The following is a 57,671-nucleotide window of genomic DNA, read 5'->3' as shown; positions in this document are numbered from 1 at the left end:
ATTAAAGAGATATACCTGTACGCCGTGCAGGCACGTCAGAACGGGCAAAAGAATATCCCCGTCTATATATTCCCTTTCAAATTCTCGGACAAGAACGTGGTGCGATACAGGGAAACCTACAAAGCGTATCCCGACTTGCTTGACTTCTGGGACAATCTGCGTTCCGGACACGATCTGTTTATCAAAGACTTAAAAGAATTGAATGTTTCCGTCGACCGCCTTGGTAATTATCTATTCGCGAAATAGAATAACCTATCCTTAAAATCACTACCTTAGCGTGCAATTACAAAAAGGAGAAAGCAATATGCTATTTAACAAGAACGAACAAAAACTTTCCCCGGAAATCGAGGAAAAACTGAAATACTATCGTCGTCAGGGACACGTCGTTCCTCCCCGGAAAATCATTAAAAATGCAGAACAGATAGAAGGTATCCGGGAGAGTGCCAAGATCAATACCGCCGTGCTTGACCACGTGGCGGCACATATCCGCGAGGGAATGTCCACCGAAGACATCAACACGCTGGTCTACGATTTCACCGTGGCACACGGGGCTATCCCGGCACCGTTGAATTACGAGGGATTTCCCAAAAGCGTGTGCACCTCGATCAACGAGGAAGTTTGCCACGGCATCCCGAGCAAAGACGTAATTCTGCGCGACGGGGATATTATCAACGTCGATGTTTCCACCATCTATAACGGTTACTTTTCCGACGCCTCCCGTATGTTCATGATTGGCAACGTTTCGGAAGCCAAACAGCGCCTCGTGCAAGTCACGAAAGAATGTCTTGAAAGAGGAATCGAGGCTACCAAACCATGGGGATTCCTCGGTGACATCGGTGCCGTCATCCAAGCCCACGCCGAAAACAACGGTTATACCGTGGTACGGGAATTTTGCGGGCACGGGGTAGGACTGAAATTCCACGAGATACCCGAAGTGGAACACGTGGGACGCAAAGGCACGGGAATGCTCCTCGTACCCGGCATGATTTTTACCATTGAACCCATGATTAACATGGGAAAAGCGGATATATTCATAGACGAGGAGAACGATTGGACAGTCATTACCGAAGACGAACAACCGTCCGCCCAATGGGAAAATACCGTTTTGATCACCGAAACGGGAATAGAAATATTAACATGGTAAGCTCCTACACATGGCTTCCGAACAGATAGACTCCCCGCTCGTCGACTTACTCCGGCAATACAAGTTATTGCAACAGGAATACGAATGCGAGAAGGAGATGTTTTATCAACAGACCCAACGAGCCGGAATACCGAAACGTATCCGGCAAGGCGTGTGTTGGTACCCGGTAGCCCCCAAGCGAAGCTACTACAACTCGTTAAACCAGTTGGTCGTTGAGATCAATCGTGACGAGAATGACGAAACGGAACACAATTTCGAATACGGTCGTCCGGTTTGCTTTTTCAAGTTTGACGATGCCGGGCAATTACGCTATTTCAATTTCTCGGCAACTATCAGCTACGTGCACGAGAACACGATGCTGGTCGCGTTGCCTCATCCCGATGCCTTGCTGGACGTACAAAACGCCCGCGAATTGGGCGTTCAATTGTATTTCGACGGTACTTCATACAAGACCATGTTTGCCGCGTTGACCGAAGTCATGGAAGCAAAGAACAACCGTTTGGCACACTTGCGGGAAGTACTTCTCGGCGGCATCACCCCGCAACAACGGGAAATTCTCCCGACACGCCTCATGTGGCTGAACCCTTCGCAAGAAAAAGCGGTCAATCGGGTACTCCGTGCCAAGGAAGTTGCCGTCGTACACGGTCCCCCCGGAACGGGCAAAACGACAACCCTAGTAGAAGCCGTGTACGAAACACTGCGCCGAGAAAACCAAGTACTGGTATGCGCCCAAAGCAACACGGCAGTAGACTGGATAGCCGAGAAATTAGTAGACCGGGGGGTAAACGTCATGCGAATCGGTAACCCGACACGGGTAAACGACAAAATGCTCGCGTTCACGTACGAACGCCGGTTCGAATCACACCCCTCCTACCCGACGTTACGCTCCGTCCGAAGTGCCATACGGGAAGCAATAGCTCGAGTCAAACGCTTGAAAGGAAACAAAAAAGAATCGGAACGCTCCCGCTTAAATCGCCTGCGTGATCAAGCCATTGAACTGGAAATCAAAATCGACGCCCAACTCTTCGGGGAAGCCCGCGTGATAGCCTGCACTCTGGTAGGTTCCGCAAACAAGATATTGAACGGGAAAACATTTTCCACCCTTTTTATCGACGAGGCGGCACAAGCCCTCGAAGCCGCTTGCTGGATAGCTATCACCAAAGCCAACCGGGTCGTATTTGCCGGAGATCATTACCAACTCCCGCCCACGATCAAATGTATCGAGGCGGCACGAGGCGGATTAGACCGGACTTTGATACAAAAAATTTCCCGACGGAAACCGGAAACTGTTTCCATGCTCGAAATCCAATACCGGATGCACGAGGACATCATGCATTTCCCGTCAAAATGGTTCTACCGGGGACGCCTGCAAGCCGCTCCCGAGGTGAGCCACCGCAATATCCTCGAGTTCGACACCCCCGTCGAGTGGTTCGACACGGCACGACTCGAACTTTCGGAAGACCGTGTAAACGAAACCTTCGGGCGCATCAACAAGCCGGAGGCAGAATTATTGGTACAACAATTACAAGAGTATATCGAGAAAATCGGGATAGAACGAGTTTTAGACGAAAGAATTGACTTCGGACTAATCTCTCCATACCGGGTGCAAGTGCAATACATCCGCCAACTCATCAAGCACAACCGTTTCTTTCATCCCTTGAAAAGCCTTATTACCATTCACACCGTCGACGGTTTCCAAGGTCAAGAACGGGATGTCATTCTCATCAGCCTCGTCCGTGCCAACGAAGACGGCAATATCGGATTTCTCAATGACCTGCGTCGCATGAATGTCGCTATCACCCGGGCCCGCGTGAAACTTATCATACTCGGCGATGCCCCAACCCTCACCCGCCACGCTTTCTACAAAGCATTGTATGAATATATCGGGGAGAGAGGGAAAATAATCAATCTATAAATTGACACCCCAACTTCAATAATTCCAAACAAAAAGAGGGCCGTGGAAATCAGCCCTCTAATTCAAAAACAACAACTAGACTCAACAAATCACTTGTTTTAAATTACTAACCCAAGTATCTATTCTTTTATCTGTCAACTCGGACTCGTTCGCCTCGTCCAACGGTAATCCCACGAAACGACCGTCCACGCACGCGCCAGAATCATCATAACTATACCCGTCAGCATCCACGCTACCGATAAACTCACATCCTGTCCCTTGAAGTTCATTGTAAATGATTCCGATTGCATCACAGAAAGAACCACCAAACGACATACCGTCCCCGCAACCGAATATCGCAACCATCTTGCCGGACAAATTCTTACCTTTCAACTTATCGAGAAAAACACCCCAATCATCCTGCAACTCACCGATTCCCCAAGTTGAACTACCCAACAACAAAACATCATATTTATCCACTTCGTCCACTTTCGTGTTACCCACGTTAAACACATTTGTTGTACCCAAGCGAGAAGCAATCGCTTTCGCAACTCCTTCTGTTGCCCCGGTCGTGGAGCCATAAAATATTCCTATCGTTTTCATCTTCATCTTTCTTTTTTGTTCATGACAAAGATACCCCCTTCCACAACCCCGTGAAATCCCTATAAATAGCTAAATTTTACCGGCACTATCCCTACATAGCGGTAGTTATCCGTTTTAAAGCAAAAGCAACCCGTATTCCCGAAGCACTTGCATTTCCTTACCATACCAAAACGGCAGGAAATCCTCGTGAATAGCCGTTTCGTAATCCCAACAAAAATCTTTCAGCAAATAAGGCTCTCCAACATCCGCACTTATCCGGGAAAAGATATCATGCAGAAAAACGGCAGTTTCTTTTTTTATCTTCAAATGAATATCCCGCGTAGTGTCATGGAGCGTCAACACGATTTTCCCCTTTTTCACGATCTCCGCACCGAACTCGACCTCTCCCCCGATCCAATACAAACGCCGAGGATATAAATTCTCCACAGATTCGCTCGCCTCCATTTGCTGTTCCACGAAACGAGGCGATACACTTGAAACAGGAATTTTAAAATCAAACCATTTCTGCAAGGGTAAATCAAACCCCACGCCTCGCATATAATTATATAAAGAACGACTCAAACCGTCACCCAACCGTTCATGATCACCTCCCTCCAAATCCTCGAAAGCCACATCATTGCGGGCAAACCCACCGAAAGGCGGTTCCGTCACCCGTGTACCGAAAAGCCCCGGTGCCTGTCCGACCGGGCTATGCGCCGTCATGGCAAAACGATGCCAGAAACCGGATTGAATCAACCCACGCTCAAACATCTGCCGCACGACTTCCAGCGAATCGACCGTTTCTCTCGCGGTCTCCGAGGGGAAACCGTACATCAAATAAGTATGCACCATAATTCCGGCTCGTGTAAAATGATCCGTCGTCCGTATCAATTGAGGCAATGTCACACCTTTATTGATCAATGCCAACACCCGTTCGGATGCCACTTCAACCCCGCCCGACACGGCGATACAGCCCGATGCCTTCAATAACCTGCATAAATCCGCCGTGAAAGCCCGCTCGAAACGGATATTCCCCCACCACACGACAGTCAAACGCCGCCTCAATATCTCCAATGCCATTTCCCGCAACAACATAGGAGGTGCCGCCTCGTCCACGAAATGAAAACCGCCCTCCCCCGTCTGTTCCGTCATTCTCTCCATCCTGTCCACGATAGTTTTCACCTCGTTCGGTTCGTAGCGTCGGATATAGTCCAACGTACCGTCGCAAAAGCTACACTTTCCCCAATAACACCCGTGAGCCAATGTCAATTTATTCCATCTCCCGTCACTCCATAACTTATGCATCGGGTTAATTATCTCGATCACGGAAATATACCGATCGAGCAACAACCCCGAATAATCGGGAATCCCGACTTCCCTTTGAGGAATAATCGCCGCCGCAACATCGTCGTGATACACCACACTCCCGTCCTGTAACATAAACGTACGCACCAACCCGCTCTCGTCCAACCCTCCCCGCACGTGTTCAATCAAACGTGAAATCGGCAACTCCCCGTCATCCAACAATAAATAATCGGTATACGCGAAGAAACGGGCATCTGTCAGCGAACGCAATTCCGTGTTGGCAAAACCGCCTCCCATGGCAACCGTCACCCCGGGATAATGCTTTTTAATCCATTCCCCGCATCGCAAAGCACTGTACAAATTCCCCGGAAAAGGAATAGTCACCGCCACGATATCCGGGTGATAAGCCTCCATTTTCTCGGTCAGCAATCCCGTGAGATATCTATCCGTGAAACTCAACGGCTTTGCCAGCTCGGCAGCCAACTCATCAAACGATGAAGCCGAACGTCCCAAATGCTCGGCATAACGGCTGAATCCGAAATTTCCGTCCACGGATTCTTTCAAGAAATCCGACAAGTCTTCCAGATATAGCGTCGCCAGATAGCGGGCTTTATCTTCCATCCCCATCATCCCGAATGCCCATTCCATATCCTCCGTCTGCCCGAATCTCCCCGCTCTCGGCAAAAAACTTTCTTCACATATCGAATAAGCCAACGTGCGGTTCTTCCCTTGTAAAAAAGCAATCACCGCATCAATCGTGCGGGTATACTCTTTCCTCAAAGCATAAATCCGCTTTCCATTGTTTGATAAAGACTGTTCCCCCGCCTTCTCGAAAAGTTCCGTCAATCCCCGGGAAGAAAATATACCCAAAATAACCTCCAGACTCAAATCAACCTGTGCGGTCGGGATTCCCCTCGTGTTCAGGAAACCTTTCAAGTACATCATCGAGGGATATGGCGTGTTCAATTGCGTGAACGGAGGTGTCACTAACAACACCGGGGAAGAATTATTCATAATCATCATTTTATACTTAAACAAATGTACGCTTTTTTTATTCTAAGCCAAAATTTAGGATGTATCACATTTTTTTTATAATTTGGCAAACAATAAAAATAACTAACAATTTTGACTATCATGAGTAAAAAAGAAAAAAGTATCGAACTACTAAACAGGGCGGTAGGCGATGAATTGCTTGCTGTACACCAGTACATGTATTTCCATTTCCGTTGCGATGATATGGGGTATGACTTATTATCCGGTCTTTTCAAACGTACCGCCATTCAAGAAATGATGCACGTGGAGCAACTTGCCGAGCGTATCCTGTTCTTGAAAGGGGAAGTTGAAATGAAAGTTTCCGGCGACGTGAAGAAAATCCACGAACCCAAAGAGATGCTGGAACTCGCTACCGCCATGGAAGTCGGCAGCGTGAACGATTATAACGCTTGGGCAAAAGAATGCGCTGAAAACGCTGATGCCGTATCAAAGAAATTATTTGAAGCTTTGGTAGCCGAGGAAGAAGTTCATCAAGACCAATACGAAACAGAATTGGACAACCTTGAGAAATTCGGGGCTAACTATTTGGCTTTACAATCCGTTGAACGCAGTAAAAGTGTGGCTACTGGGACTGCTCCCAAGGGAGAATAACTTATAAGAAAAAGCGACTCAGAACGGGTCGCTTTTCTTTATCTCCGGTTTTATCAGAATCCTCAAAGACTGATCGTAAGTAACGTAACTCCACATCCAGTTGATCAGAATAAAAAGACGGTTCTTCACCCCGACGATACTCATCAAGTGAACCAACAACCACAACAGCCAAGCGAAGAATCCCCGGAAACGCACCTTGGATAATTCCGCCACGGCATCGTTTCTCCCGATTGTAGCCATAGAACCTTTATTCTTGTATTTAAAAGGACGAAGAGGTTTGCCCTTGATCATACTTCGTAAATTATTTGCCAGCAAACCGGCTTGCTGTATCGAGGGTTGCACCACTTGAGGGTGTCCGTTGGGATAATCCGTGGTAACCATCAATGCCGTATCGCCCAACGCAAACACATCTGCCATTCCCTTTACCCGATTAAACTCATCCACTAGCAATCGATTTCCCCGCCCGTAAACTTCTCGCGGCAGTCCCAGCAAACTATTCGCCTTTACTCCGGCTACCCAAAAGACATTATTTGTCACGATCTGCTGCCCGTCAACAAAGGTCAACTTCTCCCCGTCATACTCCTTTACCAACTTTTTCAACAAAATCTCCACGTGCATACTTGACAGACTACGGGCAACCTCCAACGAGGACTTTTCCGAAAAAGCGTTCAACAAACGCTCACCCCCGTCTACCAAAAGAATCCTCATCTCATCCCAATTCAATTCCGGATAGTCTTTCGGGAGCATAAACTTCTTCATCTCCGCCAACGCCCCGGCAAGCTCGATACCGGTAGCCCCACCCCCAACAATAACGAATGTCAACCACCGTTTACGAGTATCATCATCCGCACTATTCAACGCTTTCTCGAAACTCTCGATCACCCGGTTACGATTGAACAAAGCATCCGACGTTGTTTTCAACTGCATCGTCCGATCCGCCAAAGTCGAGTCTCCAAAGAAATTTGTACCTGCACCCGTGGCTATCACCAGATAATCATAAGAAATCTTACCTATTGATGTTTCTATACAATTCTTTTCCGAAACCACTTTCTCTACCGTGCACATCCGAATGTGGAAATCATGACGATACTTGAATATCTTCCGGAAAGGAAAAGAAATCGCACTGGGCTCAATCCCCGAAGTAGCCACTTGGTACAATAAAGGCTGAAAAAGATGATAATTGTTTTTATCCAACAACACCACTTGAAAATCACGATCATTCAATTTACGAGCCAATTTCAACCCTCCGAAACCTCCACCCACGATCACAACCCGTTTCTTTGTTCCCTGATCCGGGATATTACTAATTGCATCCATAATTACAACTTATTTTCACAGTTGTACGAATAGATGCGAAGAAACGTTGCGTTATATTTTGGTTTATAAAGTTCATAAGATTTATAAACCTTATGAACTTTATAACTTATTAAAACCGGTAAGCCAATCCAATGGAAGGAGTAAATGCCGTGGATTTATACTTTCCACCAAACGTATCTATTACCCCCGGCGTAACCACATTTTCATAGGAATATTTCGCGTTCTTACTGAAACCTTGTATATACAAAAATGCCAAATCTATTTGCAAATTCTTATATGGTTCAAAAGTCAACCCGGCGGAAAAACCCAATTTATTCATTCCGGGAGTTTCCGGATTGTAAAAGTTTTTACGAATCGGACTTTGGTCATAATAAATTCCTGCTCGAAGATCCAATCGCTCTGTTGCTTTATAGCTCGCTCCAATTCGATAGGTCATCGTCGTTTTGTAATTTTTTTCCGCCTTGATCGGTTTAATTCCTAATTCAGCCTCGTTAAAATAAACATTTAAAGAATCATACGCGTTCCAACCTACCAATTGCAGATCCAACGCTAACTCCCAACGATCCGTGGGACGATAACTTACACCGAGTGTAGTGTTGGAAGGTAAAGGCAATTCCGCGTGAAAAGAACCTTGATCATATTTCGGGATCGAAATATTGGGTATATCAACACCCGCTCCTGCCAACATCTCACCATACTTGGAAAGTAACAACTCCATCTGTCCGAACATATTTTCAATATTCCGGTTGGAATAGGTTAATTCAGCATCTCCCTCTTTTACCCGCATCTTAATCTTTGAACGATAAGACAACCCTACCGTCACCTTATCACAAATATCATACATGATACCCACGTTAAAGCCTACCCTCATATGGGCGTTCCCCTCTAAACGAGCATAAGCCGGCGGTACAGTCGTATTTTTCATTAAACCTATCATATTTTGTATAGCCTCCTTTTCTGTTTCGGAAATAGGAAGATGAGGCAAAAGCGAACCTAATTTTTCTTCCATCGTATTCCCCAAGCCTTGAAAATCCTTCACACTCATTAATCCGCGGGAAAGATTCACGTTACCCCAAGCCAATTGCAAACCGACACCGACACTCAACTTATCCGTGATCTTATATGAAAGCGTGGGTTGTATTACATAGGACTTTAAACTAATATCCTGAATCAACGACGCACCTTCCCAATGCTTCGGCCATTTCAAGGAACTCCCGTAAGGAGTCGTCAAACTGATACCCGCTGCCAGATTATCATATATCTTAAATCCCGCGTAAGCGTATAATGGCGTACTCACCGGGTTATCCGTTTTAGCGGAATATCCCGCATTACTATATTTCGCTTTTGCCATCACGGCTGAAATTCCAAGTGAAAAATCCATATTTGTTTTCAAGAACACCAGCCCTGCCGGATTGAAATGCATACTCTCTGCCCCCAACTTCATCCCGACGCCCACGTGTCCCATTCCGGTCTGTTTCGTGCTCAACAAATTTACTTGATATCCCTCGGCAAAAACCGACAGGCTCAACATACAAGTCATTACCAATACGACTAATTTCTTCATACAATCTACTTTACATTATTACTCTACTATTCTTCTATAAAATAAAAGATAGTTATTTTTAAAATTAAAGGCACAAAAATAACATTCGCCTCCTCAAGTTGTTTCTACTTTACGGTATGCAATAAAAATTGGTTACCTTTGTACCCAAAATCTATATGCCATGATAACCTTTGAAATAGACACCGAATACATTGAATTAATAAAATTACTGAAAGCCACCCGCGTAGCCGAAAGCGGCGCGATGGCAAAGATTCTTGTCGAAAACGGAGAAGTCACTCGCAACGGTGAACCGGAATCCCGTAAACGGGCAAAAATAACGAAAGGCGAAATCATCACCGCCCTCGGACAAAGCATTAAAGTGATATAACAAAGAAGCCGACTGTAAAAACAGTCGACTCCCTCGATATACTCAAAACAATCATTTTTTATGTTTGTACCACTCTTTATTTTCTTCCCCGAACGATGACGCCCATTTCGAAAATTGCGGGTAAATCACATCAATTCTCTTTCCCTCGTCTTTACTCTTCAAATCTAACGATTCGTTAATAATATGTATCGCGAAAGGGAAATTATTATCCGAAACAAAATAAATTCCTTTCTCCGGATCAGACAAATCATGCCCGTAATGCAACAATTTCGTGTCCATCAAATCGGTCGGTTTGTAATTCGGCAAATGCACTTCGTGCCCCCGTCCCTCGTTCGTATTCACGATAATAAAAGGATTATAAGGAGGTAACTCCAGTTCATTCGTCTTCGTGGGCACATTCAATGTCATCTTTACCGTGAACGTTCTCTGATCCTCCGGGGCATTTATCACATCCAAAGCACTGTCAAATAAAATAATCGTGGCATCATTCGGTTGTGCACTCTCAAGTCCTTTCGCGTCCTTAGCGAAATGAGATTGCCCCGGGTAAGTGGTTTCAACACTCATACTACCAACTTTATACTTTCTAAACCCGTACTGATACCCGAAACCACTCTGCAATTGTGCCCCGACATTTTTCACTGTCCACGAGTCCTCTACCCGAACCAACAAATTACCTTTATTCAAAAAATGCTTTATACGATATTCAACCACCATATCATTCATATCATAATCGCCTTGATACGGCCAAATATCTTCATAAGCCAAAGTTCCCTCGTAAGTCATGGAATATACCACGCTCCCGTCATTCGGGAATTCATCATCCACATCCGGGACTCCATCATTATCTGTATCCGTCATATCCTTACCGTCCGGCATACTTCCGTCATTATATTCCACGTGGTCATCATCCGCGTCAATGGAAAAAATAAAATCACGATACACGGGTGATGAATTAAAATTCTGATCCTCAAGTCCCACGTAACGCACTTTTGTATTGGGATCACGCACGATAATCGTGTGGCTGCGTTGTTCTGTATTCAAACTTGTATTCGAGAACCCGATAGAACGTCCGCGTGCAACATCCACTACCGTATGATTATTAGCGTCGTATCCTCCCGCCAGAATAAACCACCCGATCGTCACTCCCGCCGGGAAAGTTTCACTCCACTCCTGCTTTACCTCATCCCAATATTTAAGCCGCACGTTATCTCCCAACTGCAAACCACCTTTTTCGGGGAATGTTGCATTCGGGAAAAGGATAATTCTCTGCACTTCTTCCGCTGTCTGTGGCGGGTTATTTGTCGGGTAATAATAATATCCGACCGTATTCGTACGGGTATTCCCGGAATTATTGATAACCACGATATCCACCGTTGCCCCATCCTTTATCACGTTCAAGTTCGCCTCACTATTTTTCACGATATAATCACTCACGTTTGAATCATCCATCTTCAACGTCGCATTCAACATGATTAAACCGTCTGCCGAAATATCCTTTTTTCCGCCCAGATTGGAAGGAACACCTTTATCATTCCAAGTCATACCATCTATCACTTTCATGCCTGCCGGATAAGTCGAATGCACGTACCCGTCCTCTCCCGCCCGGGATACCATACTTTTTCCTCTTGAAACCTCCAACGTCTTCACCATAGGCACGGCTATACTCGCCGAATATAAATAAATCTCATTCACGTAAGTTGGTACTTGAACCGTCTCCGAATACTCGCCATTTTCATCCGTGAACCCTCTGAATAACGGTTTCAGATTTTCTTTTTTCACCGTCCTCCCATTTATCGTATCCACGGGATACTCCGCATAGGCCTCAAAAAACACCTCGTACCCTTTCGGTATATCATACTTCACCCCTGCCGTCAATTTATTTGCCGTACGGAAATCAAAATAATCACCGGAACCTTCAGGAGCCTCTTTTTTCGACAAATCCTTATCAACGCATCCCGCCAATAAAAACAACGAGGCAATAATTCCCCAAACAAACGCCATTCTAAAATTCATAATCAATCCTATTTAGTCATATTTCAATACAAATATACGACATATTTCTCATTTTATATTTATCACGACAAAGTATTTTTATTCAAACCATTAGACGTACACGATACACAACCAACACGACAGCTATCACGACGCCACCCCACACGATCCACACCCAACTCCCGATTCCACTCTTTTTGACCTCATCGACACTTGTATTTTGCTCCAGACCTCTTTTTTCACCGGTAGTCAACTTAACCTTCGTCGTATCCTGATCAGTGACTTTCTCTTTTAGACGGATTCTAGTGTCTATTTCTACAAATCTATCAGACGCTAAAGAACATGAGCCCGATGACCGAGGCGGAGATCATAGCCGCCCGAAAAAACATGGAAAGCTGGATAAACCCGTGAGCAGCTTCATGTTTCTGGTAAACGTGAAAGAAGCCCTCGGCTACACGCACGAGCAAACTCTCGACAGCAGCTATGCGCTGATCACCGGAATGTTGCAGGAATACGCCTACATGTGCAACGAACGCAACAAACTCCTGTACGGCGACGAGGAGGATGAAGACGAACCCTTCGAGTGGGTGGAACTCGTCGATTTCACCACAGGTAAGACAAAACGCTACAAGAAATACAAGGACGCGGGAAGCCGCATATAAAAAAAGTGACTGTTAAAAAAACTTGTTTTCAAACAGTCACTTTTTAAAGTCATGGAATAACGCCGTCTATTCTTTCGCCATATAAATAATCATATACCCGGATGTTTTCACAGCCAAGCCGAGCATAACCTTATCATTCCCCCAGTAAAATATTCCCTCACTTTCACCTATCTTTTTATACTTGCCACTCAAAAAACTCTCGACGTCTTCCACCGGAGTCGAAAGTTTCAAATTTACCGCGGCACTTTCCAGCTTTCCATTCTCAAACATATAGCCCATATAATCCTCGGCGTAATTTGAACCCTCGTAGAGCAAAGTTCCACCGGACTCCCTCTTAAAGTCCCTTCTTTCCTTTGCCTTTATTTGGGAAGCCGAGGCTCCAAAATCAAGTACAGGTTCCAGATACAACATCGGTTCATTGTCCGTTCTCTGCAATCTGGCAATGTATGTCTCACCCTCTTCTTCCATCTCCACGACAGCCCGATCCTTGTGCATCTCGATCACTTTCACGAAAGAGGCTTCTTTCCCATAAGTAACGGTAATCACGTCTCCTTCCAACGAGTAAGTTCCTTTACTCGTTCTGTTCATGTAATAATCATACTCCTCACAACCTCCACCACTTTTGAATTCCCAGTAACTTAACTCCGTGTCCAAGTCCGCAGGCTCAGTTTCTCCGTTTTCTTCAAACTCGTAAATACTCCATTTACCCACGAGCTCGCCCACGGATAAATCATCATCATCTTTGCTACACGCAACACATGCCAGCGCGAACACTACCATCCACATTAACTTTTTCATTCCGATTAAAATTTAATTACACCTTCCGTTTATTTGTATAAACGTTTCAAAGATATATTTTAAATTTCCCCTTCCAATAGAAAATACAAGAAACTATTCATATTTTATACTATTTCGCAGACATTTCAATCTCTTGTCGCTTTTTAAGTTAAAACAGTATTCTCGGACGAGAACCATGCTCGAGATATAAAAAACGCTTGACAGTTTATCACCATCAAGCGTTTTTCTGTACCCAGAACAAGACTCGAACTTGCACAGCCGTACGGCCACTAGTCCCTGAAACTAGCGTGTCTACCGATTCCACCACCTGGGCATTGTATCTAAGAACTTCGGACAAAAAACCTTGCAACTCCCTGCTGCAAGGCTTCTCTTTTTTGTTGTCCCACAAGGATTCGAACCTTGACTGACAGAACCAAAATCTGCTGTGCTACCATTACACAATGGGACAATCGTCATGTCAATTCAACAAGTATTTTGTTTTTTGACGCTGCAAATGTATAGCAATTTTTCATTTCACCAAAACAAAATGCGGAAAAATTAAAAGAAAATTGCTATTTTCGTGCGGTTGAAAAGGAACAAATTTAGGATATCCTTGATTACTAATAAGAAATATAAATTCAAAGAAGGAGAAGCATGTGCAACATTAAAAATCACCCCACGTTAAGTTACAGGTTGATCAATAATGTCACCGGATGGGTGGCGTTCGTGATAGCCAGTATCACTTACATTCTCACGGTAGAACCGACAGCCAGCTTATGGGACTGCGGCGAGTTCATCACAACGTCAGTCGGATTACAGGTAGGACACCCTCCCGGGGCACCTTTCTTTATGATTGTTTCGCGACTGTTCGCCATTTTTGCCCCGTCCCCAGAAACACAGGCTTACATGATTAATATTATGTCGGCGTTATGTTCGGGCTTCACGATACTGTTCCTGTTCTGGACAATCACGCATCTGGCCAAGAAAGTGGTGATTAAAAAAGATGAAGAATGTACCATGGGACAATTATACGCTATCATGGGTGCGGGTCTGATCGGTGCGCTATGCTACACGTTCTCGGACACGTTCTGGTTCTCCGCCGTGGAAGGCGAGGTATATGCCATGTCGTCCCTGTTCACGGCTGTCGTGTTCTGGGCGATCCTGAAATGGGAGAACGTGGCGTTCCAACCGTACGCCAATCGCTGGCTTGTATTCATCGCTTACATGATCGGGCTTTCCATCGGGGTTCACTTGTTGAACTTGCTGGTAATTCCCGCCATCGTGTTTATCTACTATTTCAAGAAATACGAAACGACGAAATGGGGTGTGATCAAAGCTGCCGCTTTATCCTGCGTGATCCTCGGGACTATCCTATGGGGTGTGATCCCGTACGTGATCATTATCGGCGGATGGTTCGAACTACTGTTCGTCAACAGCATGGGGCTACCTTTCAACACGGGAGTAGTTGTCTACGCTATCCTTCTAATTAGCGGACTTGCTTACGGTATATATTACACGTTGAAACACAATCACACGATCGTCAACACGATCCTGACCTGTTTCGTGGTCATGTTGATCGGCTACTCCTCCTACGCCATGGTGGTTATCCGGTCGGTCAGCAACCCTCCCATCGACGAGAACAGCCCGGATAACGTGTTCGCGCTCCTTTCTTATATAAGCCGCGACCAGTACGGGCAGGAACCGTTGATCTACGGACCCTATTACAACGCCCCGGTCATTGCCGTGGAAGAAGGCGGTCCGATCTATTACCAGAACGAGAAAACCGGGAAATACGATGTCGTGGGACACAAGACCGAGGTGAAATACGATCCTCATTTTTGTACCATCCTGCCGCGTATGTACAGTACCGCGCGTGACCCGCAGTCTTACATCGAATGGGTGGGATTACCCGCCGGCCCCACGTACTCGGTAGACGGACAAAACCGTCAAAAACCGACTTTCGGGCAAAATTTGAAATTCATGTTCCGTTATCAGCTCGGGCACATGTACCTGAGGTATTTCATGTGGAACTTCTCCGGAAGACAAAATGATATTCAAGGACACGGTGATTTCCGTTACGGGAACTGGATCACGGGCATTCCTTTCGTCGACAATATGCTGGTCGGCGACCAAAGCATGATGCCCGACACGTTGAAGCACGACAAGGCAAACAACAAATATTACATGCTTCCTTTTATCCTCGGGTTACTGGGTATGTTCTACCAGTACCAGCGGGGAAAACAGGGAAAGAAAGACTTCTGGGTGGTTATGCTGCTATTCTTCCTCACGGGTATCGCCATCGTGCTTTACTTGAACCAATATCCTTATCAACCGCGTGAACGGGATTACGCTTACGCCGGATCATTCTACGCGTTTGCCATCTGGGTAGGATTCGGGGTACTCTACCTTTGGGAACTTCTCCAAAAGAGAATGGATTCCCGCAAAGCTGCCATCGCGGTAACGGCAGTTTGCCTGTTCGCCGTACCGGTGAACATGGCGGCGCAAAACTGGGACGACCATGACCGCAGCGGACGTTATGCGGTGATCGCGCATGCCAAAAACTACTTGAGCACCTGCGCCCCGAACGCCATACTGTTCACTTACGGGGACAATGACACCTTCCCGTTATGGTACGCCCAAGAGGTGGAAGGCTTCCGCCGGGACGTGCGCATCGTGAATTTGAGTTTGCTTGCCGGGGACTGGTATATCGACCAGATGAAACGGAAAGCCTACGAATCACCGGGGGTACCGATCTCTTTCACGAAAGACCAATATCATTACGGGGTACGCGACTTCGTGGCTATCGAAGAGAGAACCGACAAGCCATTCAGCATCGCCGAAGTGATGAATTTCGTCGGTCAGGACGGTGCGGAATACAAGACGAACCGCTATCAAGGCGAACCGTTAAATTATATCCCCACCCGGAGCCTTTATCTCCCCGTGGACAAAGAGAAAGTTCTCGCCAACGGAACCGTGCAACCGGAAGATGCAGACGAGATCGTGGACAGGGTGGAAATCAAGCTGACAGGCAACTCACTGAATAAATCCCAACTTATGGTACTCGACATTCTGGCTGCCAATAACTGGGAACGGCCTGTATATTTCGGTATCGGCATGGGACAGGACAGCTACATGGGCTTTGACAAATACTTCCAGCTAGAAGGTGCCGGCTACCGCGTGGTACCGATCAAGACGGAAAACAAGGATGCATATTACGAGTTCGGTCGCATCAACTCGAACGTGTTGTATGACAATTTGATGAATAAGTTTGTCTGGGGAAATATCAATGACCCGAAAGTAAATATCGACCATTTCCACGACAATACCATTGCCGTGATGAAATACCGGAATACTTTCTTGCGTCTTGCCCAGAAACTGGTGGAAGAAGCCGTAAACGAAAGTACAGTACTCGGCGACTCCACGATAAGTGAAATCGTAGACTCCTCGAAGATGCAGGAAGCCGTCAAAGTACTGGATAAATCACTGGAAGAAATTCCGCTTTACCAAGTTCCGGCAGATTATTTCTTAATCTATTATATCCCGATCTATTACACGGCGGGAGAAAACGAAAAAGCAAACGATCTGGCATGGGCTTTGGCACTGGATAACGCTCAAACGTTAAGATATATCCAATCTCTATCCGCCAACCGCAGGCAAATGCTTAACCGGGACGAACGGAACAGCATGCAGATACTGCAAATGTTGATCGGATGGGCAAGAAGTAGCGGCGAGGAAGTTTTCGCACAAGAAATACAAACCATGGTGGAAAATACGCTGACCGGGAAACCGATCACCAGTAACCGGGTGAATAAAAACTTCCCGATAGACAGTAAAATGAATAAACAATAAAAAGGGGAAAATTCCCCTTTTTATCAGTCGAAAGTCTATAAAGTCCATAAGGTCTATAAGGTCACGGGTGTCCTTCGGACTATATCAACGGCAATAAAATTGCCGTTATAGCAAAGCGCCCGCAGGGTCTATGGACTTTCAACCTTATGGACTTTATGGACCTTATAGACCTTACGAACTTTATTAACTTTATAAACTAAAAATACAATGATCACGATCGACCATATTAAAGAGCTGGCAGAGAGAGGTGAAGCATTGAGGAGGTATCTTTGACATAGATGGTAAAAAGGTACAACTCGCTGAAGAAGAATTAAGAACGCAAAATCCCTCCTTGTGGGATAACCCCAAAGAGGCGGAAGTATTGATGAGGAAGGTACGCGAATTAAAATCATGGATAGAAGGATACGAACAAGTAACTTCTGCCGTGGGCGATTTACAGGTACTTTTCGATTTCGCCAAGGAAGGAGAAGCCACCGAAGAAGAAGTAGACGCCCAATACGAGGAAACCGTACGGATAGTGGAGGATATCGAGATGCGCAACATGCTGCGTAAAGAGGAAGACCATTTCGGTGCTATCATGAAAATCAATTCCGGAGCCGGGGGTACGGAGAGTATGGACTGGGCAAGCATGCTCTACCGGATGTATATCCGTTGGGGTGAACTGAACGGTTACAAGGTAAAACACGTGGATTACCAAGAAGGTGAAGAAGCGGGTATTAAATCCGCCACGCTCGAATTCGAGGGCGATTACGCTTACGGCTACCTGAAGTCGGAAAACGGCGTGCATCGTCTCGTGCGTCTGTCCCCCTACAACGCGTCGAACAAGCGCATGACCTCCTTCGCCTCGGTATTTGTCTATCCCGCCGTGGACGACACCATCGAGGTCACGATCAACCCTGCCGACATCAGTTGGGACACTTTCCGAAGCGGAGGTGCCGGGGGACAGAACGTGAACAAAGTGGAAACCGGAGTACGCCTGCGCCATGCCCCGACAGGCATCATGATCGAGAACACGGAATCCCGTTCGCAATTGCAGAACCGGGAGAACGCCATGCGATTGCTGAAAGCCCAGTTGTACGAACTGGAACTTCGGAAACGTCAGGAAGAAATGGACAAGATCGAGGGAACAAAAAAGAAAATCGAATGGGGGTCACAAATCCGCAGCTACGTGTTCGACGACCGACGGGTGAAAGACCACCGCACCAACTACCAGACATCAAACGTACAAGCCGTGATGGACGGTGAAATCAACGATTTTATCAAGGCTTACTTGATGATGTTCGGCGGCGGGGAAGAATAACATACTGATTCTGTGATTTAGCGATTCAATGATTTAGTGATTAAAAATCACAGAATCGAGAATCACGAAATCACAGAATCTATAAATTCTAAATTTTCATTATGGATTTCAGTAATTGCAAAATATTAATCGTCGGGGACGTGATGCTCGACAAATATTATTTCGGGAAAGTGGAACGCATTTCGCCGGAGGCTCCCGTGCCGATCGTGAATATCGTGACGGAAGAATCCCGGTTGGGCGGAGCCTCGAACGTGGCAAACAACATCAGCAGTCTGGGCGGGCAAGCCACCTTGTGCGGAGCCGTGGGATACGACTTTTTCGGGAAGGAGATCGAGCGAATGGCGCACCGCAAGGGAATCCGCACGGAGTTCATCAAAACAGAGCAACCCACGATCACGAAAGCCCGCGTTATCGGCGGACGCCAACAAATCGTGCGCCTTGACTACGAGCAACGACTGGAAGTACCCGAGAAAACAAAAGAAGATTTTAAAGTTCATCTGGAAGAACTCATCCGTGAAAACCCGACTCTCGTGATCTCCGATTACGGGAAGGGCATGATTTCCGACGAAATTTGCACTTTTCTGATCTCGATCGCCAAACAGCACGGGACGCGTGTCATCGTGGACCCCAAGGGACAAAACTGGGCAAAATACGCCGGGGCGGATTTGATCACGCCAAACGTGAAGGAACTCGGGGACATCATCGGGCATCCTATCAGTAACGAGGACACCGGAATCGAGGCTTCGGCAAAGGAAATCATCCGGAAGTACGGGTTGAAAGCCTTGCTCGTGACTCGAAGCGAGAAAGGCATGAGCCTGATCTCCGGACAAGAAACCGTGCATATCCCGACACACTCGCAAGAAGTGTTCGACGTGAGCGGAGCCGGAGATACCGTGGTGGCAGCCTTAGCGTTAGCACTGACCGCGGGTAAAGATATCAAGGAATCTATCCGCATCGCCAATATCGCGGCAGGAATTGTGGTACAGAAGATCGGAACCGCCACGCTGACGGCAGAAGAGTTGAGAAAAGCGATGTAGAAAGAAAAGAGTTATAAAGTTCATAAGGTTTATAAAGTTCATAAAGTAATAAACCTTACGAACTTTATAAACCTTAAAAACTCTATGAACTATTTGATTTTAGAAACAAAGTATTTCAAGAAAGTCACATCATCCGTAAGTTCCGGATGAAAAGAGGTCACCAGCATATTTCTTTCTTCAGCGGCAACCACGTGACCGTCCAGTTCACACAATACTTTCACCCCATCTTCCACCTTTGTTATATAAGGTGCGCGGATAAACACCAGCTCGATCTCTTTCGAGTCGACGGCGGGGATTACCTGTTTCGTGGAGAAACTATCAATCTGGCTACCGTAAGCATTGCGGCGCACGGAGATATCCATAACTCCCAAGTGAGTCACCGAATCGTTCACCAGATCTTTTGCCAACAAGATCATTCCGGCACAAGTTCCCCACACGGGAAGTCCCCCGACAATCTTCTCCCGCAGGGGAGCCATTAACCCCGTGCGATTGAGAATCTTACCCATGGTGGTACTCTCCCCTCCCGGCAAAATGATAGCGTCAATAACGTCCAATTGTTCCGGGTATTTCACGATCACGGGTTCATGTCCCAATGCTTGAATCTGACGCTCATGCTCGACGACAGCCCCCTGAAACCCTAAAATGCCTATCTTTTTCATTATTTTACCACCCTCTCTCGGCGTATTTATTTTCCAATTTGGATATTTCCAACCCGGACATCGGCTCGCCCAAGTTCTCTGACAATTCGGCCAATTTAACCGGATCGTTGTAATAAGTAGTTGCCAACACGATAGCTCTCGCTCTCTTGGCAGGATCTCCCGACTTGAAGATACCGGAGCCTACGAATACACCCTCGCAGCCCAATTGCATCATCAAAGCGGCATCGGCGGGAGTGGCGATTCCACCGGCAGCAAAGTTTACAACCGGCAATTTACCGTTCTCGTGCACGTATTTCACGAGGTCGAAAGGAGCACCCATTTCTTTAGCGATCGTCATCAAAGCTTCTACCGGGGCAGATTGTACCTGATGAATATCATTGTTCAACTGACGCATATGTCTTACAGCCTCAACCACGTTTCCGGTTCCGGCTTCTCCCTTGGTACGGATCATGGAAGCACCTTCGCCGATGCGTCTTAAAGCCTCGCCCAAGTTGCGGCAACCACAAACAAACGGTACTTGGAATTTAGTCTTGTCCACGTGATACAGATCATCCGCGGGAGTCAATACCTCGCTCTCGTCGATATAATCAATGCCGATGGCTTCCAATATTTGAGCCTCAACAAAGTGACCGATTCTCACTTTAGCCATTACAGGAATAGATACGGCGTTCTTGATCGCCTTAATCATTTGCGGATCTGACATTCTGGCAACACCGCCATCTTTACGAATATCCGACGGCACTCTTTCCAGTGCCATAACAGCACATGCCCCGGCAGCCTCTGCAATCTTCGCCTGTTCAACATTGGTTACGTCCATGATAACCCCACCTTTAAGCATCTGCGCCAAATTTTTGTTCAATTCATATTTTCCCATAAGGTTCTTCTTTAGAATGTTAAAATTATAAACAAACAATTGGAAATAAGTTTCTTGATAAAGAAAAAGAATGCTCCCGCAAACGTTTTCTCCCGTTTTAAAACCTCTTCCAAAACGGGAACAAATATACAATTTTAGATGAAAAGAAAAGTTTTTTGAGGGACTTTTTCGGACAAATACATCTTCAGGATTGTTACAAATTATAATCTAATCAGTTACAATTTACAACAACTCTCGGTTCATAACTTACAACCTGAAATATCCGGTTACAAATAAGTCTTCAACCGCTTCGTGCGATACGTGTTTTTCAACTTTTTGATGGCTTTCGATTTGATCTGGCGTACTCTTTCGCTGGTAAGTCCTACCCGATCCCCAATCTCTTCCAAAGACATTGGCAAATAACCTCCCAGCCCGTAATACATACGCAAGATCGTGGCATCCCGCTCATCTAAAGTGGATAAATAACGATCTATCTCCGTCCGCAACGAATCAGCGTTCAACTCTCTCTCCGCCTCCGGTATCGAGTTCTCGCCGGTGATCATCACGTCGTATAAATTAGACGCATCCTCGTCACTCGTCAACGGGGCATCCATTGACAGGGGACGACTGGCAATCCGCATACTGTCTTTCACTTCTTTTTCCGGAACGTCCATCTCCCGGGCAATCTCCTCGGCTGTCGGCTCCCGCTGAAATTCCTGTTCCAGACGGAAGAAAAATTTGTTCACCTTGTTTATGCTACTGATTTTATTCAAGGGTAAACGAACCAAACGCGAGTTCTCGGCAATTGCCTGCAAAATAGACTGGCGAATCCACCACACGGCGTAAGAAATGAATTTGAACCCTTTCGTCTCATCAAAGCACTCTGCCGCTTTGATCAAACCCAGATTCCCTTCGTTGATCAAATCACCCAGACTCATACCGTTGTTCTGGTATTGCTTGGCCACGGAAACCACGAAACGAAGATTACTCTTCACCAGAAGCTCTCGTGCGGCTAGATCTCCGGCTCGTATTTTCTTGGCTAGCGCAACCTCCTCGTCCGGCGACAACACGTCGATCTTCCCAATCTCCTGCAAGTACTTTTCGATTGAAAAGGAATCCCTGCCAGTGATTTGCTTGCTGATTTTTAACTGTCTCATAGGTCTCTTTAGTAAATTGGCTTAAAGTTAATAATCTATTTCAATAAAACAAATATCAGAGCATATTTTTTCATGTCCCTCCTGCAAAAGTATACGACAAGATTCTAACTTTGTTGTGACAAACTTCAAATTAACCGAAGATAATTTTGCAATTTTCTTTGGCACAATCAAAAAAATACCTACTTTTGCAGTCCGAAGTGAGAAAATAATAACATAAGATAATATCACAATGAAACGTACATTTCAACCATCCAACAGAAAGAGAAGAAACAAACATGGTTTCAGAGAAAGAATGTCTACAGCTAACGGTAGAGCAGTTTTAGCCAGAAGAAGAGCTAAAGGAAGAAAAAAATTGAGTGTTTCTGACGAGCGCAGACACAAACAATAATATAAAAAGCTGCTTATCAGCAGCTTTTTTTTTATTTTAGCCATCCCCTCTCCAAGGTAACAAGATATATTCCTTACCCTTCCCCTCCACTATGATTACATCCTCTTCACTTGCCTGACGCAGCATATACACACGTGAGCGTTCATGCTTCGAAGATGCTACGTTCATGCTACGTTCATGGTATAGACAAGGGGTAGCCAAGCCATGGCTCAAACAAGGAGAATGTCCGTGAAACAAGGTAGCTATTTCCCGTTCTTTTCCCGCTCTATCGCCGATTTCACCGGGCTATTCCCGAATACATACGTTTTTTTTCTGTTTGTCCGCGAGCCGCAACCGCAGCAATCACCGCATCCCCCGTTCTTACGACCGGAACGGAATAACCGATAAATGCCCCTTCCCACGAAGAAAAGCGCCACGGCAACAATTATATATGTAAGTATGAGCTGCATCACTCCTTTAATTTTAGATTTTAGATTGACTCATTGATTTATATCAACAAGTCCAATACCTGTTTCAACACGAAACAAACAACCCATGCCAGCACGGTCGTGTATCCCATGACGAAGAACGCCCATTTTGCCCCGATCTCTTTCCCTATCGCGATCAATGCCGCGAAACAGGGAGAATAGAGTAACACGAAAACAATAAACACGATAGCGATAACGGGCGTAAAACCATGTTCTTTCAGCCGCGTCACCAGTGCCGAACTTGCCGCCTCATCGTCCTCGTCGATATCCTCGCCTTGATAGAGCACAGCCATCGTGCTCACCACGATTTCCTTGGCAGCAACACCCGTCAACAAGCTCACCCCGGCTTTCCACTCGAAACCGAGAGGCGCCCAGATGAGTTCCATCGCCCGACCGATACGACTGATATACGAACTTTCCTGACGTTTGATCACTTCTTCCCGGTGCAAACTTTCCAGCTTGGCTTCCCGCTCTGCCTTCAACATCTCGGCGTTACCGGTTCCCGAGGCTATTTCCACCTCGTACGCTGCCGCGACTTCCGCCTTCTGCTTGTCGTATTCCGCCGCCAATTCCTTGTCCACGGGGAAATAACCGAGAGCCCAAATCACGATGGAAGCAAGCATGATGATACCTCCCATCTTTTTCAGGTATTGCTCGCCTTTACTCCACATGTGGCGAATCGTGGTACGTAATGTAGGCATACGGTAAGGCGGCAACTCCATCACGAAAGGCACTTCCTGTTTGTGGAAAAGTACCCGTTTGAATAATTTCGCCATCACGATTGCCGCTAAAATACCTATCAAGTAGATACCGAACAACACCAATGCCGCGTACTCCTTGAAGAATGCCCCGACTAACAGTATATATACCGGAAGACGGGCACTACAAGACATGAAAGGATTGATCAGTATCGTCAATATCCGGTCACTGCGATTCTCCAGCATACGCGTGGACATGATTGCCGGCACGTTACACCCGAATCCCATGATCATCGGGATAAAACTCTTCCCGTGAAGCCCGAGTTTATGCATGATTTTATCCATGATAAACGCCGCACGCGCCATATACCCCGTGTCTTCCATGAACGAGATAAACAGGAACAGGATCAAGATGTTCGGCAAAAACACGATCACACTACCGACACCGCCGATAATCCCGCTTACCAGCAAATCCTTCAACGGTCCCGCGCTCATATTGTTTTCCACGAATGTACTCAAGGCGGCAACTCCCGTTTCGATCCACTCCATGGGATAACTGCCCAGACTGAAAGTGGCAAAAAAGGTCGTGAACAGGAATAACAGGAAGATCGGGAACCCGAATAATTTATGCGTCACGATAGCGTCGATATATTCTGTTTTACGCCGCCGGTTGACGGGACTTTCCCGGTAAGTTTCTTTCAGCGCCCCGGAGATGAAACCGTACTTCGTGTCAGTGACCACCGCTTCCACGCTCTCCCCGAACGTGGATTCGATTTTACACACATTCTCCTGAACGGTATTCATCAGTTTTTCCCGCGGCTTATCCTTCTCCGCGAAACGCGTGATTTCCTTATCTCCCTCGAGTAACATCAGTGCCATGAAACGAGGCGACATATTGCAGGTCAATTCTTTCTCATCCGCCAATTCCGAACGAATGGCAACGATACCGTCCTCGATCTCCTGCCCGTAATTGATATGAATATGCCGTACGGTTTCGCTTCTTCCCTCGTACACCTCGATAATCTCTTCCAAGAGTTGCTTGACTCCTTTTCCTTTCGAACCAATCGTCGGCACCATAGGCATCCCGATCATCTTACCCATTTTCCGGTAATCGAATGTCGCACCGGAACGTTCCAGTTCGTCGTACATGTTCAAGGCAATCACGCCTTTCACGTCCATGTCTATCAACTGGGTAGACAGGTACAGGTTGCGTTCCAGATTGGACGCATCCACCACGTTGATGACCACGTCGGGAGCGTGATTCGTGATATATTCCCGCACGTATTTTTCTTCGTTCGAGTAGGCTGAAATGGAGTAAGTACCCGGCAGGTCGACCACGTTAAACTCGTACCCGCTGAAACGGAAAGTCGCTTTCTTCGCGTCCACGGTCACCCCGCCGTAATTCCCGACATGTTCCTGCGATCCACTCATGTAATTGAACAGGGTGGTTTTCCCGGCGTTCGGGTTGCCGACCAAGGCGACATGAATATGCTTGTCCCGCCCTTCCCAATGCTTGGCAAAGGCCTCCTCCGCATCTCTCGCGGATGCTGAAATCCCGACGATATTGCTGGCTTCTTCCAGTGAAACAATCTCGATAAACGCAGCTTCTTGTCGCCGCAAGGATATCTCGTACCCCATGATCGAGTATTCTATAGGATCATTCAAAGGAGCGTTTTTCACGGCTTTGACTACCTTACCCCGTATAAATCCCATTTCATTCAGACGCTTACGGAAAGCCCCGTATCCTTTCACTTTCGTTATCACGGCGCTCTCGCCGGTCTTCAATTCTGACAATAACATATTTGCATCTTTCTGGTTTCGCATAGCAAAGGTATTACTTTATTTTTATTTTTTCTAAATAAACACAGAAAAAAAAAGTCCATAGACCTTACGACCTTATGGACCTTACTTTATTAACCCTACAAGTCTAAAAAAAGAAAACTTTTCTTTTTTAATTCGTATAATCAATAAATAGCTTATTTTTGTAATATGAAAGCAGAAGATAAAGACAACAGAGACGAGAAGAAATGGGGTAACGTGAACGAGTTTTTGGCAAAAAACGCTTCACAACTCAATATCATGGAAGAAGAAATAGACGTGGAGGTGCAACATCACTTTATGGCACTTCTTGAATTTTTGATGAAGGACAAGACGAAATTCAAGATGCTGATAGAAGAAGCTCCCCAGTTGACGGATGAATTGTACAACGAGTCCGTCAGTGAAGACAAGAAGAGAAAGATTCTGGCTGTACTGGCCACGATAAATGATATAGCGATATACCGGAAGATTGAGGCATTCCAGAAGGAAGACACCCCGTTGAAAAAATGGGCGACCGTGGCGTTGCAACAATCGCGTATGTTGATTCAATCTTCCCTGCTGGATGAATCTACCGTGTTTGTTTCCACGGGACTGGGCGGCCACGGGACTCTATTACGTTATTTCTGTGTTTATATTGCCAACGAGGGGGTGGTTATACAACCGTTCCAATGGGATATTGCCAAGAAAGAAACCGAACTGGTAGTGACCAAGGCTAAAGGAGAAATCGAGAGTTCCGAGCACTTCGATAAATACATCATGTTTACCCTTTTGTTGCCGATTGATGCCGGGTTGAAAGAAATATTCGAAACCATCATCAACGAGTGCAACACGTATGGTAATTTCCTGAAAGAGAACATTATCATTACAAACGTGAAGAAACTTACCCTCGAAGAGATCGACGGTATCGTGAACTCGAAAAACCCGAAACAGGATCGGAAAATCAGTCCAGCATCAGACTTATAAAAGGATGACAGGCTTTGAAACGAGAGGCTAACCCGAGAAAACGTTCCGGGTAATAACCGAATACCAACCGGGTTAACTCTTGCACGGTCAATTCGACGGGTGTTTCTTCGGCGACTTTCCGGGTACAAGCGCCCTCACCGACGATATATATTCCCGTGTTCTCCGGGATTTGTTCATCCGTCACTTTCAACACGAGATGCAGATCGGGATAACGGACAGCATACAACCGCAACACCTGTTCCACGTCCAAGATTCTCGCCATCCCCCGATGTTCGTCATTTTTCCCCGTCGGTAGTGAACGACAGAATATTTCGGCAGTATCCAAACGTGTCATTATCCCCCACAAGAGCGCCTGTTTTACTTCCCCGGAGTCATACAGCCAATCTTTTACCAAAACATGATTCCCCCGCGGCTCGGCAAATGCCATGCCGACAAGGTGATCTTCACGGTTATACGCCACGAGCAAAGCACCTTCGCTTATACGCAAATCCTCCATAATCGTGTTAAAATCCTCCCGGTCATGTTGAATACAACAGGGACGACGGAGCATGGCATCTTCAAAATAACGAAACACTTCGTCTGTCAACAAAGCCTCGTCACGGAACGCCTCCACCCGGTAATGCTCCGACACGGGAGGAGCGAGAATCGTGTAATGTTCGGGTGAGAAATCAAAAATAGCGGCATATCCCATCTTCTCGTAATAGCCGTACAACCAATCGTTTGCCGGGATTAAAGTACTCACGGGGACATCCCGCTTTCTCATCACGGCAAAGGCCTCCTGCAATAACTTTGTCATGATTCCCCGCGCACGGGCCAGAGGGTGGGTACAAGCGCCCGAAATATACCCCGTCTGCAACAAGGTTCCGGCAAAGGTCATCGGGTAAAGCGGCATTTGCAACGCCGCGACAGCATCACCTTGCCGGTCACGATATACAAGAGTGTTTTCGTCTTTATATTTCTTACTGAAATAGAAACGAATAAACTCTTCCGTGTCGTCAAAACACAATCGCCACAAATCCATTACCTCTTGTTTCATGCCATTTTCAATTTTCGATTAATTGAGCGTACCCTTTTTCCAACAGAATCACGGGACGATAAGATAACTTTGCCTTTCGTAAGCCGACTAATCCCAAGTCTTCTTCCCGGTTCAAGTAAATATATTTTTCCGGAATATGCAAGGCAAATTCTTGATTCAATATATTATAAGCCCCGTCGATACGGCTATCCGCTTTCTCGATATGCACGGCAAAAGTATCCTTATTCACGGGAGCGCCATAGGTAAAACCGACAATCTCGTCATCCACCCAAAGCGCACCGCCCGTCAGTTCCAACTCGTCAAAATGGCGTAACGCGGAGTTCAATGCTTTTCGCTCGTTAATCAGGCTCTGCTCTTCATCACAACCGTGTTGCTCGCACCATTTCTCCTCCAGTTCGAGGCAATGCGGAATCATGTCCGCCGTCAAGGGAGTGTAACGATAATTGTACGTCCGCTTGAACTTGTTGACATGATTCCGCTTGGGCTGGAAATTCTTACCTTTCAATTCCGCCAATTCTTTCCTTAGATATATATAGTCAAAATAATCCCGATCCAGACGGTAGTCAAATCGTCCGGGGAACTCCCGGTTGAACCACTCTTCCATTTCCGGGAACACGCCATGTATCCGCAAGACATGCCCTTCAGCCTTTGCCTGATCTTTCAACATTCCGATGATTCCTTTCACGTCCCCCGTCCCGACGGGCATCGTGTACACGATACTTTCCTCGTCCAGCGTGAAACGCACGATCAGGCAATTATCCACCACGGCATAGCAACTGTTAGTCAGGAACTGCCACGTGTACAAATTCACGAATGACAGGTTGCAATCCCGGTTCCCGCAGGCCAAAAAATACGACGTTATTAACTCTTTATCTTCAATTTTGATCGGTTTAAAATCTATCATATAATTCTATCTTTATTACAATACAAAGATACAATCTTTCATCTCATAGCACTTCTTTCATGTGTCTGAAATTAGACGTGATCGTATCCAAAATTTCCTTTGTCCGTCCGTTGATCATCAACTTGTACATGGATTGCGCAAATCCCAGCATCTGGCTCCACTCTACCTTGGGCGGCATGGCGAGAGCGTTCGGGTCGGTCATCACGTTCATCAGCACCGGGCCGTTTATTTTCATCGCTTTTTCCAGTGTCGATTGAACTTCCTCGGGATCGTTTACCGTGAATCCTTCCATGCCCATGGCTTTTGCCACGAGGGCGAAATCGGGATTCTCCATGTCTGTCTGCCAATCGGGTAACCCGGCAACTTCCATCTCCAATTTCACCATTCCCAACGAACGGTTATTGAACACGACGATTTTCACGGGCAATTTATATTGTACAATCGTGGAAAGATCTCCTAGCAACATAGACAATCCGCCGTCCCCGCACAATGCCCATACCTGTCTGTCGGGATACGCCAGCGAAGCCCCGATAGCTTGGGGAACGGCATTTGCCATGGAACCGTGGTTAAACGAACCCAACATTTTCCGTTGTCCCGTCCCGTGCAGATAGCGGGCCCCCCAAACACAAGTCATCCCGGTATCCACGGCAAAGATCGCGTCTTTCGACGCTAACTTGTCCACGACAGACATCACGTATTCCGGGTGAATCCGATCTTTCTCGCCGTGTACTTCCACGTAAGCATTCAAATTCTCCTTTACCCGTTCGTACCCTTTCAATTGTTTTTTCAAGAAATCATCGTCTTCTTTTTGCTTGATCCGAGGCAGCAAAGCCTGCAACGTTGTTCTCACGTCGCCGCAAAGTCCCATGTCTACCTTCGCCCGTCGTCCCAATCGTTCCGGTTTTATATCAATCTGAACGATCGTGTTATTCTCCGGCATAAAAGGCGCGTAGGGAAAATCCGTACCGAGCATTACGAGAACTTCCGCCTCGTGCATACTGGCATAACCGGAAGGCATACCTAATAACCCAGTCATACCGACCTCGTTCGGGTTATCGTACTGTATTTCCATTTTGCTTTTGAAAGAATAAGCCACGGGAGCGTTCAACCGATGTGACAATTCCACCACCTCGGCATGAGCATCTTTCGCTCCCATCCCGCAAAATAGAGTGATTTTCGTTTTATTGTTCAACAAGGCTGACAGCTCGTCCAATTCCTTGTCGGAAGGACGGATAGACGGTTGAGTCGGGAAAGGGTGCAAAGATGAAAAAATATCTACCGAATCTTTTGCTGTCACATCTCCCGGAATACCGACCACGGCAACACCGTGCCGGGATAACGCCGTTTGCATTGCCGCCTGCAACATACGGGGCAATTGAGCCGGTGTAGCTGCCACTTGATTATAATAACTGCAATCATCAAATAATTTTATCGTATCGGTTTCTTGAAAATACCGGGAACCGAACTCCTCGGTCGCCATTGTCGATGCCAACGCCAGCACCGGAGCCCCGGAACGATGAGCGTCATACAGACCGTTGATCAGATGCACGTGTCCCGGTCCGCTACTCCCGGCGCAACAAGCCAACTGCCCGTGAAGCTGCGCCTCGGCTCCTGCCGCGTAAGCCCCGACTTCCTCGTGTCGCACGTGTATCCATTGAATTTTACCATTACGCCGCACGGCGTCATTTATTTCATTCAAACTATCGCCTGTCACGGCATAAATACGTTTCACTCCGACTTCTACCAGTATTTCGACCAATTGTTCTGCTACTTTTTTCGCCATATCCTGTAGTTTTAATATTGTTTTCTAATCTCTACAGGTAAACGTAAAATGAGTTTGTAAAGTTATAAAGTTTGTAAAGTTTATAAAGTAGAAAACCATAAGGTCTACAAGGTCGCAGGAGTTCCCCGGAAAAATTTATCAGCAGCTTTGCTACCGTGAACAAAACACCCGCGGGGTCAACGACCTTATAAACTAATTTATTTTCGGCGCCAAGAACGCCCCTACCCGCGATATATTTGCCACACCGCGACATTCACGGATTATTACACGGATGCCGTCTGTTTCCGTATCCGGGAAGCGCAAAAGACGCTTGTACCCGATCGTGGTGCCCTCCGCGACGGGTTTCCATTCCCCGTTTACGCGGACTTCCACGGTGAAGGCTTCTACCCGCTGCCCTTTGCTGATATCTTCCTGCAACATAACAGTGTTGACCACGGCACCTTTATTTAAGGCATATTCTTTCTGCTCACCCGGTTTTGCTGTCCACGGACGAGCCCAACGAGAGGTATAATCTTTCGAGAATGTCTTTTCTATATATTCACCGAACTCTTTCAGGCGAGCCGCGTCATTCTCGTGAATCACACCCCGTTTATCCGGCGGTACATTCAATAACAAAGAAGAATTATATCCCACGGAATGGAAATAAATGTCCACCAATTCCTTCAAAGACTTTACTTTATTATCTTCATAATCATGATAGAACCAACCGGGACGGATAGACACATCGACCTCGGACGGATACCAAAAAAGCTCAGTAGCACGGGCAAGTACATGCCTGCTCCCCAGATCACGGGTATAGGAATCCAAATGCAACCGCTCGTTTCTCACGCGGGCATTCGGGAACACCTCCGGCACCAATGCCGAGGCACTCCACTCCGTATCTCTCCCCCGACCTCTTTCGTTCCCTACCCAACGGACATCGTCACCGCAAATTGCCGTGACAGCATTGGGTTGCAATTTATTGATTGTCTTCATGATCGCTTCCCAGTTATATGCTTGTTTCTTCCCGTTCGGTCCCTCGCCGTTTGCCCCGTCGAGCCATACTTCGTCCACCTTGCCATAGTCGGACAACAACTCGGTCAATTGTTGTATAAAGAACTCGTTGTATTTCACGGAATCGCCATAGCAGGAAGCATTCCGGTCCCACGGGGAAACGTACACGCCGAATTTCATCCCGTTCCGCTCACAGGCTTTCTTCACCTCTTTGACCACGTCCCCTTTTCCGTTTTTCCACGGGGAAGAAGCCACCGAATGTCGGGTTGTCTTCGTGGGCCACAAGCAAAAACCGTCATGATGTTTCGCGGTAATGATCACCAGTTTGAAGCCACCCGCTTTCAATACCCGCACCCATTGGTCCGCGTCCAGAGCCACGGGATTGAACATCGCGGGGAACTCTTTACCGTCCCCCCACTCCTGTCCCGTGAAGGTATTCATCCCGAAATGGATAAAAGCGGTCATCTCCAATTGTTGCCACGCCAATTGCTTTTTCGAGGGAATCAGCCGTGACGCCATATCCACTTTCTCTTCCAAGGTTGCCTGCCCCGGGAAACATACCTGTTTCTCGTAAAACTTCCCTTTCTGCGCCCCCGCCGGTAAAATACACGTGCATAATAACACCCCCAGTATATAGATTGATTTCACCATGATTATCAATGTTAATTAATGAATGTAAAAATAAACTTTTTTTCTCATTCAGACAACATATTCTCCCACTTTTACGTTTCATAGGGAGTAACGTAAAAATTTTACCGTATGAACACAAACAAAATAACTGAAATCCTTGGAGATCAAAGTGAATTTCTTCTAAATCACACTTGCAGGACAATTGACAAGTCATTGATTCACGCCCCGTCGCCAACCACGATCGACGATATATGGGTACCTTCCGACAGAAATACCCGCACGTTAAACAGTCTGCAATCCATTCTGGGACACGGACGTCTGGCAAACACGGGATACGTGTCCATTCTACCAGTGGATCAAGGCATCGAACATTCGGCAGGTGCATCATTTGCCCCGAACCCGCTCTACTTCGATCCCGAGAATATCATAAGACTCGCCATTGAAGGTGGCTGCAACGCGGTTGCTTCAACATACGGCGTACTCGGCTCGGTAGCCCGCAAATACGCTCACAAGATACCTTTTATCGTGAAAATCAACCACAACGAACTTCTGACTTACCCGAACCAATATGACCAAACCTTGTACGGCACGGTAGAAGAAGCTTGGAACATGGGTGCCGCCGCCGTGGGTGCCACGATATACTTCGGTTCCCCGGAAAGCAGGCGTCAGATACTGGAAATCTCGGAAGCCTTCGCTCACGCCCATGAATTAGGCATGACCACCATCCTCTGGTGTTACCTTCGAAACGAACACTTCAAGAAAGACGGCACGGATTATCACTCCGCGGCAGACCTTACCGGACAAGCCAATCATTTAGGAGCCACGATACAAGCCGACATCGTGAAACAGAAACTCCCCACGGTCAACGGTGGCTTTACCGCTTTAAAATTCGGGAAAACGGACGAACGCGTATATTCCCGCCTCACGTCTTCCCACCCGATAGACTTGTGCCGTTATCAGGTAGCGAACAGCTACATGGGACGGGTCGGTTTAATCAATTCCGGCGGAGAATCCAAAGGTGCATCCGATCTGAAAGAAGCCGTGATAACAGCCGTCATTAACAAGCGAGCCGGCGGCATGGGACTTATCAGCGGTAGAAAGGCTTTCCAGAAACCGATGAAAGAGGGCGTAGAATTATTGAACGCCATTCAAGATGTGTATCTGGACAAAACGATTACTTTGGCATAGAAAAACTAAAAGATAAAATCCCTTTCATCCATCCGGACAAGTATTTTTTATTCTATCTTTGTGAGGAAGACTAAACCCCGTTCGACATGGATGAAAGTGTACTCAACAAGCTCAAAATCCTCGCTGAATCAGCGAAGTACGATGTATCATGTGCATCCAGCGGAACTTCCCGTTCTCACAAAAAAGGACAAATCGGAAGTGCCGAGGGATGGGGTATATGCCATAGTTTCGCGGAAGACGGACGCTGTATTTCGTTGCTCAAAATCATGCTCACGAATAACTGCATATACGATTGTGCTTACTGTATAAACCGCAGGAGTAATGATTTGCCGCGGGCTACTTTTTCCGTGACGGAGTTGGTCAACTTGACGATAGAGTTTTATCGACGGAATTATATCGAGGGACTATTTCTCAGTTCCGGAGTCGTTCGTAACCCGGACTATACCATGGAACGATTGGTTCGGGTGGTGAAAGACCTCCGGCAAGTGTACAAATTCAACGGGTACATCCACATGAAAAGTATCCCCGGTGCCAGTCAGGAACTGGTGAACGAGGCGGGGTTGTACGCCGACCGGATGAGCGTGAATATCGAGATTCCAAACGAGCAGAGCCTGCAACTTCTCGCCCCGGAAAAAGACTTCCAGAGCGTATTCACTCCCATGCGCTTTATTCAGCAAGGGATGTTGCAAAGTGCAGAGGACAGAAAGAAGTACCGACATGCACCCCGTTTTGTTCCGGCAGGACAGAGCACGCAAATGATCATCGGCGCCACACCCGACAAGGATAAAGATATACTCGGGCTTACTTCCGCCCTGTACAAGCGCCCCAGCATGAAACGGGTTTATTATTCGGGATTCGTGCCCGTCAACGCGTACGATCATCGGTTACCGGCTCTGAAACAGCCGCCCCTTGTTCGGGAAAACCGATTGTATCAGGCCGATTGGCTGCTTCGTTTCTACCATTTCAAGGTGGAAGAAATCGTGGATGATTCCTATCCCGATCTTGACTTGGAGATTGATCCCAAACTGGCATGGGCGTTACGTCATCCCGAAGCCTTTCCAGTGGACGTCAACCGGGCGGACTACGAGATGCTGCTCCGGGTCCCGGGGCTTGGCGTGAAGTCTGCTAAAATGATTGTCACGGCACGCCGTTATTCCCGTTTAGGGATGGCTCAACTCAAGCAGATAGGCGTCGTGTTGAAAAAAGCACAATATTTCATCACCTGCCACGAATTGCCAACCAAAACCGTCAATGAATTAAAACCGGAGAATGTTAGACGTATCCTAACCCAAAGGGCAACCCGGAAAATCGACGACGGGCAACTGATTATTCCATTCGACTTTGTCAATTGAAATCTTATTAATTTATGATTTATGGTTTACGATTAAAAAAACTTGGCAGATGGAAAAGGAAGAAGCGTTAGCTTGTGTGGCTGGAATCTTAAATCAAAAATCACTAAATCTAAAATTGACACATGGTTATTTTCATCTACGATAAGACATTTGAAGGGTTGCTGACCACGGTTTTTGACGCGTATAGTTACAAAAAGTATCCGGATGTCTTGCTCGGGGAAGGTGAAACGCTACCGCTATTTTATGACAAAAGTTTCACGGTAACGACGGACACGGAAAGGAGTGAACGGGTATGGAAAGGACTGCAAAAGAAATTGTCCGCTCCTGCCCTCTCCCAACTCACAACGTGCTGGTTATCGGAACTGCCGGGGATTGATCTTTTGTTGTTCCGCTATATACGCAAGGCGATAGACGCACCGCGCTCCATTGAACTTAACTTCGGCGATCCGGATGTATTGGAACTGTCCAAAGTATTCAAGCAAGTGAAAAACGAACGCCTCCGGGTTATCCAGTTCCTACGTTTCCAAAAAGCCGCGGACGGCACGTACTTCGCCGCCTTGAAACCCTTGTATAATGTTCTTTCGTTGGTTATCCCTTACTTGCAAGACCGTTTTGCCGACCAGCAATGGTTACTCTATGACCTAAAACGAGAGTACGGTTACTACTATGATCTAACCACGGTCACGGAAGTACATTTCGAACAGAAAGAGGGACATCTTCTCACCGGGTTCCTCGACGAGAGCATCATGGACCAAGACGAAAAGCTCTTTCAGCAACTTTGGCAAACCTACTTTAAAACGATCGCTATCAAAGAGCGCCTCAATCCGAAACTACACCGTCAGAATCTCCCCGCCCGCTTTTGGAAATACTTGACTGAAAAAAGAAAATAAGCGTCCAACACCTTAAACACCCAAAACGCGAATGGCAAGGGAACCATTCCAAGCCTTTTCCAGAAGTACTGTCGTTCATGAACCGTTGTTCAACCGTTCTTGAACCGTTTCCAAACGTCTATAAAACGACAGGACAACAAAATATGCTGGAAGTTTGTCAAGTTGTCGGTCGAATATCATCCCAATCCGCACCCCCATTCGCTCCTATCAACCAGTTAAACGCGTAATGACGTTCCATCACTATTCCCCCGTCCAATGAAGCAGGCATTTCTTTCCCATTGATACGGGCATCCACGCATGCCCAATCATAACGCAATGTCAAGTCAGCCTCATCCAGAATCTCCTCTTTACCCCGTGTTTCGCCTAACCCTAAAATAGTCCCTTTCTCTTGGTTATCAAAGAAAAACCGGGCTATAAACGGGACATCACAAATCTCCGAGGGATAGGACAACTCCGCACTCCCTAATGCCCACAATAGCACGGCACAACACTCGTACCGCCACAGGAATTGAATACAGTCATGCTGTTCCGGTGAAGGATTTTCAAGATAAGTTTTCTCCAAGGGAGTCAGTTCGTCCATAATATGATAACTTTCATCTATTTTCTGCACGAAACTCAATCCTTCCTCTCGATCGGGATTCTCGGACAACATTACCTCCGAATACAATGCCACGACAAACAACGCTGTCGCCCTACGGGCTATTTCTTCCGGGGTACGAATAACTGCTTCACTGTCCAATACCTCGCAAGGCAAATGCTCTATATAAGGTACACCTTCCTCTTCCAGACGGACGATGGAACGCTCTCTACGATATTGATCCACATCCGCGGGTGCCGAACGTCCGACTTCCAACAAATCGGAATTTGCCACCGGACGAAAAGTCTCGTACTCGCTCTTGCCCCGTGCCGAAAAAAGCAATTTACCCTTACTGTCATACAGGCTCATGCTTGGGTAAAGCACGAAACCGTTTATATCTGCCGCAACATCAAAAATAGTATTCACGATATAATTCGTCCGCTCCCGATTATCATCAACCTCGAACTCTATACCCACGACACAATTGAAACAATTGATCTGACGAAGTACTTCTTCCTTGATAGCGGTCAATTCGGTTTCCGCCTGCGCAAAAAAATTCGCCATCCCGTTCGTGTGTTCTGCCACCCGCTCCGCCTCGTCCTTGGTCTGCATCATAGAACAACGAATCACCGAATCGTCCTGCAACACGAACATCCAGCGATTATTGTCAGGCGAGAATATTTTAGTTACCTCACGGAACCGCTTTTCCATAGATTGTGCCACCCGGTCGAAATCACCGATTACCGTGTAAAGAGTCAAATTTGCTTTCTCCATAAAATCGTTTTATAATTCATACAAATATAGAAACTCCTTTCGAGAAAGCAATATTCTCTATTTTCCGGGGCAAACGCGTCAAAACGCTTTTTGCCCCGCCCAGTTCATAAAGTTGAGCTTTCAGCTCATAAAGTTTATAGACTTTATAAACTTTTGACTAAAAGGGCAAAAAGCGTTTTGACACATTTGCCCTGCCTATTTTTCCAAAGAAAAAGAATAAGGGAAATCCGTATCACCGGTTCCTCTCGACTTATTCGGGCCTTCACTCATACGGAACTCTATCCGTCCGCCACCATGCAAGTCTTTATGTGTGACGTAATTCTTCGTGTAAACTCGTTTATTCAATTTCATCCGGTCGATATAGCGATGCGTATCGTCTGTCCCCGGGGCAACAATCTCCATCTTTTTCCCGTTCTCGAAATGAATCGTTGCTTTCGGGAAAAGCGGTGTACCCAACACGTATTGCTCCGAACCCGGACAGACGGGATAAAAACCAAGCGCCGAGAACACGTACCATGCCGATGTCTGCCCGTTATCCTCGTCCCCGCAATAACCGTCCGGTCCGGGCGTGTACATCCGGTTCATCACTTCCCGCAGCCAGTACTGCGCTTTCCAAGGTTGTCCGGCATAATTATACAAGTATATCATGTGCTGTATAGGTTGATTTCCATGAGCGTAATTCCCCATGTTCATGACGGTCATTTCCCGGATTTCATGAATCACTCCCCCGTAATAACTCTCGTCAAACAGGGGCGGCACGGCAAAAACAGAGTCCAGCATCTGCACGAAAGACTCTTTTCCTCCCATTAAATCAATCAACCCTTGAGGGTCGTGGAATACCGACCACGTGTAATGCCAACTATTCCCCTCCGTGAAAGCGTCACCCCATTTCAGGGGAGAGAAGGGCGTCATAAAAGTGCCATCCTGATTCTTTCCCCGCATTAACTTGGTTTCGGGGTCGAATAAATGTTTATAATTCATCGCCCGTCGGGCAAATCGCTCCACTTCCTCTGCCGGACGCTCTAACTTTTTTGCTAATTGATAAATACACCAATCATCATAAGCATATTCCAATGTACGCGCAGCACTCTCGTTTATCCCCACGTCGTAAGGCACGTATCCCAATGTATTATAATACTCGTGTCCCAAACGTCCCGTGGAAGAGGCTTTCGGGTGCACGTGTTCCGTGCCGTGTATCAGCCCCTCGTACAGCGTTTCCACGTCGGCCACCCGCACGCCTTTCAAATAAGCATCCACGAGCACAGAAGCCGAATTATTCCCGACCATACATCCCCGGTGTCCCGGGCTTGCCCATTCCGGGAAAAAGCCGCTTTCCTTGTAAGTATTAATTAATCCCTCCTGTATTTCCTTGTTCCGGGAAGGATAAACCAGATTTAACAAGGGAAACAGACAACGGAATGTATCCCAGAATCCCGTATCCGTGTATAAATATCCCGGCAACACCTCTCCATTATATGGACTGTAATGCACCGTGTTTCCCTCCGCATCTATTTCATAAAACTTACGGGGAAAAAGTACCGAACGGTAGAGGCAAGAATAAAACACCCGGTATTGGTCCAACGAACCTCCTTCTACCTGAATAGCTCCTAACACTTTATTCCATGCCGCTTTACCCCGCCCGACCAAGGTTTCGAAATCGTCGTTTCCCAACTCTTTCAAGTTTAATTCAGCCTGTTCCGGGCTTATAAATGAAGATGCCACGCGGGCGTGAACCTTCTCCCCTTTTTTTGTCCGGAAGCCAATCACGCTTCCCACGTGATGGGATTGCTGTACTGAATCGTCACTCAGTTTCCCGTCGACAAACGTGTGTTTATACTCGAATGGTTTATCAAATTCTATCACGAAGTAATTCTTGAAATTCTCCGACACACCGCCACTATTCCGAGTAGTGTATCCCACGATCTTGTTATCTCCCTCGATACAGACAAATGAACCTCGGTCAAAAGCATCAACAACAATATACGAATGTTCGTTCTCCGGAAAAGTAAAGCGGAAAAGAGCCGCCCGCTCTGTCGTCGTGAACTCCGTCACCACATCGTGCTCCGCAAGATAAACCTTGTAATAATAAGGTTTCGCCACTTCCCCCTTATGCGAGAACCAACTGGCACGCCGCTCCTGCTCGAACTCCGGTTTCCCGACCACGGGCATCAGCGAGAATTGACCGTAATCATTAATCCATGGACTCGGCTGATGCGTCTGTTTGAATCCCCGTATCTTGTTTGCCGTGTAGACATAAGCCCAACCGTCGCCCATTTTCCCCGTCTGGGGCATCCAGAAATTCATTCCCCACGGACGGGCAATCGCCGGGTAAGTGTTCCCTGCCGACAACTCGAACGTGGACTGTGTACCCATAAGCGGATTCACGTACTCCACGGGCTCAAAAACAGTTTGAGCTCGCGCAGGAATACCCACGCCGAGCCACAAACAAACTAAAACACAAACATAATATCTCATAAACACAACGTATTATATTACACCTCTCCAGTTTCTTGTACGCCTCTACTTATCTCCCATCGCGATCATGTATTCTTCCCAAAGCCGGTCTATGTCATATCCCTCCCCGAGAGCATATTGAATCGCACCTTGAAAAGACCAAGGAATGACGTGCAAAGTACTGCGGTTAAATTTACGCAAAAAATCCGAATCTTTCGTCTGCGTCAACCAAGCCAAAAAGAAACCTGTTGTACGATACCCGTCCATGTAATGTCCTCCCTTGGGGCGGTCGTCCAAAGTGAAACCACCATTCACGTAACGCACGGCATCCGCCATCCCCTCGATGAAAGCCCAAAAAGTCTTGTTTGTCCCGTAAGTTCCTATCCCTTGCGGTTCCAATTGAAACCCGTGTGTCAATTCATGCCAGAGTACTCCCCGGTTTTCCCGCACCAACGCATCCATGTTTCCCTTATAACTTTTCTCCACCCAATCCGTGCTGTAAGTAATCGTGATCGAGGGCGGATTACCGCTTTTCGCCGATATTCCATCATAAGACTTTAATATATAAGTAATCCATCTCACTCCCGGAATACTATCCGCGGGTGAAAAATAGAGTGTATTCAATACTTGTCGGGCGCATTCCTGTATAAATTGTTCGGGATGGGGAACGATGCGGGCGTATAATTCAGCCCCTTCCGTTTCCGGCGACAAATTCCGGAACTCCACTTGTCCCACGTCATAGGCAGACCAATCCACAACTTCTCCCACTTTCGGGCTATTCTTTTTGCATCCGCAGGAACTTGCCATTCCCAAGATACACCAACATATGATTATCTTTATATTCATCGTGTCAAGGAATAAGGTTTATTATCTTCCGTGTAAATCCTATTTCGGTTGGGACGATTACTCATCTCAAACTCCAACACCCCTCCCGCCATAATATCCCGTTGGGTTATATAAGCCTTATCATACGGTTTCCCGTTCAACCGGACAGCTTTCACGTATCGGTTTTTGTCATCCACTTTCGGCGCACGCACCTCAAACGTGTTGCCATTCTCCAAACGTATTTTCATGTAGGGCAGGTAAGGTGCACCCAACACGTATTGATCCGTCCCGGGACAGACAGGATAAAATCCTAAAGCCGAGAAGATATACCAAGCAGACATCTGCCCGCAATCGTCGTTACCGCATAACCCGTCGATTTTATTCCTGTACATACGGTTCATCACTTCCCGCACCCGGAACTGCGTCTTCCAAGGTTGAGAAGTCCAAGCGTACAAATACAACACGTGATGGCTGGGTTCATTCCCGTGCACGTAATTCCCCATTAACCCCTCTTCCGTGATGTCCTCCGTATCGGCATAATATTTTTCCGGAAGATGCATCGTGAACAAGCTATCCAACCGTTCGGCAAAACGCTTTTCCCCTCCCGTCAAACGGATCAACCCGTTTACATCGTGCGGCACGTGCAACGAGTAATTCCACGAATTACCCTCGATAAATCCTTCGCCATGCGTGCCCAACGGATCGAACGGCTCTTTCCAGCTCCCGTCGGATAAGCGGGGACGTGCAAATCCCAAACGTTCGTCAAACAGATTACGGTAATTCATCGCCCGGCTTTCGTATTCGTGAGCCATATTCTCGTTCCCCGCCGCCTTCGCAGTCCAATATATCGCCCAATCGTCATACGCGTTCTCCAGCGTGATTGAAGCACCATTCCCGTCTTTATCCACGGGCACGTACCCCTTTTCCACGTATTCACGGGTATGCTGGTAATACGGAATATTCGAACTGTTCTTCATCGCCTCCAATACCAACGCCGTATCCAGCTCGATACCTTTCGCCACGGCATCCGCCACGACGGCAACCCCGTGATAAGCGATCATACACCAGTTCTCGTTACCCATATGCGACCACACGGGCAAAGCCTTGTGTACACTCTGCCGGTAATGCTCCAACATGGACATCACCATATCCCGGTTCCGCTCCCGGTTGCTCACATTAAACAACGGGTGCAAAGCCCGATAGGTATCCCACAAAGAAAAAACGGTATAATTGGTAAAACCTTCCGCCTGATGAATCATGTGATCCACACCCCGGTACTGTCCATCCACGTCCATGTAAACAGACGGATTTATCATCGTGTGGTACAACGAGGTATATAACATACACAACTCGTCATGACTTCCTCGAGCCTCAATCACCGAAAGCTCCTTGTTCCATTTCTCTCCGGCACGTGCCGCCAACGTTTCAAAGTCAACACCTGCCGCTTCCGCCTGTAAGTTTTTCAACGCACCTTCCGTACTCACGCACGAAAGAGCCAACTTAACCTCCAGTTCCGGGCTATCGTGTAAGTCGAAATCAAAATATGCCACAATGCCCCTACCGCCCATTTCCGGGAAATTGTGTTTCTCATCAAACCGACGCCAAAAACCTTTATAGTCCACCTCCTCGAAATTCTCGTGCCCGTAATTCCGTATCGGTTTGGAGAACGTTATCGCGAAATAAGTGTAATTCGTCCGAGCCCATCCCCTCGTGATCCGGTATCCTGTTAATAAGGTATCATTTTCCACCCGGAGATTCGCCCACAATACCTTCCCGTCATAATTATATATTCCGTGCAACAAATCCACTATCACATGACCTTCTTCCACTCCTGACGGATAAGTATATTTGTGAATCCCCACCCGTTCCGTCGCTGTCAACTGCACTTTCACGTCATAATCCTGCAACATCACCTCGTAATAGCCGGGTAAGGCTTTTTCCTGATCGTGCGAAAACCGGGAACGATACCCCTCTTCCGGCTGTTCCGCCGTACCGGGAATTAATTTCAATTCCCCGACTGTCGGCATCAAAAGCACATCACCTAAATCCGAATGTCCCGTCCCGCTCAAATGTGTGTGACTGAACCCGACAATCGTCGGATCATCATACTGGTATCCGGCACAATATCGATAAGTATCTTTCCGGTAAACACCATCAATATTATGCGGCACGTTCTCCGTGTCGGGACTTAACTGTACCGCACCATACGGAACACAAGCCCCCGGGAAAGTATGTCCCATACTTTTCGTCCCGATAAAAGGATTCACGTAATCCACCGGACTTTTCTTTTCTTCTTCATTTACCAGCATCGTTCCCAGACACAATAAAAGTACGTTCAATTTCATCTCATCAGCATTAATTAAAATTTCCTGTTACTCGACTACTTTAAAAAGACACTCGAATACCCCAAAAGGGTGAAAAAAAGTTGCAATATTTCTGACATATTGCAACTCTCTTTTTAAACAACTTTCTCTAACGAATACCTTCTACATCCAAAGCCTGTCTGATTTTATAATGTAAATACTCGTAATAGTCCTTCATTTCTCCCGTGCTTGTTTTCATGGCATTATTCACCATACCATCGATTTTCAGCAACATTTGGTAAAAGACATGAGAACGTGACAATGTATTTACCTTAATCCCCTCTTGCGCATAGAATCCACTAATATTTTCTACCTGCATCCGCTCCATCTTTTCACAAAGAATAGGGTCATAAAGTTGTCTGCCACTGCTTATTCCCTGTGCCAACGCTTTCGTGTGTGCATCCAGTTTCGCAGCATCTTCCGTTACCGTCGAAGAAGCAATCACAGCAGCCAAGAAAGCCATCTGGAAATCCCTTTCCAACGGATCCAATTTTCTACGTTTTATGGTACCCTCCCACACCATCCGGTACAATTCATCCATGTACTCGTCCGCGGTATATCCCCCGCTTGCCTTACGGGAACTCATAATAACCATATACCAACGGGAAAATAACAATCCAAAAATATCCATCCGTTTTTGTTGCACGGCGGAAGAGCTCACCCGCAGGTCATGTCTTAATTCTTGATTATCCAACCATTCCAAATCTTTAGCCTGTGCCAACAAGAAATTAATGGCTTCCCGTTGTTTGGCTTTAGGAACAACCGCATAATGCTGTACATTCTCATCGCTATTACCTTCATTGATATACATACCGCCGATATAGGATGCAATCCGGTTCAACCCGTCCATATACCGTCCTTGCATAAAACCATATAACTTATTCTGGAGTTCCAGTGTTTTATCCTCTTCGGCAAACCATTCGCGACAATGAGCCATCGACTTTTTCAGATTCTTTATCAGATATTCCCCCGCTTTAACATGATCGTTCCCCAAATCCTCACTCAATATTCGGGGATCGTAAACATTCGAGGTAAAAGGGGTATGCCCGTATGTTTTAGCTATATCCAGACGGGATTCTTTAATCCAACGATCCAAAGTATCACGTTCCTCGTCCGCATTCTTCACCCCTCGAATCGGTTTATACAGCCATTCTATGGCGTAATAATCGTATTCCCCCAGCTTCTCTTGTACCAGCATCACGCCATTTTTCACGTCTTCTTCCTGAGCGACATAATTATACGGCACCATATCCATTATCGAGGATGACAACCCGTGTTCCCTCGTGAAAGTCGCGGAACGCAACGAATCAACCGGATAAACAGAAGATGCCCGCAAATTGGATCTCAATCCCAAACACGAACCGATCTCCCGAATCATCTGACTCTTTATCAATTGTCCCATCACCTCCTCTGACAAAACAGCTTTACGTGCTTCCGGATCTGCCGCCATCGTGTATAGAAGCCTGTCCCGATGCAGTATGAACAAAAAATGATGATGTAAATACAACGATGCGTTAAGAATCTCCCCGCTCCGGTTATCCACCAGCATAGATTGTTGGGGACGATACATATTCGGAGAGGTCGGAGAATAACGAATCACAGAATGCTGAATATTCCCCGCGTCAAAATCCGAAGTTCCGGGAAAAGGAACAGCACGCAGTACATTTTTAAACCCGATACGTTCGAAAGCCTTATTCCACTCTTCAATACCCGCACGAACATATTTCGTCCAACTTTCCGGCATCAACGTATCCAAGTAAAAAACGATCGGCTTTTTCGGTTCCACGACCTGCCCGGCCCAATAAGCGACCTCGTCACTCGGCTCCACTCGCCAACGTCTGGCTAGATGCTTCTTTGTCAATATTGATTTTTCTTTCCCGATTTCGGGAATTGTCACGAAACTTACCCCAATCCTAGAATCAGCATAACGAGGTGTCATTTTATCTTCAGGCAAAACCACCAACATTTTATTAAATGTTACGGAAACTTTTATATTCTGTCTTGTTACAGAGCCTACCACGATATGATCCACATCATACCCCGATTCACAAACCACGGTAACGCTCTGTCCATCCGCCTTGACCTCTTGAAACAAATTCCGGTTCGGTTTATACTTTTGATTCCGCCCGACGAATCCCCATACAGAATTGGCAGCCTGAGAGGAAAACGGATTCGTGAACGCCGTATGCTCCAAGAAAAAAGATGTCATATTCAACACCACGGCACGATTGTCCGGCGTGTAAGCCTCTATTTTAAACGTAGCGTACACCCCCGGCATAAAAGATTTCTCTAAAGCACTCTCCATGTTAGCATCTCCACTACCGTTACCGACAGGAGCACCTTGCCGCAAACGAGCCTGCACGTAATTTCCCTCTTTCGTGAACACGAACACTTGAGGAGTCCCGGCAAATTGCCCGACAACCCCCTCTCCGTTATCACTCGTGTTCTCTATCGACGAAGCAAATAACATATCCTTGCCCAACAAATCCAAGGGAAACTCCACGTATACATTTCCCCCCGCGTAATGAATCGTCATTACACCCTTTGCCGTCTTTACACTCTTACCATCAAAGAGTTTCTGATAAGCCGAATTTTTATTCTTACCCGTATCCTTCTTCTCCCGCACCATCCCACTGCCCTCGAACGGACACAGAACTATCGAAAGAAGAAACACTATATATATGATATTTTTCATGACAACTAGTTTACTGTTAATAATCACCCATCTCAGTTATTCTTAAAAACCTTCTCCAATTTATAAACCAACAACTGATAATGCAATCGAGTATCTTCTGTTGCCGTATTCATCCGGCTTTTCAATAAAGCCAAGGTCTTTTTCAACATCAAGAAACAATCCGTCCCGATAGAAACATTCGGTCTGTTCAAGTTCGTCGTTCTACCGAAACCGCTAATTTCCTCCGGAGCGAAACAACATCCCCTACGCGCGAACATACCCAGATATTCGTCAGGCAACTCGCCATAAATATTCCGGCTATTCTCTTGCACGTAATCCATAACCTCAATCATCCCGTCACGGGAGAACGCGAAAGGCGAGCCGCCCATTCCTTTCACTTCCACGCCGGAAGCAGACACCAAGAACGATAAATACTTGATTTGTAATCGTTTTTCAATCTCAGACAGAGAATTTCTCTTCTTGGTAGGAGCCATGATAAATTCATATAAATCATTCATATACTCCCGAGTAGAATAAGCCTCCTCTTTCGACTGTTCCATGCACACGGCTAACGCATTCAACCGGGACAATAGTCCCCTGAAAATAGCATTTTCCATATCTCCCGAAATATCGCTCATCAACGGCAGACCATCCTTGAAATCCTTCGCATCAATCCAAGCCATCTCTTTCAACTGATCCAACAAAAACACCAAAGCCTCCTTTTGTCTGGCTTTAGGAACTAAAGCATAAGCAGGTATCGGATCCCCGGCATATTTTTCATTCAAGTAAATACCGCCGATATTAAAAATAACATTATTCAAATACCTGAAATACTGCATTACAATCTCGTTATAAATCTGTTGGCGAAACGCATAATCTTTATCTTCTGCCCCTACCCATTCATTCAGGTTTGCCAAAATATATTTCAAATTCTTTATCCCATACGCAGATGATTTCATCGGATCATCTCCCAAGTCTTCCTCGAAAGAACTCGGATCCCAACGAGAATTTATCTGCTGTCTTCCATAGCGATATACAGGATCGCCCGCTTTCTCGCCAATCCAACGATCCAGAACAGGCACTTCCTCGTCCGTGGTCTTCTCGTCCAACAAAGGCGTGTACAACCATTTTATCGTGAAATAATCATACAAACCCAAATGAGGCGGCGTCAACTTCACACCCCTCTCCTTATCTCCCGGTTGTGCCACGTAATTGTTCCGGGCATAATCCATGATTGAATGAGTTGTCCCGTATTTTTGCGTGTAAGAAGGCGAACGCAAAGAATCTGTGGGGATTGCGGCAGAAGCACTCATGTTATGCATAAAACCCAGACAATGACCTACCTCGTGCGCAATAGCGTAACGGATGCTCTCACCCAATAATTCTTCCGGCAACTGCATCCGCCGCACGTCAGCATCCGCCTGAGCCGTCTGCACGAATCGCCAATTTTGAATCAATTGAGCTATATTGTGATAAAAATAAACCGAAGCATTGATAATCTCTCCCGTCCGGGGATCTGTCCACGAGGGTCCCATGGCGTTAGGTGTCCACGAGGGAGAATAGCGTACACAAGAATATTTCAGATTTTCCGGATCAAATTCCGGATCATTCTCCGGGAAATCCTTGGCTATAATCGCATTTTTCAAACCGATCTTTTCGAAGGCTTTCTGCCATTCTTCTACCCCTTGCTTGATGTATTTCTTCCAACTCTCCGGGAATGCGTTATCCACGTAAAACACAATCGATTTCTTCACATCCGTCAATTGTCCGGCACGATAAGCCGCCTCATCCACAGGTTCAAGTCGCCAACGATTAGCATAATAACGAAAATCGACACCACTCTTTTTTGAATTAAATTCATATTTTGCCTGATAGAATATAGCAATACGGGGATCCGCCATACGGGGACGCATCGGTTCTTCCGGCAACAAAATAAAACTACGTGTCATCACCGCGGTAAAAGGCACTTTCTGAAACAATACCCGCTCTTGATTCCGCACGGTAACCAAATAACTCAAAGAAGAGCGTATGCTAAAATTATCCTCGAAAGCCTTAATTTCCCCGATAAATGAATTTTTCTTCACAAACTCCTTGTCCACGCGACGCCTGCCACTATTGATCGGTGCGAACTGGGAAAAGGGAGATAATCCCTCGTTATCACTCAATAAAAAATCGGTCAAATCCAGCACAACTGCCGTACTGTCTTCCGAGTACACCTTCACCGGAAGATTCAAAATAATAGCCGGCTTAAAACTCTCTTCCAAACGTTTCCTTATACCCTCCTCCGTGGTATAATATATCGCACTCACCTCCCGCAAGCTAATTATCGAGTCTTGGCGGGTAAACACCACGTGCAGCGGTTCTTTAGGTTTCTCTCCCACGCTCCCGAAATCATTATTCGTGATTTCGCTAATCGTCGAACCAAGCAACATCTCTTTCCCCAACAAATTCAACGGTAACTCGAAATAGATCTTCCCGTCCATTTTGTGCAACGTGATTAAACCTCGCTTTGTTTCGCACGACTTTCCCTTAAAAAAGCGTTGGTAAGCACTTTCCGTTTTTACCTCTTTAGTCGCTTGTTTCTTCTTCCGCCCTTTACCCTCTGCCGACACAACACTCAAAGAAAGAAATATAAATACAAATACAATTGATTTCAATATCATAACTTCAATATTTAAACATCCCAATTAATTTTTGATTCTCCCGTTTGTACCACAATTCCATTTATATTCCAAATCTCTTTCTATACAACAATCCCTTCCGATATAGAAATGCTATTCAGATAAAAAGTATAAATAACTGTGTTACAACAGCGGAGTAGTTTTATAAAATCGGTTTACCCGATTTTAGAAAAATATACGGCAATTACATATACCGCCCTGATAATTTATACTTGTAAATAACATAGGCAATCCGACCGAAACCGCCCTGTTCATACAGCACGACAGGCTCACCCGCTTTCAATACCGAATCTTCAACGTTAAACAGGATGAACGTCCCGTCTTCCAGTCCTACCCCCAGCTCCTTATTCCCTTCGGCAGGGTGCATCGCCATAATGGCACGTCCGTTCAAAGAGGTATAATGATATGATTTCCCGGTACTCAGATCGTAATAATACAACTCGTCATTATTCACTCCCCCGGAGAAAAAAATGTAGGTACGATTTCTCAATATCCTGAAAATACTTCTATCCGTCACGTATCCATCCGTCTTGCCGGAGAACGTCTGACATTTATCCAACGCATCCAACGTAATTACCCCCAACGCGTTGGCTGCAATCCCGAATGTTTCCACTTTCCAATCGTCCCCGTCCCGTAAAATCAAGGCATACTTCGTACTTCCTTGCATGGTGCCACCGTAAGCCGCACCATATACCAACTCATAATCACCCAAATTATTCACCGGAATAAAACCGGCAGGATAAGTCCCCGTGTACTGCAACTCCCTGTACTCTTCTGCCGTCGTGTAATAGGCACTTCTCACGTGAATCAGCCGACCGTTCAACTCGTCATACAAAAGAAAATGCTTGAGATACTGGTGTGCCGTTTCAATAATCTGACCGATTTTATACCCTTTATTAATATATACAGGAACATTATTGTAAGCCGCAGAGTGATACCCCATACTCTTCGGGTCGTTGAAGAAACGGGTATAAATTTTCCCATCCTCACTCAACACGATATTCATGTAGAACGGGTAAAACGCGGATACCAATTTAAAATTCTCCGGGGGATTTCCTCCCACGAACTCCTCACGGGTCAATACCTCTTTCTCGTTCGTGTTACCGTTCAATTCCACGGGTCCCTGCCCGCCATTCTGAATAACCAGCAACTCCGACCATTTACAATAATTAGTCGCGTTCCAAAAGAAATGCTGAACCAATTTCACCGGTTCCGAACCCATATCCTCCCCGTTTGCCTCCCGGTACAAATCATAATAAGCATGATACTCTTCATCTTGGGAAACACCAGGTAAATTTATATGCCCCAGTTTTGATACCCCGCCTTCTTCATACAGGATAGAGAACCCCGATTGATACACCGTCGCCGCAACAACGGACATCGTGCCACTATACACTTTCCCATTACGGTTATCCTTCAAGGCTAACCGACAGGCATACGTTTTTGCCTGCTCCGGGGTAAATTCCAAAACCCGCTCCGTGGAAACGACCTCATAATCAACCCGCCACTCGTACGAAAAATCCGTGGAGTCACCTTCACCAAACCGGATTTTAGGCTCAACCTTCACTTCATCATGCACAAAACAATTCACCGTGTAAGTTTCAAACGAAACCTTCGCATCTCGTATCGCCTCGTATTTATAATTACCTTCGTCTTTGACACAGGAAAACAATCCTACCATCATCAACAAAGACAGATATATTACATTTTTCATTTTCATATTCTATCGATTTATTATCCAATTACTGTTACCGTCATGGCTTTACCATCTACATCCAACACGACTTCATCCTTGTCTTCCATCTCACGCAAATAATACTTTAACTGTAACGCGTAAGCCCTTCTCGTTGAAGCATCCAGATTAGTCCAATCTCCCTCTCCGGTCACCTTAATCAACAATTGATACTTCGGAATCGAATAAGTACCGAGAAAAGACTTATCTACATCCCCATCCCACCATTCCGGTATCGACACCTCACTACTCAAATTAATAATCTTGTATTGATAACTGTATTCCCCCGCTAAAACATCCGCCCCGTTCCCCCGGATAGCCAACACGATTCGCACGCGAGCATCCCCGGGGTTATTCAATACCAACGAAATCGTGTCTTTCACGTGTTCCTTACGAAAAACATAATACTCCGGAAGTACGATATGTTCATCCGTTGCCGTGGACAAGTCTTTATCCAGCTCGACAACAAACGACCGGTCTTCCAAGAACAGATTTCCCAGCATTTCCACTTCTACCGGAATCTCAATCTGCTCCGCGTTCCCGTAAAAGAAAAACGAAATATCCATCGAATCCCGGTAAGTATCCGAAAACTGGATATAATTCACGGTATCATACATCGGAATATTCTCCTTTGAACACGCTCCCAACAGGAATACACTTAAAATAAATACATATATCTTTTTCATAACTCGTCTTTTAAAATCTAAAACACCTTTTCATCGTCCGGCAAAGGCAACACGAACGAATTTCCCAACGTGACAGATTCACTTCCGCTCAACACCGGATGGTTCAAACGTTTAAACATAAAAAAAGTCTGTCCTTCAGCGAGATACTCTTTCATTCCTTCCCAGATTAACTCCTCCTTGAAAGTGCTGGCGGACACGCTTTCCGGGATATTACGCTTACACCCACGTCCTCCCCGCACCTCCTCCAGATACTTCACGGCAGCAGCATTACCGGCAGCAGAACCATACGTTGTTTCTGCAAGGATATAGCATATTTCACTAAATCTCAACGCCGGAATCAAAGCATATTGCACTCTCACAAAGTTTTCCGATGCCCCCAAATCCAACCACTTCTGTGAACGATTCGCGTCAATAGTCCAATCGACAAGGTATTGGCGATAATCATCCCCATCGCCCCTGTCCCCGAACAGACTGCCGGCATTCTTCAACAACATCTTGGGCTTACCGGTCGCCTCCGTAAAATCCTCCACATCTTCCGTCAATTTTTTATTATAAAATGCAAACAGAATATCATTGTACGCTTTCACGTATTTATTCACGCCGGAAACATTCAAATCCGACGATGAAGTAAAATAAATATCCCACGAATCCTCCTTAGCTTCTACTAACTCATACACGTGCAACGCATACCGGTTAGCCTCTTCATTCTCACCCGCGTACAAGCACAAACGCGCTAATGTCCCGCACACGGCCAAATAATTCATTCGGGTTCCCCGGAAACTGAAAAAACGGTTTCCGGAATCCTCCGCGACAAAACGATTGGCATACGCCATCTCATCGTCCAAAGTATCATTCTGCACCACAAGATCCTTTGCCTTCAACAAATCCTCCTTGGCAAGGCGAAGTACCTCTGAAGTCGGCAAAGCGGATTCATAATGCGTCGGGTAAACCGTCACGTAAGGAATATACGCCCCGTTGTCACCGGTCGCCGGAGCCGGGGCAAACATACGCAACAAATCCAAGTGCAGGTATCCCCTCAACGCCAAGGCTTCGCCATATATCAAATTTCGTTCGCGTTCACCCAAAGGAAAGAAAGAGGCATCCTTAGCTTCTATCTCCGCAATTAATTTATTGCAATTCGCGATAGCATTATATCCACCCTTCCAGATCTTTGAGATAACATCTTTGACATCCTTTGAATTATAATCAAAAACAACTGCCGCTTTATAAGCATCATTTTGACTGACATCCCCAGCCTCGTAAGTTTGCGCCAACACGCTGAGAAATCCCCATGAAAGCTCCCGTCCGTACATTTCCGGTTCGGACAACTTGTAATACACACCATTCAAAGCACTTCGGAATCCCGTGTAATCCTTAAATGTCTTCTCGTCACTCGCCTGATTATCCGACTCCACGTCCAACCAACTATTACACGCCGCTAACCCGAACAGCATCAACAACAACAAGTAATTATATCGTATCATAATCATCTATTTTAAAAACTTGCATTTAAGGTCAAATTAAAAGTTCTGGCAAAGGGATAAGACAACCCCCGCTCTTGTTTCACGCTCGAAATCGTGAATATATCCTTCATGTTAAACGATAACCGCAACATACTCATCCGCATTTTCTTCAATAAGTCTTTATCGAAATCATACCCTATCGTGAGTGAATTAAAGTTCAACATATTGTAATCCTGCACGAAACGAGAGGTTGGCAGAGTCACGTTATTCCGGTCTTTAATTGACTTCAAACGTGTCAACTCCCCGGGCTTTGCCCATCGCTCCGTGAGAACACGCTTGTCCGCGTTCGTTTCGTACAACTTCACGTTCTCCACCTTATCGACCAAAGTCTGGTTATACACCTGTCCCCCGAACTCATACATAAACGTGGCAAATAACGTGAACCGCTTCCACTGCAAATTCACCCCGAAAGAACCCGTTGCATCCGGTTCCGTGTCACCTAAAATAGACTGTTGGCTGGATGTCCACTCCTGAATGACCTGACCACTCCGGTCAAGAAACAACTCGCTCCCGTTACTCGGGTTTATTCCCAAAGAACGCATCCCGTAAATAGCCGTCAAAGAACCTCCTTCCTCGTATTTCAGCAAAGGTTTGCTATACTTCAAATCCTGTTTGTTGAAAACGTTATCAAAGTATTCATCAAATTTCTCGTTTACCCGTTCATTATACGCCTTCAAGGATTCAGAAATCTTCAATATTTTGTTCCGGTTATGTGCCAGATTCCCGAACACGGCAACCATCCAATCTTTATTCTGGAGAATATTAAAACGGACATCCAATTCGAACCCCTTATTCTCCACCTCACCCATATTATCCTTGTAAGAAGTAAAACCGGTATGGGTAGGAATCGTCACATCCGTGATCAAATCCTTGGTCTTTTTATTATACCACGTAAACTTCGTATAAATCGCGTCATTCAAGAAACCCAACTCCAATTTCAAATCACGGGAAAAAGTCCGCTCCCATTTCAAATTCTCATTTCCCATATAGTGCAAGTAAATACCGCCACCCGTGGAATAATACGAATTCGTAACATCATAAGTATGCTTGGCAGCGTAAGCAGGGAAATTGGTTTTTCCCAACACTCCCATGGTCCCCGTGATCTTCAACAAGCTCACCACATCCTGCGCTTTCATAAACTCGTAATTATGCACGTTCAACCCGACACCCCCGGAATAAAACGGAGCATATTTCTTGTCTGCCCCGAACTCGGACGAACCGTCCAGACGCCACGAGGCATCAAGTAAATAAATATCGTTATACGTGTAGTTTAATGAAACAAACGCCCCGAACAGCCGCTTTTTATTATCCGAATACGTGGGTACATCATCCACGTTCTCCGCGAAAGCCGGGGTACTCAATTCACCCGAAGGAAATCCCAAATATTTCTCCACCGAACTATTCGTACTCTCCGTGTTCGTGTTCAATCCCAACGAAAAATTCATATTATGCTTCTTTATCGCCTGCACGTAATTCAACACGAAATTGGTATTCCATTTCACCAATCTCCTCTTACTCAAATTCAACGAACCTTTCTTGTCATCATCCACGTTGTAAAACGAAGAAGAAAGCGGGTCTTTAAAAACTTTTGTTTCAGTATCGGTCAAAGTTACCGCTACCTGTCCTTTAAAATAAAGACTCTTCGTGATATACCAGTTCAAACTCAGATTATTCGTCAAATCCTGTATTTTACTTTTATCAAAACTCTTCAACATTTTCGCCTCGTACAACGGATTTTTCGTGCCACTCATACCCCCATGCCAAAGTTTTGTCTGCTCGACATAATTTCCGTCCGCATCCTTCAATTCATCATATGGCAACTTCTTCGTGTAATCATTGAAATTTCCATAAGGAGAATTTTCTGATTTCGTGACCGTATAAGCAATCTGATTCTTCAACTGCATCCCGCCGATACGGTAATCCAAGTAAAATCCAGCTCCCAAGCGCTCTCGGAAAGATCCTTTCATCACTCCATTCTGGTTATCGTAATTCAGATCCACGTTAAAACGCATATTCTCGGAACCACCCTGAATGGCAAGACTATGTTTATGATTAAATTCGTTCTGCAAAGGTTGTGACAACCAGTCCGTGTTTACCCCCCGAATAATGTTCGACAACTTCGCCTCGTACTCGCTTAAAAGAGTATAAGACGAATTAATGTTGGAAGTCGGTTCATAATACCCTGCCAACCGCTCAGCCTCGAGCAATTCTTTAGCACTCATCAGGTTATAATCCGACAAATCCGGAGCGGTAAGCGCACCCGTGAAATTATACATCACGTTCAACTGTCCCGGTTTCGGCGCCACCGTTTCAATCACCACCACACCGTTAGCCGCACGGGAACCGTAAATAGCCGTAGCCGCGGCATCCTTCAATATCGTGATACTCTCTATACGGTTCGGGTCAAAATCATACACCTTTTGCACCGTCACCTCGAAACCGTCCATAATAAAAATAGGTGAATTGGGATTATTACTCAAAGCCGATTCGGAAAGGCTCTCCTTATCCAAATCCATCACCCCGATACCGGAACGTCCCCGGATATAAAACTCCGGCAATGTATTCGGGTCTGCTCCCATTTCGTTATTTTTCATGATACGCAATGAAGGATCAAACACCTGCAACACATCGATCACGTTGGTCGGCGATACCTTGAACAACTCCTCTTTATCCACCCTTACCGCGTTTCCGGTAAAACTGGACTTTTTCACGTTAGCGTATCCCGTCACGACCACCTCTTCCATTTGTTTCACGTCAGGTTTCATCTTCACGGTCACCTCCCGCGTGCTATCCGTTACCACAACTTCCTGAGTTTCGAAACCGATAAAAGAGAATACCAAAGTTATGGGTAATTTCATCGTCAACGCACTTTTGAATTTTCCATCCGCATCACTGACGAAACCCGTACTTGTTCCCTTGAGCATAATCGTTACTCCCGGCAACGGCTCGTTCAGGTCATCGTACACCACACCGCGCACTTCCGGCACTTTCGTGTCTTTCTTTACTTCCCGAATTTCCAAAATCAACACGAAATTCTCCTTCTCCTCGTACCGCACCTGCTTCCCCGCGAACACCTGTTTCAACGCTTCGTCAATAGTGGCATTCACTAACTTCACGTTCACCTTTTCATTCATATCCACCTGCACATTACTGTAAAAGAAATCCTTCCCGAACTCTTTTCCCAACATACGCAGCACCTGATTGATCGGAGTATCCTTCACTTCCAAAGAAACCCTACGTTCCTGCCCATGTGCCACCTGCACGCCGCACACGATACTCAACAAACAAAAAAAACTAGCCAAACGCATCATCGATAACATTTTTTTTCGTCCTAACCGCGTAAACCGGTTAGGCTCTCGATTATTTTCCATATATTTGCATTTAAGGTTATACATAGCTTTGTTCTCTCTCAAACAGTAACAAAGCAATTACCACTCAAAACCGGGGAAGTCTAGCCACTTCCTCGATTTTTATTTTCCAGATATTATAATATTTTCTCCTTTCACGCTAAACCGCACAAAACTCGTTGCCTCAATCATCTCGATCAAATCGCTCAACGGTCTAAATTTCAACATCGCCCCGGAAAAACGAATATCTTTCAAATTATCATCATCAAAAGATATTTTCACGTCATACCAGCGGGAAACCTGCCGGGCGATATCTTCCAAACGGGAATTATCAAAACTAAACTTCCCGTTCACCCAAGACGTGACATACGACACATCGACATCCTGCACCTCAATTTTTCCACCCGCAGTCAACGCCTGTTGTCCCGGTTCCAGTACCACCGACTCTCCCCCGCGGGCATCCACCCGCACCGCCCCGTTCACGAGCGTCATCACGGCATCACGATCTTCCTCGTAAGCCGAAACGTTGAACTCCGTACCCAACACGCGTACGTCGGCACGTTCCGTTGTCACGTAAAACGGTCTTGATGAATCTTTCTTCACCTTAAAATAAGCCTCTCCCACCAATCGTACCCTTCTCTCCCCCGCGGCAAAGCGTTCCGGTATTTCCAGCGAAGAAGCGGAATTCAACCAAACAACCGACCCGTCTTCCAACACCATTCGATACTCCCCTCCATTCGGGATCACCAATTTATGCACCCGCCGTTCCAGTCCTTCATCACCATTCCCTCCCTCGTAACGCAACACCCGGTTGGAATCCACCCGCACTACCGCTCCCCCGTCCCCAGTCAGCAAAGTATCTTTCATCATTTCGTCGATTGCCACTTGTACCCCGTTCGCCCACACGATATACGCCTGTTCTTTCCCGGGCACCGCCACTTTCGCGAAAATACGATGTTCCTCCTCTTTATTTTTCCCATCATTCCACAACAAGTAGCTCCCCACGCTCACGAGTAAAATACCGACCGCAACATAACGCATCCACCCCGCAACAAACCGCACCCGTCGTTTTTTATGCTTCTTAACCGACTGCAAACGTCCTTGCACATCCGGGTGAAATTCTTCCCGCAACACGGACAACCGCTGCCGCACCGCTTCAAATTCCCGCAAGATTCGTTCGTGAGCCTCCGACTCTGCCAACCACCCGGACAATTCCTTCTCATCCGCGGCAGAAAGTTCCCCGTCAATCCTTTTTACCAATAATTCTTCTATTCTCTCGTTCATAAAATGACAAGCTGATTTATATTCTTCGTGAGAGGACGCACAAGAATAAAAAAAGGGTGAAAAGAAAACAGAATATTTTTCAAAAAAATAAATTACCGCCCATTAAACCCCTCACCCACATAAAAATAATAGAACAAAACAGAAATCTCTCCCGACGTAAATTTCTTTCTCAACACCCGGTAAGCAATCTTCATTTGCGTTTTGACCGTATTGACCGAGATATCCAATTTCTCTGCCGCCTCCGCGTACTTCATATCTTCGAGTACGACCAATTTTAAAACAACACGGCATTGCTCCGGCAAACTTTCCACGGCATCCCACACGTATTTCCAATCCTCCGCCAAAATCTCTTCCGTTTCCATCTCCGACAATGCCTCCAACCCCACGTGAGGTCTTTGTCGGCGCACATAACTGACACAACCGTTTCGCACCGCCACGTAAAGATAACTATCCAGTGAAATATCGCTGCTAATCTTCAAGTTATTCTCCCATATCCGGACAAAAACATCCTGCACGATATCCTCCGCCACGTCATATGATCCCACGAAAGCCCGTGCAAAACGGCACAAGTCCTCGTAACGGGTTGTAAACAGGTAATCAAAAGCCGGTTCGTACCCCTTTTTCAAATCTTGTACCAACTGATTTACATCATATTTTACTCGCTCCGTCATACTAGCTATCTAAATTCCACATTACAAATGTAAAGAAATATATTATTCCCGAACACATTTATTTCCGAATAAAACTTATTCGTTCCTAATAATTCTGTAAAATGTAATCTCATTTCCTATTTTCGCTACCGCTGTTTCCGGTAGCTCAATATAGCCCAATAGTATAACACCGCAGCGAATGCAGCCAACGTCCCCAACTGGGGCATGATGTTCTGGATGCCGCTTCCCTTGAGGTAAACCATACGCATGATTTCCATGAAGTAACGCAATGGATTGGCATAAGTGATGTATCGCGCCCAACGGGGCATACTGCTGATCGGGGTAAACAAACCGCTCATCAGTATAAAAATAAGCATACAGAACCACATGACGAACATCGCTTGTTGCATGGTCGCCGAATAATTGGAGATCACCAGCCCGAAACCGGAGACGACCAGCACGAAAACGAGGGTGGCTATATATATCGTAAAGATACTTCCTTCCGGCGTGAGCCCGTACACCAGCCAAGCCAACAACATACAAAGATTCAGTACCAGAAAACCGATTACCCAGTATGGCAATAATTTGCCCAGCGTGAACGTGAAGCGACTGACCGGGGTAACATTGATTTGTTCTATTGTCCCGACCTCCTTTTCACTCACCACGTTCAACGCCGGAAGAAACCCGCAAAGCATGACGAGTACCATGGTCATGAGCGCAGGCACCATGAAAACCTTGTAATTCAAGTGCTGATTAAATTGATAGCGCACGGAAGCCGTATTATCCGCCGGCGATAGAATCCGCATCAGATAAGAACTTCCCAAGCTGCCTTTCGAGCCGTTCACGGCATTAATAACGACCGAAGCCGAGGTCGCTCGCCCGTTCACT

The 57,671-nt window shown here is 46.2% G+C and carries 43 protein-coding genes, 2 tRNA genes and 1 pseudogene (1 of these 46 running past the window's edge); 14 read left to right on the top strand and 32 right to left on the bottom strand.

The window, feature by feature from the left end; genetic code table 11:
- The 3 genes in view from Q5866_RS02930 to Q5866_RS02920 are tightly spaced (at most 58 nt apart) and all read left to right on the top strand, a layout consistent with a single transcriptional unit that may run on beyond the window.
- On the top strand, window positions 1–246 hold the 3' end of the coding sequence (locus Q5866_RS02930) for a murein L,D-transpeptidase family protein (protein ID WP_218014309.1). It extends 459 nt beyond the left edge of the window; 246 of the gene's 705 nt are visible here — the last part of the coding sequence; its start codon lies beyond the left edge, outside the window; the stop codon is at window positions 244–246.
- Between the two features lie 58 nt (window positions 247–304).
- Window positions 305–1,144, top strand: coding sequence for a type I methionyl aminopeptidase (map, locus tag Q5866_RS02925; protein WP_303178671.1), 840 nt, complete (start codon window positions 305–307; stop codon window positions 1,142–1,144).
- A gap of 10 nt (window positions 1,145–1,154) precedes the next feature.
- Window positions 1,155–3,059: an AAA domain-containing protein gene (locus tag Q5866_RS02920; RefSeq protein WP_303178670.1), complete on the top strand. Its 1,905-nt coding sequence runs from the start codon at window positions 1,155–1,157 to the stop codon at window positions 3,057–3,059.
- 81 nt (window positions 3,060–3,140) lie between these two features.
- Here Q5866_RS02920 and fldA read toward each other — a convergent pair whose 3' ends face one another.
- Together fldA and Q5866_RS02910 are read right to left on the bottom strand one after the other, a co-directional pair.
- Window positions 3,141–3,641 (bottom strand): flavodoxin FldA, encoded by a 501-nt coding sequence (fldA, locus tag Q5866_RS02915; RefSeq protein WP_186978399.1) that lies wholly within the window; start codon window positions 3,639–3,641, stop codon window positions 3,141–3,143.
- 114 nt (window positions 3,642–3,755) lie between these two features.
- On the bottom strand, window positions 3,756–5,939 hold the full coding sequence (locus Q5866_RS02910; RefSeq protein ID WP_186978400.1) for a radical SAM protein: 2,184 nt from the start codon (window positions 5,937–5,939) through the stop codon (window positions 3,756–3,758).
- A gap of 120 nt (window positions 5,940–6,059) precedes the next feature.
- On the opposite strand from Q5866_RS02910, the gene Q5866_RS02905 reads away from it, so the two are divergent.
- The gene (locus Q5866_RS02905) at window positions 6,060–6,569 is read left to right on the top strand and encodes a bacterioferritin (protein WP_099293800.1); all 510 of its coding nucleotides are present in this window, start codon (window positions 6,060–6,062) and stop codon (window positions 6,567–6,569) included.
- Between the two features lie 18 nt (window positions 6,570–6,587).
- On the opposite strand, the gene Q5866_RS02900 is transcribed toward Q5866_RS02905, so the two are convergent.
- Both Q5866_RS02900 and Q5866_RS02895 read right to left on the bottom strand, forming a co-directional pair.
- Window positions 6,588–7,886 carry an NAD(P)/FAD-dependent oxidoreductase gene (locus Q5866_RS02900; RefSeq protein ID WP_186978401.1) on the bottom strand — a complete coding sequence of 433 codons (1,299 nt, stop codon included), beginning with the start codon at window positions 7,884–7,886 and terminating at the stop codon, window positions 6,588–6,590.
- Between the two features lie 109 nt (window positions 7,887–7,995).
- Window positions 7,996–9,450 (bottom strand): OmpP1/FadL family transporter, encoded by a 1,455-nt coding sequence (locus Q5866_RS02895; RefSeq protein ID WP_186978402.1) that lies wholly within the window; start codon window positions 9,448–9,450, stop codon window positions 7,996–7,998.
- Window positions 9,451–9,610: 160 nt separating this feature from the next.
- Here Q5866_RS02895 and Q5866_RS02890 point away from each other — a divergent pair, with 160 nt between their 5' ends.
- Window positions 9,611–9,817: an RNA-binding S4 domain-containing protein gene (locus tag Q5866_RS02890; protein WP_099293806.1), complete on the top strand. Its 207-nt coding sequence runs from the start codon at window positions 9,611–9,613 to the stop codon at window positions 9,815–9,817.
- Between the two features lie 51 nt (window positions 9,818–9,868).
- Here Q5866_RS02890 and Q5866_RS02885 read toward each other — a convergent pair whose 3' ends face one another.
- On the bottom strand, window positions 9,869–11,830 hold the full coding sequence (locus Q5866_RS02885; protein ID WP_186978403.1) for an LruC domain-containing protein: 1,962 nt from the start codon (window positions 11,828–11,830) through the stop codon (window positions 9,869–9,871).
- 82 nt (window positions 11,831–11,912) lie between these two features.
- Window positions 11,913–12,062 carry a hypothetical protein gene (locus tag Q5866_RS02880; RefSeq protein ID WP_186978404.1) on the bottom strand — a complete coding sequence of 50 codons (150 nt, stop codon included), beginning with the start codon at window positions 12,060–12,062 and terminating at the stop codon, window positions 11,913–11,915.
- Between the two features lie 52 nt (window positions 12,063–12,114).
- Between Q5866_RS02880 and Q5866_RS02875 the strand changes: the two genes are divergently transcribed.
- Window positions 12,115–12,471: a hypothetical protein gene (locus Q5866_RS02875; protein WP_255469638.1), complete on the top strand. Its 357-nt coding sequence runs from the start codon at window positions 12,115–12,117 to the stop codon at window positions 12,469–12,471.
- Window positions 12,472–12,537: 66 nt separating this feature from the next.
- Here the strand turns inward: Q5866_RS02875 and Q5866_RS02870 are convergent, their stop codons facing one another.
- The 3 genes from Q5866_RS02870 to Q5866_RS02860 all read right to left on the bottom strand — a co-directional run bounded on the left by Q5866_RS02870 (window position 12,538) and on the right by Q5866_RS02860 (window position 13,717).
- Entirely contained in the window at window positions 12,538–13,269 is a 732-nt protein-coding gene (locus tag Q5866_RS02870) for a lipocalin family protein (RefSeq protein WP_186978405.1), read from the bottom strand.
- A 229-nt stretch (window positions 13,270–13,498) separates the two neighbouring features.
- Window positions 13,499–13,582: transfer RNA gene (locus Q5866_RS02865), tRNA-Leu, on the bottom strand.
- A gap of 64 nt (window positions 13,583–13,646) precedes the next feature.
- Window positions 13,647–13,717, bottom strand: a tRNA-Gln gene (locus Q5866_RS02860).
- A 185-nt stretch (window positions 13,718–13,902) separates the two neighbouring features.
- Between Q5866_RS02860 and Q5866_RS02855 the strand changes: the two genes are divergently transcribed.
- The 3 genes from Q5866_RS02855 to rfaE1 all read left to right on the top strand — a co-directional run bounded on the left by Q5866_RS02855 (window position 13,903) and on the right by rfaE1 (window position 19,434).
- Window positions 13,903–17,097, top strand: a complete 3,195-nt coding sequence (locus Q5866_RS02855) for a DUF2723 domain-containing protein (RefSeq protein ID WP_303178666.1) — start codon at window positions 13,903–13,905, stop codon at window positions 17,095–17,097.
- A gap of 207 nt (window positions 17,098–17,304) precedes the next feature.
- A protein-coding gene (prfB, locus tag Q5866_RS02850; RefSeq protein WP_186978407.1) for a peptide chain release factor 2 occupies window positions 17,305–18,397 on the top strand; the annotation gives its coding sequence in 2 pieces (ribosomal slippage) (window positions 17,305–17,367 and window positions 17,369–18,397; 1,092 coding nt in all).
- A gap of 101 nt (window positions 18,398–18,498) precedes the next feature.
- On the top strand, window positions 18,499–19,434 hold the full coding sequence (rfaE1, locus tag Q5866_RS02845; RefSeq protein ID WP_186978408.1) for a D-glycero-beta-D-manno-heptose-7-phosphate kinase: 936 nt from the start codon (window positions 18,499–18,501) through the stop codon (window positions 19,432–19,434).
- An 89-nt stretch (window positions 19,435–19,523) separates the two neighbouring features.
- Here rfaE1 and pdxT read toward each other — a convergent pair whose 3' ends face one another.
- From pdxT to Q5866_RS02830, 3 genes are all read right to left on the bottom strand, one after another.
- Window positions 19,524–20,093, bottom strand: a complete 570-nt coding sequence (gene pdxT, locus Q5866_RS02840) for a pyridoxal 5'-phosphate synthase glutaminase subunit PdxT (protein ID WP_099293816.1) — start codon at window positions 20,091–20,093, stop codon at window positions 19,524–19,526.
- Window positions 20,094–20,097: 4 nt separating this feature from the next.
- Entirely contained in the window at window positions 20,098–20,967 is an 870-nt protein-coding gene (pdxS, locus tag Q5866_RS02835) for a pyridoxal 5'-phosphate synthase lyase subunit PdxS (protein ID WP_303178665.1), read from the bottom strand.
- A gap of 266 nt (window positions 20,968–21,233) precedes the next feature.
- Window positions 21,234–22,103 (bottom strand): RNA polymerase sigma factor RpoD/SigA, encoded by an 870-nt coding sequence (locus tag Q5866_RS02830; protein WP_099293819.1) that lies wholly within the window; start codon window positions 22,101–22,103, stop codon window positions 21,234–21,236.
- 229 nt (window positions 22,104–22,332) lie between these two features.
- Here Q5866_RS02830 and rpmH point away from each other — a divergent pair, with 229 nt between their 5' ends.
- Window positions 22,333–22,491, top strand: coding sequence for a 50S ribosomal protein L34 (gene rpmH / locus Q5866_RS02825; RefSeq protein ID WP_099293820.1), 159 nt, complete (start codon window positions 22,333–22,335; stop codon window positions 22,489–22,491).
- A gap of 36 nt (window positions 22,492–22,527) precedes the next feature.
- Here rpmH and Q5866_RS02820 read toward each other — a convergent pair whose 3' ends face one another.
- The 3 genes from Q5866_RS02820 to feoB form a co-directional block, all read right to left on the bottom strand.
- Complete coding sequence (locus Q5866_RS02820) at window positions 22,528–22,659, bottom strand: hypothetical protein (RefSeq protein ID WP_255302085.1); 132 nt, start codon at window positions 22,657–22,659, stop codon at window positions 22,528–22,530.
- 74 nt (window positions 22,660–22,733) lie between these two features.
- Complete coding sequence (locus Q5866_RS02815) at window positions 22,734–22,940, bottom strand: FeoB-associated Cys-rich membrane protein (RefSeq protein WP_099293821.1); 207 nt, start codon at window positions 22,938–22,940, stop codon at window positions 22,734–22,736.
- Between the two features lie 38 nt (window positions 22,941–22,978).
- The gene (gene feoB / locus Q5866_RS02810; RefSeq protein WP_303178794.1) at window positions 22,979–25,456 is read right to left on the bottom strand and encodes a ferrous iron transport protein B; all 2,478 of its coding nucleotides are present in this window, start codon (window positions 25,454–25,456) and stop codon (window positions 22,979–22,981) included.
- Between the two features lie 189 nt (window positions 25,457–25,645).
- Between feoB and Q5866_RS02805 the strand changes: the two genes are divergently transcribed.
- Entirely contained in the window at window positions 25,646–26,437 is a 792-nt protein-coding gene (locus Q5866_RS02805; protein WP_099293822.1) for a hypothetical protein, read from the top strand.
- Here Q5866_RS02805 and eis read toward each other — a convergent pair.
- The 4 genes and pseudogenes from eis to Q5866_RS02785 all read right to left on the bottom strand — a co-directional run.
- Window positions 26,415–27,473: an enhanced intracellular survival protein Eis gene (eis, locus tag Q5866_RS02800; protein ID WP_303178664.1), complete on the bottom strand. Its 1,059-nt coding sequence runs from the start codon at window positions 27,471–27,473 to the stop codon at window positions 26,415–26,417. The genes Q5866_RS02805 and eis overlap by 23 nt on opposite strands.
- 7 nt (window positions 27,474–27,480) lie before the next feature.
- Window positions 27,481–28,377, bottom strand: a complete 897-nt coding sequence (locus Q5866_RS02795) for a DUF2156 domain-containing protein (RefSeq protein WP_303178663.1) — start codon at window positions 28,375–28,377, stop codon at window positions 27,481–27,483.
- 43 nt (window positions 28,378–28,420) lie between these two features.
- Complete coding sequence (locus Q5866_RS02790) at window positions 28,421–30,160, bottom strand: thiamine pyrophosphate-dependent enzyme (protein ID WP_303178662.1); 1,740 nt, start codon at window positions 30,158–30,160, stop codon at window positions 28,421–28,423.
- Between the two features lie 207 nt (window positions 30,161–30,367).
- Window positions 30,368–31,804, bottom strand: a pseudogene (locus Q5866_RS02785) (alpha-L-fucosidase); the annotation flags it as partial.
- Between the two features lie 108 nt (window positions 31,805–31,912).
- On the opposite strand from Q5866_RS02785, the gene Q5866_RS02780 reads away from it, so the two are divergent.
- The 3 genes from Q5866_RS02780 to Q5866_RS02770 all read left to right on the top strand — a co-directional run bounded on the left by Q5866_RS02780 (window position 31,913) and on the right by Q5866_RS02770 (window position 35,213).
- Complete coding sequence (locus Q5866_RS02780; protein ID WP_227216637.1) at window positions 31,913–32,971, top strand: class I fructose-bisphosphate aldolase; 1,059 nt, start codon at window positions 31,913–31,915, stop codon at window positions 32,969–32,971.
- A gap of 86 nt (window positions 32,972–33,057) precedes the next feature.
- Window positions 33,058–34,323, top strand: a complete 1,266-nt coding sequence (locus tag Q5866_RS02775) for a putative DNA modification/repair radical SAM protein (protein ID WP_186978413.1) — start codon at window positions 33,058–33,060, stop codon at window positions 34,321–34,323.
- A 122-nt stretch (window positions 34,324–34,445) separates the two neighbouring features.
- Window positions 34,446–35,213: a TIGR03915 family putative DNA repair protein gene (locus Q5866_RS02770; RefSeq protein ID WP_227216638.1), complete on the top strand. Its 768-nt coding sequence runs from the start codon at window positions 34,446–34,448 to the stop codon at window positions 35,211–35,213.
- Window positions 35,214–35,370: 157 nt separating this feature from the next.
- On the opposite strand, the gene Q5866_RS02765 is transcribed toward Q5866_RS02770, so the two are convergent.
- The 13 genes from Q5866_RS02765 to Q5866_RS02705 all read right to left on the bottom strand — a co-directional run.
- Window positions 35,371–36,564, bottom strand: coding sequence for a DUF4272 domain-containing protein (locus Q5866_RS02765; protein ID WP_303178659.1), 1,194 nt, complete (start codon window positions 36,562–36,564; stop codon window positions 35,371–35,373).
- 195 nt (window positions 36,565–36,759) lie between these two features.
- The gene (locus Q5866_RS02760; protein ID WP_303178657.1) at window positions 36,760–39,039 is read right to left on the bottom strand and encodes a GH92 family glycosyl hydrolase; all 2,280 of its coding nucleotides are present in this window, start codon (window positions 39,037–39,039) and stop codon (window positions 36,760–36,762) included.
- Window positions 39,040–39,084: 45 nt separating this feature from the next.
- Entirely contained in the window at window positions 39,085–39,864 is a 780-nt protein-coding gene (locus Q5866_RS02755; RefSeq protein ID WP_303178656.1) for a basic secretory protein-like protein, read from the bottom strand.
- On the bottom strand, window positions 39,861–42,188 hold the full coding sequence (locus tag Q5866_RS02750) for a GH92 family glycosyl hydrolase (RefSeq protein ID WP_303178654.1): 2,328 nt from the start codon (window positions 42,186–42,188) through the stop codon (window positions 39,861–39,863). Before Q5866_RS02750 ends, Q5866_RS02755 begins: the two co-directional genes overlap by 4 nt.
- A gap of 127 nt (window positions 42,189–42,315) precedes the next feature.
- Window positions 42,316–44,901 (bottom strand): zinc-dependent metalloprotease, encoded by a 2,586-nt coding sequence (locus tag Q5866_RS02745; RefSeq protein ID WP_303178653.1) that lies wholly within the window; start codon window positions 44,899–44,901, stop codon window positions 42,316–42,318.
- Window positions 44,902–44,933: 32 nt separating this feature from the next.
- On the bottom strand, window positions 44,934–47,543 hold the full coding sequence (locus tag Q5866_RS02740) for a zinc-dependent metalloprotease (RefSeq protein ID WP_303178651.1): 2,610 nt from the start codon (window positions 47,541–47,543) through the stop codon (window positions 44,934–44,936).
- A gap of 202 nt (window positions 47,544–47,745) precedes the next feature.
- Window positions 47,746–49,281 (bottom strand): PKD-like family lipoprotein, encoded by a 1,536-nt coding sequence (locus tag Q5866_RS02735; protein WP_303178650.1) that lies wholly within the window; start codon window positions 49,279–49,281, stop codon window positions 47,746–47,748.
- Between the two features lie 14 nt (window positions 49,282–49,295).
- Window positions 49,296–49,979 carry a DUF4843 domain-containing protein gene (locus Q5866_RS02730; RefSeq protein ID WP_303178648.1) on the bottom strand — a complete coding sequence of 228 codons (684 nt, stop codon included), beginning with the start codon at window positions 49,977–49,979 and terminating at the stop codon, window positions 49,296–49,298.
- A 17-nt stretch (window positions 49,980–49,996) separates the two neighbouring features.
- Window positions 49,997–51,463 (bottom strand): RagB/SusD family nutrient uptake outer membrane protein, encoded by a 1,467-nt coding sequence (locus Q5866_RS02725; protein ID WP_303178647.1) that lies wholly within the window; start codon window positions 51,461–51,463, stop codon window positions 49,997–49,999.
- A gap of 11 nt (window positions 51,464–51,474) precedes the next feature.
- Entirely contained in the window at window positions 51,475–54,873 is a 3,399-nt protein-coding gene (locus Q5866_RS02720) for a SusC/RagA family TonB-linked outer membrane protein (RefSeq protein ID WP_303178645.1), read from the bottom strand.
- Between the two features lie 99 nt (window positions 54,874–54,972).
- A complete protein-coding gene (locus tag Q5866_RS02715) occupies window positions 54,973–56,133 on the bottom strand; it encodes a FecR domain-containing protein (RefSeq protein WP_303178644.1) in 1,161 nt (386 codons plus the stop codon).
- 92 nt (window positions 56,134–56,225) lie between these two features.
- Complete coding sequence (locus tag Q5866_RS02710; RefSeq protein WP_303178642.1) at window positions 56,226–56,804, bottom strand: RNA polymerase sigma-70 factor; 579 nt, start codon at window positions 56,802–56,804, stop codon at window positions 56,226–56,228.
- A 125-nt stretch (window positions 56,805–56,929) separates the two neighbouring features.
- Window positions 56,930–57,671: ABC transporter permease (locus tag Q5866_RS02705; RefSeq protein ID WP_303178641.1), on the bottom strand; the 742-nt coding region annotated here is incomplete at its 5' end.

It is taken from the genome of uncultured Butyricimonas sp. (genome assembly GCF_959596855.1).
Lineage (GTDB): Bacteria > Bacteroidota > Bacteroidia > Bacteroidales > Marinifilaceae > Butyricimonas > Butyricimonas muris.
This window is presented reverse-complemented; position numbering and strand designations above follow the sequence as displayed.

Bases quoted from the DNA above. Each gene is read 5' to 3' on its own strand.
- Q5866_RS02790 (WP_303178662.1), bottom strand. From the start codon at position 30,160: ATGGCGAAAAAAGTAGCAGAACAATTGGTCGAAATACTGGTAGAAGTC.
- rfaE1 (WP_186978408.1), top strand. From the start codon at position 18,499: ATGGATTTCAGTAATTGCAAAATATTAATCGTCGGGGACGTGATGCTC.
- Q5866_RS02820 (WP_255302085.1), bottom strand. From the start codon at position 22,659: ATGAACGTAGCATCTTCGAAGCATGAACGCTCACGTGTGTATATGCTG.
- Q5866_RS02760 (WP_303178657.1), bottom strand. From the start codon at position 39,039: ATGAGATATTATGTTTGTGTTTTAGTTTGTTTGTGGCTCGGCGTGGGT.
- Q5866_RS02920 (WP_303178670.1), top strand. From the start codon at position 1,155: ATGGCTTCCGAACAGATAGACTCCCCGCTCGTCGACTTACTCCGGCAA.
- Q5866_RS02890 (WP_099293806.1), top strand. From the start codon at position 9,611: ATGATAACCTTTGAAATAGACACCGAATACATTGAATTAATAAAATTA.
- Q5866_RS02730 (WP_303178648.1), bottom strand. From the start codon at position 49,979: ATGAAAAAGATATATGTATTTATTTTAAGTGTATTCCTGTTGGGAGCG.
- Q5866_RS02745 (WP_303178653.1), bottom strand. From the start codon at position 44,901: ATGAAAAATATCATATATATAGTGTTTCTTCTTTCGATAGTTCTGTGT.
- Q5866_RS02885 (WP_186978403.1), bottom strand. From the start codon at position 11,830: ATGAATTTTAGAATGGCGTTTGTTTGGGGAATTATTGCCTCGTTGTTT.
- Q5866_RS02895 (WP_186978402.1), bottom strand. From the start codon at position 9,450: ATGAAGAAATTAGTCGTATTGGTAATGACTTGTATGTTGAGCCTGTCG.
- Q5866_RS02735 (WP_303178650.1), bottom strand. From the start codon at position 49,281: ATGAAAATGAAAAATGTAATATATCTGTCTTTGTTGATGATGGTAGGA.
- map (WP_303178671.1), top strand. From the start codon at position 305: ATGCTATTTAACAAGAACGAACAAAAACTTTCCCCGGAAATCGAGGAA.
- rpmH (WP_099293820.1), top strand. From the start codon at position 22,333: ATGAAACGTACATTTCAACCATCCAACAGAAAGAGAAGAAACAAACAT.
- Q5866_RS02720 (WP_303178645.1), bottom strand. From the start codon at position 54,873: ATGGAAAATAATCGAGAGCCTAACCGGTTTACGCGGTTAGGACGAAAA.
- Q5866_RS02830 (WP_099293819.1), bottom strand. From the start codon at position 22,103: ATGAGACAGTTAAAAATCAGCAAGCAAATCACTGGCAGGGATTCCTTT.
- pdxS (WP_303178665.1), bottom strand. From the start codon at position 20,967: ATGGGAAAATATGAATTGAACAAAAATTTGGCGCAGATGCTTAAAGGT.
- Q5866_RS02755 (WP_303178656.1), bottom strand. From the start codon at position 39,864: ATGAATATAAAGATAATCATATGTTGGTGTATCTTGGGAATGGCAAGT.
- Q5866_RS02740 (WP_303178651.1), bottom strand. From the start codon at position 47,543: ATGATATTGAAATCAATTGTATTTGTATTTATATTTCTTTCTTTGAGT.
- Q5866_RS02900 (WP_186978401.1), bottom strand. From the start codon at position 7,886: ATGGATGCAATTAGTAATATCCCGGATCAGGGAACAAAGAAACGGGTT.
- pdxT (WP_099293816.1), bottom strand. From the start codon at position 20,093: ATGAAAAAGATAGGCATTTTAGGGTTTCAGGGGGCTGTCGTCGAGCAT.
- Q5866_RS02725 (WP_303178647.1), bottom strand. From the start codon at position 51,463: ATGATACGATATAATTACTTGTTGTTGTTGATGCTGTTCGGGTTAGCG.
- Q5866_RS02815 (WP_099293821.1), bottom strand. From the start codon at position 22,940: ATGCAGCTCATACTTACATATATAATTGTTGCCGTGGCGCTTTTCTTC.
- Q5866_RS02770 (WP_227216638.1), top strand. From the start codon at position 34,446: ATGGTTATTTTCATCTACGATAAGACATTTGAAGGGTTGCTGACCACG.
- Q5866_RS02750 (WP_303178654.1), bottom strand. From the start codon at position 42,188: ATGAAATTGAACGTACTTTTATTGTGTCTGGGAACGATGCTGGTAAAT.
- Q5866_RS02805 (WP_099293822.1), top strand. From the start codon at position 25,646: ATGAAAGCAGAAGATAAAGACAACAGAGACGAGAAGAAATGGGGTAAC.
- Q5866_RS02795 (WP_303178663.1), bottom strand. From the start codon at position 28,377: ATGATAGATTTTAAACCGATCAAAATTGAAGATAAAGAGTTAATAACG.
- feoB (WP_303178794.1), bottom strand. From the start codon at position 25,456: ATGTTATTGTCAGAATTGAAGACCGGCGAGAGCGCCGTGATAACGAAA.
- Q5866_RS02905 (WP_099293800.1), top strand. From the start codon at position 6,060: ATGAGTAAAAAAGAAAAAAGTATCGAACTACTAAACAGGGCGGTAGGC.
- Q5866_RS02765 (WP_303178659.1), bottom strand. From the start codon at position 36,564: ATGGAGAAAGCAAATTTGACTCTTTACACGGTAATCGGTGATTTCGAC.
- Q5866_RS02910 (WP_186978400.1), bottom strand. From the start codon at position 5,939: ATGAATAATTCTTCCCCGGTGTTGTTAGTGACACCTCCGTTCACGCAA.
- Q5866_RS02715 (WP_303178644.1), bottom strand. From the start codon at position 56,133: ATGAACGAGAGAATAGAAGAATTATTGGTAAAAAGGATTGACGGGGAA.
- eis (WP_303178664.1), bottom strand. From the start codon at position 27,473: ATGAAACAAGAGGTAATGGATTTGTGGCGATTGTGTTTTGACGACACG.
- Q5866_RS02775 (WP_186978413.1), top strand. From the start codon at position 33,058: ATGGATGAAAGTGTACTCAACAAGCTCAAAATCCTCGCTGAATCAGCG.
- Q5866_RS02870 (WP_186978405.1), bottom strand. From the start codon at position 13,269: ATGAAAAAGTTAATGTGGATGGTAGTGTTCGCGCTGGCATGTGTTGCG.
- fldA (WP_186978399.1), bottom strand. From the start codon at position 3,641: ATGAAAACGATAGGAATATTTTATGGCTCCACGACCGGGGCAACAGAA.
- Q5866_RS02855 (WP_303178666.1), top strand. From the start codon at position 13,903: ATGTGCAACATTAAAAATCACCCCACGTTAAGTTACAGGTTGATCAAT.
- Q5866_RS02780 (WP_227216637.1), top strand. From the start codon at position 31,913: ATGAACACAAACAAAATAACTGAAATCCTTGGAGATCAAAGTGAATTT.
- Q5866_RS02710 (WP_303178642.1), bottom strand. From the start codon at position 56,804: ATGACGGAGCGAGTAAAATATGATGTAAATCAGTTGGTACAAGATTTG.